This is a genomic window from Pseudoxanthomonas japonensis (assembly GCF_010093445.1).
GTDB classification, from domain to species: Bacteria; Pseudomonadota; Gammaproteobacteria; order Xanthomonadales; family Xanthomonadaceae; genus Pseudoxanthomonas_A; species Pseudoxanthomonas_A japonensis.
Genome location: NZ_PDWW01000026.1, coordinates 1 through 56,420 on the forward strand (window position 1 = coordinate 1; position 56,420 = coordinate 56,420).

General features: G+C 68.7%; 49 protein-coding genes and 1 pseudogene (1 of these 50 running past the window's edge). 27 read left to right on the top strand and 23 right to left on the bottom strand.

All coding sequences use genetic code 11. From position 1 onward, the window contains the following. The first annotated feature begins 141 nt into the window (after nt 1-141). Nucleotides 142-630 (top strand): DUF421 domain-containing protein, encoded by a 489-nt coding sequence (locus tag CSC78_RS15450; RefSeq protein ID WP_162338757.1) that lies wholly within the window; start codon nt 142-144, stop codon nt 628-630. A 74-nt stretch (nt 631-704) separates the two neighbouring features. Here CSC78_RS15450 and hemF read toward each other — a convergent pair whose 3' ends face one another. The 3 genes from hemF to CSC78_RS15465 are packed head-to-tail and all read right to left on the bottom strand — an operon-like array spanning nt 705 to nt 4,579. Then, nucleotides 705-1,628, bottom strand: a complete 924-nt coding sequence (hemF, locus tag CSC78_RS15455; RefSeq protein WP_162338758.1) for an oxygen-dependent coproporphyrinogen oxidase — start codon at nt 1,626-1,628, stop codon at nt 705-707. Nucleotides 1,629-1,638: 10 nt separating this feature from the next. After that, entirely contained in the window at nt 1,639-2,208 is a 570-nt protein-coding gene (locus tag CSC78_RS15460) for a hypothetical protein (protein WP_162338759.1), read from the bottom strand. Between the two features lie 4 nt (nt 2,209-2,212). After that, nucleotides 2,213-4,579 carry a S9 family peptidase gene (locus tag CSC78_RS15465; protein WP_162338760.1) on the bottom strand — a complete coding sequence of 789 codons (2,367 nt, stop codon included), beginning with the start codon at nt 4,577-4,579 and terminating at the stop codon, nt 2,213-2,215. A 163-nt stretch (nt 4,580-4,742) separates the two neighbouring features. On the opposite strand from CSC78_RS15465, the gene CSC78_RS15470 reads away from it, so the two are divergent. Beyond that, nucleotides 4,743-5,000, top strand: coding sequence for a YcgL domain-containing protein (locus tag CSC78_RS15470; RefSeq protein WP_162338761.1), 258 nt, complete (start codon nt 4,743-4,745; stop codon nt 4,998-5,000). Then, complete coding sequence (locus CSC78_RS15475) at nt 4,993-8,289, top strand: ankyrin repeat domain-containing protein (protein WP_162338803.1); 3,297 nt, start codon at nt 4,993-4,995, stop codon at nt 8,287-8,289. Before CSC78_RS15470 ends, CSC78_RS15475 begins: the two co-directional genes overlap by 8 nt. A gap of 9 nt (nt 8,290-8,298) precedes the next feature. Here the strand turns inward: CSC78_RS15475 and CSC78_RS15480 are convergent, their stop codons facing one another. Beyond that, complete coding sequence (locus tag CSC78_RS15480) at nt 8,299-10,095, bottom strand: monovalent cation:proton antiporter-2 (CPA2) family protein (protein WP_162338762.1); 1,797 nt, start codon at nt 10,093-10,095, stop codon at nt 8,299-8,301. Between the two features lie 114 nt (nt 10,096-10,209). Here CSC78_RS15480 and CSC78_RS15485 point away from each other — a divergent pair, with 114 nt between their 5' ends. Further along, nucleotides 10,210-11,040 (top strand): energy transducer TonB, encoded by an 831-nt coding sequence (locus tag CSC78_RS15485; protein ID WP_238391308.1) that lies wholly within the window; start codon nt 10,210-10,212, stop codon nt 11,038-11,040. A 34-nt stretch (nt 11,041-11,074) separates the two neighbouring features. Here CSC78_RS15485 and CSC78_RS15490 read toward each other — a convergent pair whose 3' ends face one another. Then, entirely contained in the window at nt 11,075-11,938 is an 864-nt protein-coding gene (locus CSC78_RS15490) for a DUF2306 domain-containing protein (RefSeq protein WP_162338763.1), read from the bottom strand. Nucleotides 11,939-12,115: 177 nt separating this feature from the next. Here CSC78_RS15490 and CSC78_RS15495 point away from each other — a divergent pair, with 177 nt between their 5' ends. Beyond that, on the top strand, nt 12,116-14,104 hold the full coding sequence (locus CSC78_RS15495; RefSeq protein ID WP_162338764.1) for a winged helix-turn-helix domain-containing protein: 1,989 nt from the start codon (nt 12,116-12,118) through the stop codon (nt 14,102-14,104). Between the two features lie 51 nt (nt 14,105-14,155). Here CSC78_RS15495 and rho read toward each other — a convergent pair whose 3' ends face one another. Both rho and trxA read right to left on the bottom strand, forming a co-directional pair. Continuing rightward, nucleotides 14,156-15,874, bottom strand: coding sequence for a transcription termination factor Rho (gene rho, locus CSC78_RS15500; protein WP_162338765.1), 1,719 nt, complete (start codon nt 15,872-15,874; stop codon nt 14,156-14,158). A gap of 210 nt (nt 15,875-16,084) precedes the next feature. Continuing rightward, nucleotides 16,085-16,426, bottom strand: a complete 342-nt coding sequence (trxA, locus tag CSC78_RS15505) for a thioredoxin TrxA (RefSeq protein WP_062350453.1) — start codon at nt 16,424-16,426, stop codon at nt 16,085-16,087. Nucleotides 16,427-16,652: 226 nt separating this feature from the next. Here trxA and rhlB point away from each other — a divergent pair, with 226 nt between their 5' ends. The 5 genes from rhlB (at nt 16,653) to ung (ending at nt 21,640) form a co-directional block, all read left to right on the top strand. Then, entirely contained in the window at nt 16,653-18,341 is a 1,689-nt protein-coding gene (gene rhlB, locus CSC78_RS15510; RefSeq protein ID WP_162338766.1) for an ATP-dependent RNA helicase RhlB, read from the top strand. A gap of 103 nt (nt 18,342-18,444) precedes the next feature. Then, the gene (ftsE, locus tag CSC78_RS15515) at nt 18,445-19,131 is read left to right on the top strand and encodes a cell division ATP-binding protein FtsE (protein WP_162338767.1); all 687 of its coding nucleotides are present in this window, start codon (nt 18,445-18,447) and stop codon (nt 19,129-19,131) included. Next, on the top strand, nt 19,128-20,072 hold the full coding sequence (ftsX, locus tag CSC78_RS15520) for a permease-like cell division protein FtsX (RefSeq protein WP_162338768.1): 945 nt from the start codon (nt 19,128-19,130) through the stop codon (nt 20,070-20,072). Before ftsE ends, ftsX begins: the two co-directional genes overlap by 4 nt. A 16-nt stretch (nt 20,073-20,088) precedes the next feature. Next, a complete protein-coding gene (locus tag CSC78_RS15525; RefSeq protein ID WP_162338769.1) occupies nt 20,089-20,928 on the top strand; it encodes a response regulator in 840 nt (279 codons plus the stop codon). A gap of 4 nt (nt 20,929-20,932) precedes the next feature. Next, a complete protein-coding gene (gene ung, locus CSC78_RS15530; RefSeq protein ID WP_162338770.1) occupies nt 20,933-21,640 on the top strand; it encodes a uracil-DNA glycosylase in 708 nt (235 codons plus the stop codon). A gap of 159 nt (nt 21,641-21,799) precedes the next feature. Here ung and CSC78_RS15535 read toward each other — a convergent pair whose 3' ends face one another. Next, nucleotides 21,800-22,360 (bottom strand): DUF2059 domain-containing protein, encoded by a 561-nt coding sequence (locus CSC78_RS15535; protein ID WP_162338771.1) that lies wholly within the window; start codon nt 22,358-22,360, stop codon nt 21,800-21,802. A 124-nt stretch (nt 22,361-22,484) separates the two neighbouring features. Here CSC78_RS15535 and arfB point away from each other — a divergent pair, with 124 nt between their 5' ends. Next, on the top strand, nt 22,485-22,919 hold the full coding sequence (gene arfB / locus CSC78_RS15540; RefSeq protein ID WP_162338772.1) for an alternative ribosome rescue aminoacyl-tRNA hydrolase ArfB: 435 nt from the start codon (nt 22,485-22,487) through the stop codon (nt 22,917-22,919). Between the two features lie 40 nt (nt 22,920-22,959). Continuing rightward, nucleotides 22,960-23,520, top strand: coding sequence for a lysophospholipid acyltransferase family protein (locus CSC78_RS15545; protein ID WP_162338805.1), 561 nt, complete (start codon nt 22,960-22,962; stop codon nt 23,518-23,520). Between the two features lie 356 nt (nt 23,521-23,876). On the opposite strand, the gene CSC78_RS15550 is transcribed toward CSC78_RS15545, so the two are convergent. The 3 genes from CSC78_RS15550 to CSC78_RS15560 form a co-directional block, all read right to left on the bottom strand. Then, nucleotides 23,877-26,966 carry a TonB-dependent receptor gene (locus tag CSC78_RS15550; protein ID WP_162338773.1) on the bottom strand — a complete coding sequence of 1,030 codons (3,090 nt, stop codon included), beginning with the start codon at nt 26,964-26,966 and terminating at the stop codon, nt 23,877-23,879. Nucleotides 26,967-27,064: 98 nt separating this feature from the next. Then, nucleotides 27,065-28,123 carry a FecR family protein gene (locus CSC78_RS15555; protein WP_162338774.1) on the bottom strand — a complete coding sequence of 353 codons (1,059 nt, stop codon included), beginning with the start codon at nt 28,121-28,123 and terminating at the stop codon, nt 27,065-27,067. Continuing rightward, nucleotides 28,101-28,694, bottom strand: a complete 594-nt coding sequence (locus CSC78_RS15560; protein ID WP_162338775.1) for an RNA polymerase sigma factor — start codon at nt 28,692-28,694, stop codon at nt 28,101-28,103. The genes CSC78_RS15555 and CSC78_RS15560 overlap by 23 nt, the downstream gene beginning before the upstream one ends. 315 nt (nt 28,695-29,009) lie before the next feature. Here CSC78_RS15560 and CSC78_RS19100 point away from each other — a divergent pair. From CSC78_RS19100 to CSC78_RS15605, 10 genes and pseudogenes are all read left to right on the top strand, one after another. Then, a pseudogene (locus CSC78_RS19100) lies at nt 29,010-29,573 on the top strand (cyanophycinase); the annotation flags it as partial. 201 nt (nt 29,574-29,774) lie between these two features. After that, the gene (locus CSC78_RS19105; RefSeq protein WP_238391312.1) at nt 29,775-30,755 is read left to right on the top strand and encodes an isoaspartyl peptidase/L-asparaginase family protein; all 981 of its coding nucleotides are present in this window, start codon (nt 29,775-29,777) and stop codon (nt 30,753-30,755) included. Between the two features lie 40 nt (nt 30,756-30,795). Continuing rightward, nucleotides 30,796-31,527 (top strand): energy transducer TonB, encoded by a 732-nt coding sequence (locus CSC78_RS15570; protein WP_162338776.1) that lies wholly within the window; start codon nt 30,796-30,798, stop codon nt 31,525-31,527. A 391-nt stretch (nt 31,528-31,918) separates the two neighbouring features. After that, the gene (locus CSC78_RS15575) at nt 31,919-33,511 is read left to right on the top strand and encodes a prealbumin-like fold domain-containing protein (protein ID WP_162338777.1); all 1,593 of its coding nucleotides are present in this window, start codon (nt 31,919-31,921) and stop codon (nt 33,509-33,511) included. A gap of 72 nt (nt 33,512-33,583) precedes the next feature. Then, nucleotides 33,584-35,683 (top strand): SMP-30/gluconolactonase/LRE family protein, encoded by a 2,100-nt coding sequence (locus tag CSC78_RS15580; protein WP_162338778.1) that lies wholly within the window; start codon nt 33,584-33,586, stop codon nt 35,681-35,683. A 116-nt stretch (nt 35,684-35,799) separates the two neighbouring features. Continuing rightward, nucleotides 35,800-36,225 (top strand): YciI family protein, encoded by a 426-nt coding sequence (locus CSC78_RS15585; protein WP_162338779.1) that lies wholly within the window; start codon nt 35,800-35,802, stop codon nt 36,223-36,225. Between the two features lie 10 nt (nt 36,226-36,235). Further along, nucleotides 36,236-36,643: a VOC family protein gene (locus CSC78_RS15590; RefSeq protein ID WP_162338780.1), complete on the top strand. Its 408-nt coding sequence runs from the start codon at nt 36,236-36,238 to the stop codon at nt 36,641-36,643. A 111-nt stretch (nt 36,644-36,754) separates the two neighbouring features. Next, complete coding sequence (locus tag CSC78_RS15595) at nt 36,755-37,393, top strand: hypothetical protein (RefSeq protein ID WP_162338781.1); 639 nt, start codon at nt 36,755-36,757, stop codon at nt 37,391-37,393. Between the two features lie 21 nt (nt 37,394-37,414). Beyond that, on the top strand, nt 37,415-38,779 hold the full coding sequence (locus tag CSC78_RS15600) for a T6SS phospholipase effector Tle1-like catalytic domain-containing protein (RefSeq protein ID WP_162338782.1): 1,365 nt from the start codon (nt 37,415-37,417) through the stop codon (nt 38,777-38,779). A gap of 96 nt (nt 38,780-38,875) precedes the next feature. Further along, a complete protein-coding gene (locus CSC78_RS15605) occupies nt 38,876-40,813 on the top strand; it encodes an alpha/beta hydrolase family protein (RefSeq protein WP_162338783.1) in 1,938 nt (645 codons plus the stop codon). A 1-nt stretch (nt 40,814) separates the two neighbouring features. Here CSC78_RS15605 and CSC78_RS15610 read toward each other — a convergent pair whose 3' ends face one another. The 4 genes from CSC78_RS15610 to CSC78_RS15625 form a co-directional block, all read right to left on the bottom strand. Further along, nucleotides 40,815-41,189, bottom strand: a complete 375-nt coding sequence (locus tag CSC78_RS15610) for a YciI family protein (RefSeq protein WP_162338784.1) — start codon at nt 41,187-41,189, stop codon at nt 40,815-40,817. Nucleotides 41,190-41,265: 76 nt separating this feature from the next. After that, nucleotides 41,266-41,514, bottom strand: coding sequence for a DUF3297 family protein (locus CSC78_RS15615; RefSeq protein ID WP_162338785.1), 249 nt, complete (start codon nt 41,512-41,514; stop codon nt 41,266-41,268). A 52-nt stretch (nt 41,515-41,566) separates the two neighbouring features. After that, a complete protein-coding gene (locus CSC78_RS15620; protein WP_162338786.1) occupies nt 41,567-42,277 on the bottom strand; it encodes a DUF6445 family protein in 711 nt (236 codons plus the stop codon). Between the two features lie 125 nt (nt 42,278-42,402). Beyond that, complete coding sequence (locus CSC78_RS15625; RefSeq protein ID WP_379609015.1) at nt 42,403-42,906, bottom strand: fasciclin domain-containing protein; 504 nt, start codon at nt 42,904-42,906, stop codon at nt 42,403-42,405. 257 nt (nt 42,907-43,163) lie between these two features. Here CSC78_RS15625 and CSC78_RS15630 point away from each other — a divergent pair, with 257 nt between their 5' ends. Next, the gene (locus tag CSC78_RS15630) at nt 43,164-43,712 is read left to right on the top strand and encodes a DUF6630 family protein (protein WP_202924192.1); all 549 of its coding nucleotides are present in this window, start codon (nt 43,164-43,166) and stop codon (nt 43,710-43,712) included. Nucleotides 43,713-43,776: 64 nt separating this feature from the next. Next, complete coding sequence (locus tag CSC78_RS15635) at nt 43,777-46,242, top strand: mechanosensitive ion channel family protein (protein ID WP_162338789.1); 2,466 nt, start codon at nt 43,777-43,779, stop codon at nt 46,240-46,242. Between the two features lie 4 nt (nt 46,243-46,246). Here the strand turns inward: CSC78_RS15635 and CSC78_RS15640 are convergent, their stop codons facing one another. The 3 genes from CSC78_RS15640 to CSC78_RS15650 are packed head-to-tail and all read right to left on the bottom strand — an operon-like array spanning nt 46,247 to nt 50,273. After that, on the bottom strand, nt 46,247-47,410 hold the full coding sequence (locus CSC78_RS15640) for a cytochrome-c peroxidase (RefSeq protein ID WP_238391309.1): 1,164 nt from the start codon (nt 47,408-47,410) through the stop codon (nt 46,247-46,249). Beyond that, a complete protein-coding gene (locus CSC78_RS15645; protein WP_162338790.1) occupies nt 47,407-47,682 on the bottom strand; it encodes a hypothetical protein in 276 nt (91 codons plus the stop codon). Before CSC78_RS15645 ends, CSC78_RS15640 begins: the two co-directional genes overlap by 4 nt. Before the next feature lie 20 nt (nt 47,683-47,702). Beyond that, nucleotides 47,703-50,273, bottom strand: coding sequence for a TonB-dependent receptor plug domain-containing protein (locus CSC78_RS15650; RefSeq protein WP_162338791.1), 2,571 nt, complete (start codon nt 50,271-50,273; stop codon nt 47,703-47,705). 196 nt (nt 50,274-50,469) lie between these two features. Here CSC78_RS15650 and CSC78_RS15655 point away from each other — a divergent pair, with 196 nt between their 5' ends. Next, nucleotides 50,470-50,892: a VOC family protein gene (locus CSC78_RS15655; RefSeq protein ID WP_162338792.1), complete on the top strand. Its 423-nt coding sequence runs from the start codon at nt 50,470-50,472 to the stop codon at nt 50,890-50,892. A gap of 16 nt (nt 50,893-50,908) precedes the next feature. On the opposite strand, the gene motB is transcribed toward CSC78_RS15655, so the two are convergent. Both motB and motA read right to left on the bottom strand, forming a co-directional pair. After that, the gene (gene motB, locus CSC78_RS15660) at nt 50,909-51,907 is read right to left on the bottom strand and encodes a flagellar motor protein MotB (RefSeq protein WP_162338793.1); all 999 of its coding nucleotides are present in this window, start codon (nt 51,905-51,907) and stop codon (nt 50,909-50,911) included. A 9-nt stretch (nt 51,908-51,916) separates the two neighbouring features. Then, nucleotides 51,917-52,771, bottom strand: a complete 855-nt coding sequence (motA, locus tag CSC78_RS15665) for a flagellar motor stator protein MotA (protein WP_162338808.1) — start codon at nt 52,769-52,771, stop codon at nt 51,917-51,919. Nucleotides 52,772-52,934: 163 nt separating this feature from the next. Here motA and CSC78_RS15670 point away from each other — a divergent pair, with 163 nt between their 5' ends. Together CSC78_RS15670 and CSC78_RS18905 are read left to right on the top strand one after the other, a co-directional pair. After that, nucleotides 52,935-53,330 (top strand): BlaI/MecI/CopY family transcriptional regulator, encoded by a 396-nt coding sequence (locus CSC78_RS15670; RefSeq protein WP_162338794.1) that lies wholly within the window; start codon nt 52,935-52,937, stop codon nt 53,328-53,330. 1 nt (nt 53,331) lies between these two features. Further along, nucleotides 53,332-55,155 (top strand): M56 family metallopeptidase, encoded by a 1,824-nt coding sequence (locus tag CSC78_RS18905; RefSeq protein WP_202924190.1) that lies wholly within the window; start codon nt 53,332-53,334, stop codon nt 55,153-55,155. Between the two features lie 93 nt (nt 55,156-55,248). Here CSC78_RS18905 and CSC78_RS15680 read toward each other — a convergent pair whose 3' ends face one another. The 3 genes in view from CSC78_RS15680 to CSC78_RS15690 are tightly spaced (each overlapping or abutting the next) and all read right to left on the bottom strand, a layout consistent with a single transcriptional unit that may run on beyond the window. Further along, nucleotides 55,249-55,539 (bottom strand): DUF4031 domain-containing protein, encoded by a 291-nt coding sequence (locus tag CSC78_RS15680; protein ID WP_162338795.1) that lies wholly within the window; start codon nt 55,537-55,539, stop codon nt 55,249-55,251. Further along, entirely contained in the window at nt 55,536-55,943 is a 408-nt protein-coding gene (locus CSC78_RS15685) for a DUF3037 domain-containing protein (protein WP_162338796.1), read from the bottom strand. The genes CSC78_RS15680 and CSC78_RS15685 overlap by 4 nt, the downstream gene beginning before the upstream one ends. After that, a protein-coding gene (locus CSC78_RS15690) for a HipA family kinase (RefSeq protein ID WP_162338797.1) crosses the window boundary here: on the bottom strand, nt 55,930-56,420 show its 3' portion. The gene runs 283 nt beyond the window's last position; 491 of the gene's 774 nt are visible here — the last part of the coding sequence; its start codon lies beyond the right edge, outside the window; it ends in the stop codon at nt 55,930-55,932. Before CSC78_RS15690 ends, CSC78_RS15685 begins: the two co-directional genes overlap by 14 nt.

Genomic DNA, 56,420 nt, shown 5'->3' on the forward strand with positions numbered 1-56,420 from the left:
CGGTAGCGCATGCACCCGTCCGGACGACAGGCAATAAAAAGCCCCGCCGACCCCCCCCTGGTCTGCGGGGCTTTTTATTGCCTGTCGTCCGGACGGGTGCATGCGCTACCGTGCGCGCTGTTTTCTTCCGCCGGGTGATGCATGAGCGCGACGTTCGCCGAGATGTTCGATCTGGCCATGCCCTGGTGGGCCTTCGTGCTGCGTGCCTGCCTGGTCTACTTCCTTCTGCTGGCGATGATCCGGATGACGGGCAAGCGCACGATGGGCCAGTTCACGCCCTTCGACATGCTGCTGGTCGTGCTGCTCGGCAACGCCGTGCAGAACGCGTTGCTGGGCCAGGACACCTCGGTGGGCGGCGGTCTGCTGCTCGCGGCCACGCTGATCGCGTTGAACTGGATCGTGGGCCTGGCGTCGGCACGCTCGCCGAAGGTGGAGCGCTGGGTGGAAGGCTCGCCGGTGCTGCTGGCGCGCGAGGGGCAGGTCTACCGCGACGTACTGCGGCGCGAGCTGATCAGCCATGAGGATCTCGAGAAGGCCATGCGCGAGGCGGGATGCCTCGACGTGGCCGATATCCAGCTGGCCGTGCTGGAGAACAATGGACACATCACGGTGGTGACGCGGCAGTCCTGACGCTCCGGCAGGAGCGTTTGATACGCGTCAGTCAGGGCATCGCGCCCAGGGGGCGCTCCTACAAGCGCGCGAAGCTATTCGGCCAGCCAGTCGCGCGGCTTGAGATAGTCGAGCAGCCGCTGTTCGTCGCTGCCTTCCTCCGGCGCGTAGCCGTATTCCCAGCGCACCAGCGGGGGCAGACTCATCAGGATGGACTCGGCGCGTCCGCCGCTCTGCAGGCCGAACAGCGTGCCGCGGTCGTAGACCAGATTGAACTCGACGTAGCGGCCGCGTCGGTACAACTGGAAGGCGCGTTCGCGATCGCCGTAGGGAACGTCCTTGCGCGATGCGACGATCGGCAGGTAGGCGTCGAGGAAACCGTCGCCCACCGCGCGCAGGTAACCGAAATCGCGCTCGAAATCCTCGCTCAGGTCGTCGAAGAACAGCCCGCCCACGCCGCGGGTCTCGTTGCGGTGCTTGAGGAAGAAGTATTCGTCGCACCAGCGCTTGTGCGCGTCGTAGCGCGCCTGTCCACCGAACGGTTCGCAGAGGTCGCGTGCCGTCCGGTGCCAGTGCCGGACGTCTTCGTCGACCGGATAGAACGGCGTCAGGTCGAAGCCGCCGCCAAACCACCACGCGACGGTTTCGCCGTCGCACTCGGCGCGGAAGTGGCGGACGTTGGCATGCGTGGTGGGCAGGTGGGGGTTGCGCGGGTGGAAGACCAGCGACACGCCGACGGCACGCCACGATGCGCCTGCCAGCTCCGGGCGATGCGCGGAGGCGGAGGGCGGCAGCCGGTCGCCGGACACATCGGAAAATCCGATCCCCGCCTGCTCGAACACTGCGCCATCGCGCAGCACGCGCGTGCGTCCGCCACCGCGGATCGGCGATGCGTCGCCCGGCGGGCGCGCCCACGCATCTTCGCGGAAGCGTGCACTGCCATCGGCGGCTTCGATGGCGGCGCAGATGCGGTCCTGCAGGTCGGTCAGATAATCGCGGACGGGCGTGATGTCGTTCATGCCGCGCATTCTAGCGGGGCGGGCTGCGCATCCCGAACTCCGCCCGTACCGCCGGGCGGCACAACTGCCAGACGACCAGTCCGTGCAGCGCCGCGAAGAGCAAGGCGCTTACCCACAGCGTCGCTAGTGTCAGCAGGCGCAGCGAGGCGAACTCCGACCGCATCGGTTTCAGTGCTGGCTGGTGAGGCAAGGTCTGGATCCAGGAGAACGCGGCATCGATGGCGGCGATGCCGGCGAAGTTGGCTGCCGCGCCCGCCACCATGAACAGCACGAAGCCCCACCAGCCCCACAGGCGCCGGCGCAGCAGGCCGAACGACACCGCCAGGAACGCGGTGCAGACCGCCAGGAACGCGACGGCGAGGGTGGTCAGGTGGGTGAGTACCCATGTCGCGGACGCAGGAACCGAGTGTGCTGCCAGGAAACCCAGCAGCGCGTCGGTATCCACCTGGCCCAGCACGACGGTCGCCGCGACGACCTGCACCCCGGCGTAGAGCACGGCGGCGATGCCGAGCACGATCGACACCTTCGCCGTGACGGTGACGAAGGCCGAGCCGGTCGCGCGGGTCACGGCGGACGCCATCGCCTTACTTCAGGTTCTGCTCGAACAGCTTGAGCACGCGCTTGTATTCGTCGAGCCACGAATCCGACCGCGTGAAGCCGTGCCGCTCCAGCGGGTAGGCCGCCAGTTCCCAGTTGTCCTTGCGCAGTTCGATCAGCTTCTGCGTCAGCACCACCGAGTCCTTGAAGAACACGTTGTCGTCGATCATGCCGTGCGCGATCAGCAGGTGGTCCTGCAGACCGTCGGCGTACTCGATGGGCGACGAAGCGCGGTAGGCCTCGGGGTCCAGGTCGGGCGTGTTGAGGATGTTGCTGGTGTATTCGTGGTTGTACTGCGTCCAGTCCACCACCGGGCGCAACGCGGCGCCGGCCTTGAACTTGCCGGGCTCACGGAACAGCGCCATGAACGTCATGAAGCCGCCGTAGCTGCCGCCGTAGATGCCGGCGCGGTCGCGGTCGCCCTGCTTCTGCTCGACCAGCCAGTCCAGGCCGTCCAGGTAATCCTCCAGTTCCGGATGGCCCATGTTGCGGTAGATCGCGGTGCGCCAGTCGCGGCCGTAGCCTTCGCTGGCGCGGTAGTCCAGGTCGAGCACGATGTAGCCGCGCTCCACCAGCAGGTGGTGGAACATCTGTTCGCGGAAGTAGTTGGGATAGCGTGCGGTGACGTTCTGCAGGTAGCCGGCGCCGTGCACGAACATCACGATGGGATAGCGCTTGCCCGGTTCCATCGTCTTCGGGCCGTAGTACTTGCCCCACACCACGCCGGCGCCGTGCTTCGACGGTACCTGCACGTACTGCGGCTCGACCCACTCGCGCGCCTTGAACGCGGCGGTACGGGTATCCGTCAGCTGCTTCGCGGCACCGCCCTCGAGGCCCATCACCGACAACTGCACCGGCGTATAGCTGCGCGAGTGGCGCACCAGCAGCTGGCGTCCGTCAGGCGACGTGCTGAAACTCTCCACGCCGTCCAGCGAGGTCACTTCGCGCAGCGTGTTGCTGGTCAGGTCGAGCTTGCAGACTTCGTAGTCGCCCGGCCAGTCGCGGTTGCACAGGAACAGGAAGCCGTTGCCGTCCGGCGCGATTTCCGGCTCGGACACTTCCCACTTGCCGGTGGTGCGCGCACGGAACTTCTCCGCGCCGGTCGCGGTGTATAGGTGCGAATAGCCCGACTCTTCCGACAGCAGCCACAGCGTGCGGTTGTCCGGCAGCCAGCCGAACTCGTTGAAGCCCCAGTTGATCCACGCGGCATCGGTCAGGCGATGGCGCGGCACCAGCCGCGCGCCTGCCAGGTCGACCGTGGCGATCCAGCGGTCCTTGTTGTCGACGGCATGGAGCTGCACCGCGACCTGCGTGCCGTCGTTCGTCCAGGCGACGGCGTCGCCGCCGCGACCACCTTCCACGCGCACGTCGCGGTTGCCTTTCAGCGGCTCCTTGCCGGCGGCCTTGCGCAGGGATGCCAGCGGATCCTTGTCGATGCCGGGCAGCGGATCGAAGGCGAGCGGCTTCACGCTGCCGTCGGCCAAGTCGACGCGCCACAGCGCGTACGGCGGCGGGGCGTTGCGCCCCACGCGCGTGCGCACGTCCTGGAATTCCTCGTAGCCGGATTCGGTGACGTACTTGGGCATCTTGCCGCCCTGTCCGGCGTCGGCGCCTTTCCTGCGCGTCACCACCAGCAACCAGCGTCCGTTCGGCGACAGCGAACTGGATTCGATCTCCACCTCGGTGCCCAGGTAGATCGGCGCCGGCGCGCGCGTGGGATCGGCCTTGCGCCAGCTCTCGGCCTGCTTCTGCGCGGCCTCGCGCTGGGCCCGGTCGTCGGCGAGCGTGCGGATCGTGCGCAGCTGCTGCTCGCGCAGCGCGTCGGCCTTGGGGGGAGCGAGTGGATCGCGTTCGGCCTTGAGCTCGGCGACGGTCGACGTGCCGGTGCCTGCCGTCCAGCGGTACCAGGTGGTGCCGGTGCGCCAGATGACCGCGCCGTCGTGGGCGAAACGGGCCTGCTGTTCCGCTTCGTTGGTTCGGGTGATCTGGGTCAGCGCACCGTTGCGCAGGTCGCGAACGAACAGGTCGCCGTTGCGCGACAGCAGCATGCGCTGGCGGCTTGCGTCGTATACCGGTTCCGCCGCATCCAGGCCGGCGCGCTGGTCGTCGCCGACACGTCGCGCGGCGCTGCCGTCGAGGGCCTGTTCGAACGTGTCGCGCACCAGGCTCGCGTCGCGCTTGAGTTCGTATTGCACCTGCCTGCCGTCCCACGTCCACCACGCGCGCTCGACCGGCGGGCCGATCCAGTCCGGTTCCGCCATCGCCTGTTCGATCGTCAACGGCGCGGACGTCTGGGCATGCGCCGGGGAAACGAGGGCGAGCGGCAGCAGCAAGGCGAGCAGGGCGGGGCGCATCGGGCATCCGTTAGTGCGAGGTGAAGAGGCCAAGAGTACCAGTCCCGCCGCGTGGTTCCGGCCGCCGATGGTCATGTGCGGCGTGAACGCCGTACGGGTTTCGCGTATAGGGCATTTCCCGCACAATCCCCGCTTGTCCACACGCGGGGCGCGACACGCGCGGATGCAAGCCTACGTCTACAAGAGCCAGCGCAAGGCCGACACCTTCGTCTACCTGGCGAAGCGCGATGATTTCTCGCTCTTGCCGGAACCGCTGCGCACGCAATTGGGCGACCTGTCGTTCGTGCTGGAAGTGGCCCTGACCCCGGAGCGCAAACTGGCGCGCGAAGACGCGGCCGTCGTGCGCGGGAATCTGTCGGCGCGCGGCTTCCATGTCCAGTTCCCGCCGCCGCCCGATCCGCGTGTCCGTCCCGATGCCTGAGTTGCGCCTGCAGATCCGCCCGATCGCCCTCGCTGCCCTGCTGGCGGGCCTGCTGCTGGCCGGCGTCGGCGGATGGATCGGCGGCGTGCCTGCAGCGGTCGCCGCCTGCCTTGCGCAGCCGGCGGTCGCGCTGGGTGTGTCCTGGCTGCGCGGCACCCGCGTGCTGGCGCCGGCCCGCGCCTGGCGCGAGGACCTGCCAGCGCTGGTGCTGGCCTGGGTGGTCGCTTTCGCCGGCAGCGCTGCGCTGCTGGCCTGGCCGTTGGCTTCGCTGCACGACAGCGGCAGCCTGACGGCGGCGCTGGGCGTCAGTGCGGTGGTCGGCGCGGTGATCGTGGGTCTGTGGCGGACCTGGCCGCTGTGGCACGGGCTGGAGCGCGATGGCGGGTCGCTCGCAGCGCATTGGCGTGGGCTCGCCGAGCGCGATTTCCATGCCTGGCGCGGTCTGGCCGTGGCGACCCTGCTGGCGCTCGCCGTCGGTGGCGGCCTGTGCCTGGCGTGGAGCGGGCTGGTGCCGGACGCGCTCCGGGGCGGTGCTGCGATGGCGTACGCGCTGCTGCTGCCGGTCCTTCACTGGGGCGTCCAGCGACTGGACGGCGCAGGTGTGCTGCCGGTGGTCGAGATGCCGGACAGCGAGGACGATGCCGTTCCGCTGACGCATGTCGAACACAGTCCCGACCAGGTCCTGGATCTGGACCAGGCCCTGTTCGAAGCCGCACGCAGTGGCCGCGTCGACCGCGCACTGGAGTTCATCGAAGCCGGCGCGGACCCGCATGCGCTGCCGACCGAAGGCGCGCGCGACCAGCGCAGCCTGGGCGCACTGGCAGCGGTGCTGCCCGACCTGCGCCTGCTGCGCACCCTGATCGCGCACGGCGTCGACCTCAACCACGCGCACGCCGGCGTCACCCCGCTGCTCGCCGCCACGCGCGACAGCTGGCACGGCCGGCCCGATGCCGTCACCACGCTGCTGGCCAATGGCGCCGATCCGCGCATCGCCGATGCCGATGGCAACACCCCGCTGCACCACGCCGCCCGCAGTTCCGATCCCGGCGTGGTCGCGCTGCTGCGCGATGCCGCGGCGGAACTGGACGCGCTGAACCATGACGGCCTCACCCCGCTGGGCGTGGCCTGCGTGGCCGGCAACTGGCGGCTGGCGAAGTTCCTGCTCGAGCGGGGCGCGCGTCCGGATCCGCAGGGTGGACAGCCGGTGCTGCTGGCCGCCGCCTCGACGGAAGAGGACGATCCCGCCGGCGTGCAGTTGCTGCTCAAGCACAAGGCCAAGGTGGATGCGCGCGATGCGCAGCGTCGCAGTGCACTGCATGAAGCCGCCTTCGCCGGCCACGCGGAGATCGCCACCACCCTGCTTGCGGCCGGTGCCGACGTGCACGCGCGCGACGCGCAGCAGCGCACGCCATGGCTGGATGCGGCGCGCGGTGCGCACCTGCAGGTGCTGGAGAAGCTGGCCGATGCCGGCGCCGACCGCCATGCGCTGGATGCCGAACGCCGCAGTGCGCTGATGCTGGCCTGCACGGCCGAACACGCTTCGCCGGCGCTGGTGCGCCGCTTGCTGGACTGGGGCGTGGATCCCGCCCTGGCCGACGCGCAGGACCGCCGTGCGGTCGACGTGGCCGCGGAAGCCGGGCGCTGGGCGCTGGTCTCCGCACTCGACCCCGGCTACGCGCTGCCGACGGCCGTGGCCGCGGCGGACGACGAAACCCCGCCCGACCGCGCACCCGCGGCGCTGCTGCGCGACGGCCTGGCCAGCGGGCAGTTCGACGGACTCGATGCGCTCGCGCGCCTGAGCTCGCGCGAAGAGCTCGGCGCGCTGCTGCACGACACCGACATGCAACGCCCGGCACGGCTGTCCTGGCTGCTGCGCCACGGCGCGGACGCGGAGAGCCGCAATGCGGCCGGCGACACCCTGCTGTTCGTGCTGCTCGCGCAGGGCCCGGCCGTGCAGCCGGCGCTGGCAACCCTGCTGGCGCGCGGCGTCACCCCGGCGGGCGCGGGTGGACTGGCGCGCTTCATGGCCGCCTGCGCAGCGGACGACCAGGCGGCGCGCGCGCTGGAATCCTGCGCGCTGGACCTGCTGGAACGTGGCGCCGATCCGTTCGCGCCGTCGCCGCAGGGTGACCCCGCGCTCTCGCTGGCGGTGCGCCTGGGATGGCAGCGCGTGCTCGATCGCCTGCTCGACATCGGCGTGGACCGCGAGGCGCGCGACAGCCACGGCATGACGGCGCTTCACCTGGCGGCGGTGCTGGGTCGCGAAACCGCACTGAAGCAGCTCGTCGCGAAAGGCGCCTCGCCCGATGCGCGTGCCGCCGACGGGCAGACGCCGCTGGGTGTTGCCCTGGCGTGCGGACGCCGCGACCTGGCGGACTGGCTCGACTGGCGCATCTGGTCGTTGCCACGCCGTGCGCTGCGCCCGGCCGACCTGCCGGCCGCCGCGATGGCCGGCGACCGCGATGCCGTGCGGCGCCTGCTGGACCTGGGGTTCGATGTCGATTCGCCGGATGCCCAGGGTTGCACGGCGCTGCTGCGTGCGGCGGGCGGTGGCTTCGCGTCCACGGTCGAACTGCTGCTGGCGCGCGGGGCCGATCCGCAGCGCGCCGCCAACACCGGCGCCACGCCATTGTCGGCCGCGGTCAGCATGCGCCAGGTCGAGATCGTGGGCGCCCTGCTCGCCGCCGGCACCGACATCGAACACCGCCTGCCCGGCGGCGTCACCGTGCTGATGCTGGCGGCCGCACTGGGGCTGCCGGAAATCGCCGCGCGCCTGATCACCGCGGGCGCCAACGTGCATGCGGGCGATGCGCAGGGTCTCACGCCGCTGCATTGCGCGGCGCTCTACGGTTTCACCGCTCGCGAGAAGCCACGGCTGGTGGCGTTGCTGGACACGCTGCTGCTGTCCGGCGCCGAGTTCGAACAGGCCGCGGCCGGCGCGGTGACGCCGTTGCTGTTGCTGCTCGGTGCGCGCGCCGAGCCCGGGACCGCCTGCGACGAGGAGGTGGTGCTCGCCGGCCTGGAGCGCCTGCTCGACGAAGGCGTGTCGCTGGACGTGCAGGACCCGCGCGGATTCGGTCCACTGCACCTGGCGGCGCTGCATGGCCTGCTGCGCGTGGTCAGCCGCCTGCTGCGGGCCGGCGCGGATCCGGAACTGCGTGATGCATTGAACCGCACGCCGCGCGAGATCGCGGTGATGCGCGGCTTCATCGACGTGGCGGCGGAATTCGTGCCCGCCACGCCGGGCGCCGGCGCCTCGATGGCACGCTTCCTGCGCGACCGCGGCTGACGCAACGGCTCACGTCGTTCGCGGCGTGTCCTCGCCGGTGGCATCGGCTTCGAACAGTTTTTCCAGGTCGCTGACGGCATCGCGCGCGGTCTGTATCACGGCGCCATCATCGTCGTAGACCAGGTACTGCGCACGCAGCAGCTTCTCGTCGTGCTGGCGGAAGCGGCGCGCGTGTTCCGCCGCGGTTTCCGGTGGCAGGCCGAGCTCCACCAGCACCTGCTGCGCCATCTCCAGGCTCGAACCCAGCGTCTCGCGATACGCCTCGGCACTCAGGTCCATCAGTCGCCACGCATGCTGGCGGTTGCGCGCGCGTGCCAGGACACGCGCTTCCGGATACATGCGGCGGATCAGGCGCGTCGCCTTGATATTCGTGTCGGGATCGTCCATCGCGATCACGAACACCTTCACGTGCTGCGCGCCGGCGGACCTCAGCAGGTCGGGCCGCGTCGGGTCGCCGTAGTACAGCCGGATGTTGCCGAAGCGCCGCAACGTGTCGACGGTATCCGGGCTGTGCTCCAGCGCGACGAAGGGAATGCGCTGCGCGGTGAGCAGGCGCGCGACGATCTGGCCGAACCGGCCCATGCCGGCGATCAGCACCTGCGGCTGTTCGTCCGGAATCTCGTCGAACGAGCGCGGCGCCGCGGACGGTTTCGGCTTCACCTCCGCCAGCACGCGATGCAGCCCCAGCAACAGCAGCGGTGTCAGCGCCATCGACACGCCGACGATCGCCGTCAGCTGGTTGCGCAGTTCGGCGTCCATCAGGTTCACGCGCGCCGCTTCGCTGAAGACGACGAACGCGAACTCGCCACCCAGCCACAGCGTGCCGGCCAGCATCAGTGCGCCGCGGGGCTGCAGGCGGCCCGGCCAGCGCCCGATGCCGAACAGCAGCGCGAACTTCACCGTCAGCAGGGCCGCGACACCCGTCGCGACCAGTTCCGGCGCCTTGACCACCGCATCCAGGTCGATGTCCATGCCGACCGCGATGAAGAACAGGCCCAGCAGCAGGCCCTTGAACGGATCGATCTGCGATTCCAGTTCGTGGCGGAACTCCGAATCCGACAGCAGCACACCGGCGAGGAACGCGCCCAGGCCGGCGCTCAGGCCGGCCAGCTGCATGAACCAGGCGATGCCCAGGACGACCAGCAGCGCGGTGGCGGTGAACACCTCGGGCATGCGCGTGCGCGCGACGATGCGGAACAGCTGCCGCAGCACCAGCCTGCCACCCAGGATCACGATCGCGATGGCGCCGACCGCATGCAGCACCATGGTCCAGGTCAGCGTCTCGTTCTTGGCGCCGCCGAGCAGCGGGATGGCGGCGAGCAGCGGGATCGCCACCAGGTCCTGGAACAGCAGGATGGCGAAGCCGAGCCGGCCGTGTTCGCTGGTGAGTTCCTTGTGTTCGGAGAGCAACTGCAGGCTGACCGCGGTGGACGACAGCGCCAGGCCCAGGCCGATCACCAGCGCGGTCTTCCAGTGGTGGTCGAACGCCAGCGCGATGCCGCCCAGGAGCAGCGCGCTCAGCAGCACCTGCAGGCCGCCGGCGCCGAACACCGGCTTGCGCATCACCCGCAGGCGCGACGGCGACAGTTCCAGGCCGATGACGAACAGCATCATCACCACGCCGATCTCGGCCGCATTGAGGATGCGGTCCGCATCCCGCACCAGCGCCAGCCCGTCCGGCCCCAGCACCACGCCGGCCACCAGATAGGCCAGCACCGCCCCCAGGCCGAAGCGCTTGAACACCGGCACCGCGATCACCGCGGCCAGCAGGAACACCAGCGCCAACTCCAGACCACTACCGTGCATGCATCACCTCGTGGGGATAGTATGCGGCGGACAGGGCAGGACCGGCCCGCTTCCAGGGAAAGAGGAGGGCGTATGAGGCAGCGCAGTGTTGGGTTGGCGTGGATGCTCCTGGGCATGCTGGCTTTCGTGCAGAGCGCTTGGGCGCAGGGTCCGGGCGCCGTGCGCAAGCAGGTCGAGGCCAGCATGCGGGTGACCGGCATGCTCACGATCCGCACCGATGGCAGCGTGGCGGCGGTGGAGCTGGACACGCCGGACCGGTTGCCCGAGGGCATCCCCGCCTTCGTCACTGGGGTTGCGACATCGTGGCGCTTCGAGTCGGTGGTCATCGACGGCGCCGCCAAGCAGGTGCGCACCCGGATGAGCGCGCGTCTGGTGGCCAAGTCCACCGGCGACGGCAAGATGCTGGTGTCGGTGCGTGGCGCGGACTTCGGCGACGACGAAGCGACGCCGCCCGAGGCGCGCGTCAGCAGCGTGAGCATGAAGCCGCCCGGCTATCCGATGGCGGCCGCACAGGGGGGCGCTCAGGGGACGGTGTACCTGCTGCTGAAGATCGATCCCGATGGTTCCGTCAGCGACGTGGTCGCCGAGCAGGTGAACCTGCGCATGGTCGCCAGCGAGGCGCAGATGCGCCAGTTCCGCGACCGCTTCGCGCGTGCGGCCATCGGTGCGGCGGAGAAATGGACGTTCAAGCCACCCAGCCGGGGCGACGCCGCCGGTCAGCCGTACTGGGTGGTGCGCGTGCCGGTGGATTTCAACTTCGGCGGCACGCGCCGGTACGGCCAGTGGGAAGCCTACGTGCCCGGCCCACGCGAGCGCGTCTCCTGGTCGCAGGATGAGGATCGCCCCGGATTCTCGCTCGATACGCTTGCAGACGGCGGCGTCCACATGGCCGGCGGCACCCGGGGGCCGAAGCTGCTCACCCCACTGGGTGGCGAAGGCTCGTAGCCTGCGTGCCGGTCGGCGTGGTGGAGGGCGATGGTCATCCGCCGCCGAGCGCCTGCAACAGGTGCTTGCCGTACTTGCCCGTCGATGTGGCCGTCACCATCACGACCGCATAGGCGAACACGCCGCCCGCCAGTGCGAACCCCGTGATGGCGGGCCAGGCCACCCGGCGCGGTAGCGTGATGCGCCGGTGCAGGTTGCGGATGAAGCACTCCGCGACCAGCAGGTTGGGCACGAAGAACAGATAGAGGATCGCGTAGTCGAAAGGCCCGCTGGTGCCGCCCGCACCCATGCCGAGACCGCCGGTGAGATCCTTCCAGGCGCGGATTTCCAGATCGAACACCCAGGACCCCAGCACCATCGCGAACAGGCGGATCGCCCATGCGCGATGCCGGTCGAAGCGTTTCGCCCGGGCGTGCACGAAGGCCATGACGGCGCTCAGCATCATCACCGCGCCCCATAGGCCGAAGGCGATCGACGCCGCGGGCGTGTAGGCGCCATGGGTGAGGATGAACGACATGCCGCCCGCGCCTGCGAGGACGCCGGCGGTGACGTAGACGCGGCCCGTCCAGCGGTGCACGCCACGGTGGCGGCTGCGGATGTGCGACGACAGCAGGATCGGCCACGCCAGCACCAGCACGGTGCCCATCGCGAAGTGCAGGCCGATGCCGAGATTGGCAATCCAGTCCGCCGCGGTCGGCATCGCCAGTCCGTCCACCAGCGCATGCCATTGATCGAAATTCCGGTGGCTGGCGCCGGCGGCGCGCAGCACGATGTAAATGCCGAAGGCGAACAACCCGAGCAGGGCGAGAAGCTGGAACGTGCGGCCGAGCCCGCGCAGCAGGCGTCGTTCGGGCGCATCCGTGCCGGGCGTGCGGGGGCGTGCGGGCGACATGTCCATGGGGTTCTCCGGTTCCGTCGGCGGATCGCGACCGATCCGCAGCCTCACCGACGACGACGTCCGGATCGTTAGGCCAGTCGCAGGAAGTCGTGAGGTCGCGCACATGGACGGTCGCGCGGGATGCCCGCACGCGCACCTATACTCGGAGACCAAGGGCCCTGTCCGCTGGGAAAGCGCATGCCGCAGCCGGATCCCGACCGCCTTGCCTTCAACGACGTGGTCATCGACTTCGCCGGCCGGCGCCTGCTGCGTGGCGGGGCCGAACAGGCGCTCGAACCCAAGGCGTTCGCCGTGCTCGCGTTGCTGGCGGCGTCGCCGGGTCGGGTGTTCGGTCGCGACGAGATCCTCGACGCGGTCTGGGGCCACCGGCATGTGACCCAGAGCGTGATCAACCGCATCATGAGCCTGCTGCGACAGGCGCTGGGCGAAGATGCCCAGCGGCCGCGCCTGCTGCATACCGTGTACGGCATCGGCTATCGCTTCGATCTGCCGTCGGCGGCACCCTCGCCGGCCGAAGAAGCATCTGCCATTCACCCGGTCCCCGAAGCGCCTGCCGCCTCCTCGCGACCCGGAGGACGACGGCGCCCGCTGGCGCTGGCCGCCACGATATTGCTGCTTCTGGCGGCCGGAGGTTGGCTGTACGGCGACAGGGAGCGGGGGGGCGGTCCATCCACGCACGACGCGCCACGCCCGTCGCTGGCGGTACTGCCGTTCGCCGATCTGTCGCCGAGGGGCGACCAGGCCTACCTCGCCGACGGTCTGGCCGAGGAAATCCGCAACCAGTTGGCGCAGGCGCCGGCGCTGCAGGTGGTCGGACGCACGTCGAGCAGTGCATTCAAGGGCAAGGACGGGGATCCGCGCGCCGTCGGCCGTTCACTCGACGTCGCGTATCTGCTCGAGGGCAGCCTGCGCCGGGATCGCGACCGCCTGCGGGTGACGGCGCGTCTGGTGCGTGCGGACACCGGTCGCCAAGTCTGGTCGGAGACCTATGCGCGCGAACTGCGCGACGTGTTCGCCGTGCAGGAAGATATCTCGCGCAATGTTGCGCTGGCCCTGAGCGTGGCGCTGGACGTGGCGAGGTACAACCGGGAGCAGGGGGGCACCACCCACATCGGCGCCTACGAGCGCTATCTGCGCTGGCGCGACATCCTGATGCAGGGCCGACTCGATGTGGCGCACGATCGCGAACGCGTGCGGCTGGCGCAGGAAATGGTCGCACTGGATCCGCAATGCGTCCTGTGTTGGGACGCCTTGGCGCGTTCGTTGAACGCGCTTGCTTTGGAGGAGCCGGACGCCCGCGGCGCGCTGCAGGCCGAATCCGCCCACGTCCGCGCGCGGATCGCGCGCATCGCACCCGACAGCTGGATCGCCCGGCGCGACCGTGCCAACGCATGGTGGCGCCAAGGCCGGCGGACCGATGCGATCGCCCTTGCCAGGCAGGTCGCCGAGGCCGGTCCGGCCACGCAGGAACGCGTCTGGGACTACGCCTTCATGCTGTACGCCATGGGCCACCTGGACGAGACCATTGCGCTGGTCGAGGGCGTGCGCGCGATCGAACCGATGGCGTTGTACCTGTCGCGCGACCTGCAGTTCGACTACACCGCCGCGCGGCGCTTTCCCCAGGCCGAGGCCGAATACCAGCGCGGGCAACACCTCTCGGGTAGCCAGCTGGGTCCCGATTTCCTCGCATTCTGCGGCGTGCTCGCGGGCAGGCGCGCGGGCGGGCTGGAAAGGTTGCGCGCCTTGCACGGACAGCTGCTCGCGCACCGGGAAATGGACACGCCCTTCTTCCGTGATCTGGGCGCCGCGCTGGGCGATCGGGGCGCGATGCTTGCGCACGTCCGGCGCGCCGTTGAAGTGCCGGCATACGGTGGCGGGCCGAACGCGGCATTCGTGCCGACAGGTGTGGCGGATGCGCTGGGAGACGCCGATCTTGCCGTCGCCGCCATGCGCAGGGAGCTCGAGGCAGCGGAGGGGTTCGACAGCGGCACGATGGCGCAGCAGCCCTATGTCGCGCTCTGGAATGCACCGTACTCGGGCGTCCGCTCGCATCCGCAGTTCAAGGCGATGCTGGTGAAGGCGGGCGTGGTCGACTACTGGCGGCAGACAGGACGATGGGGCGACGGATGCGGACCGGCTGGCGCGGACGATTTCCAGTGCCGCTGAACAAAAACGCCCCGCAATGCGGGGCGTTTTCTTTGCCTCTCCGTCGCCGGATCAGCGCTTCATCGAGCTGAAGAACTCGTCGTTGGACTTGGTGTTCTTCATCTTGTCCAGCAGGAACTCCATCGCCGCGATCTCGTCCATCGGGTGCAGCAGCTTGCGCAGGATCCAGATCTTCTGCAGCAGCTCCGGTTCGATCAGCAGGTCCTCGCGGCGGGTGCCGGAGCGGTTGATGTCGATGGCCGGATAGACGCGCTTCTCGGTGATGCGACGGTTGAGGTGCACTTCACTGTTGCCGGTGCCCTTGAACTCTTCGTAGATCACCTCGTCCATCTTGCTGCCGGTCTCGACCAGCGCGGTGGCGATGATGGTCAGCGAGCCGCCTTCCTCGACATTACGAGCGGCGCCGAAGAAACGCTTCGGACGGTGCAGGGCGTTGGCGTCCACGCCGCCGGTCAGCACCTTGCCGGAGCTGGGCACGACGTTGTTGTAGGCACGGGCCAGGCGGGTGATCGAGTCCAGCATGATCACCACGTCCTTCTTGTGCTCGACCAGGCGCTTGGCGCGCTCGATCACCATTTCGGCGACCTGCACGTGGCGCGCGGCGGGCTCGTCGAACGTGGAACTGACCACTTCGCCGCGCACGGTGCGCTGCATTTCGGTCACTTCTTCCGGACGCTCGTCCACCAGCAGCACGATCAGGTGCACGTCCGGGTGGTTGGTCGTGATGGCGGTGGCGATCTGCTGCATCATGATCGTCTTGCCGGCCTTGGGCGGCGACACGATCAGTGCGCGCTGGCCCTTGCCCTGCGGCGCCATCAGGTCGAGGATGCGGCCGGCGATGTCTTCCGACGAGCCGTTGCCGCGCTCCAGGGTGAAGCGGCGACGCGGGAACAGCGGCGTCAGGTTCTCGAACAGCACCTTGTTCTTCGACGCTTCCAGCGGCTCGCCATTGATCGTGTCGATGGTCGACAGGGCGAAGTAGCGCTCGCCGTCCTTCGGCCAGCGGATGCGGCCGGCCAGGTGGTCGCCGGTGCGCAGGTTGAAGCGGCGGATCTGGCTGGGGCTGATGTAGACGTCGTCCGGGCCGGCCAGGTAGCTGGCCTCGGCGGCGCGCAGGAAGCCGAAGCCGTCCGGCAGGATTTCCAGCACGCCGTCGGCGGCGACGCCTTCGCCGTGGCGGGTCAGCACCTTCAGCAGCGCGAAGATCACGTCCTGCTTGCGGGCTCGGGCGACGCCTTCCTGGATGTTCAGCTGCTCGGCGATGTCCAGCAGCTTGGGCGCGGGCATGCGCTTGAGGTCGCCCAGCGAGTACTGCGGGAAGCCTTCCGGCACGCTCGGCGGCTGCCGCGGCACGTAGTTGTCCTGCTGGCCGCCGTTGCCGCCGTCCTGCGGCATGCCGTCGTTGCCATGGCGCTCGCGGTTGCGTTCGCGGCGGTTGCGGAAGCGGTCGCGGCGATTGTTGTTGTTGAAGCGGTTGCCGTCGCGCTGGTCGCCGCCTTCCTGCTGGCCGCTACCTTCGTGTTGCTGGCCGCCGCCCGCCTGCGCCTGCGGAGCGGGCGCATCGCCACCGCCGTCATGGGATGGCGCGGGTGCTGCGGGAGCGGGTGCGCGTTCGGCCGCAACGGGCGGCGGAAGCGGAAGCTGGGGGGCCGGGTCGGACGCGCGCTCGGTCGGCGCGGCGGCGGTGTCGGCGGACGGGGTTTTCGGAGCACGGGCTTTGCGCACGCGCTTCTCGGCGGGGGCGCCGGGTTCGTTGCTGCTGTCGGACAAGTTGCGAATCCTCGCTAGGTGGCGAGCGCCGGCGTTGCGGCGGCGGGGTGAAGTGAAGAGTGGGTATTCAGATGGGTGCGGCGCATCCCCTGCGCCGGATTTCGGGGCCGACACTACCACCGGGCCCGGGGTAGCGGCAAGCCGCTGGGAGCGGCGGGTTCAAGCGGATTCAGCCTGCGCCCCCGCGGTGGCGGGGGCGTGGCGAAGGCGTCAGGCGGCCTGGGAGCCCAAGGCCTTGTCGATCATCTGGGTCAGCTGGCCCTTGCCCACGGCGCCGATCTGGGTGGCCTGGATCTGGCCGTCCTTGAACAGCAGCAGCATCGGGATGGAGCGGACGTGGTACTTGATGGCGGTGGCGCGGTTCTCGTCCACGTTGACCTTGGCGACCTTCAGCTTGCCGCCGTAGGTCTCGGCCAGTTCGTCGAGGACCGGCGAAATCATCTTGCACGGGCCGCACCATTCGGCCCAGAAGTCCACCAGCACCGGCTCGCCGGACTGCAGCACGGCAGCATCGAAATCGGCATCGCCGACGTGGGTCACTTTGTCGCTCACGGGGATCTCCTGCGGGGTCCGCGGAAGGGCGCGGACGGGTTCGGGCCGGGACGGCCACCACGATTGGGGTAAACTGGGGCGTTCCGCGACCTTTATCAAGGGTTCCCAGGTGGTCGCGCAACCCGGCACAGGGGGCGCAGTGTGCGACGCCGGTCAGGCCGTTGCAAGCACACCCACCGCATTCATACGAGACGCGCGCGGAACACAGCGACGCAAAGAAGAAGGCATGAGCGACAAACCGTTAACCGACATCACGTTCTCCTCGTTCGACCTGCATCCGGCGCTGCTCGCCGGGTTGGAAGGCGCAGGTTTCTCCCGTTGCACACCGATCCAGGCGATGACACTGCCGGTCGCCCTGAAGGGCGGCGATGTCGCCGGCCAGGCGCAGACCGGTACCGGCAAGACGCTGGCTTTCCTGGTCGCGGTGATGAACCGCCTGTTGACCCGCCCGGCGCTGGCCGAGCGCAAGCCGGAAGATCCGCGCGCGCTGATCCTGGCGCCGACCCGCGAACTGGCCATCCAGATCCACAAGGATGCGGTGAAGTTCGGCGCCGACCTCGGCCTGCGCTTCGCGCTGGTCTACGGCGGCGTGGACTACGACAAGCAGCGTGAACTGCTGCAGCAGGGCGTCGACGTCATCATCGCCACGCCGGGCCGCCTGATCGACTACGTCAAGCAGCACAAGGTGGTCAGCCTGCACGCCTGCGAGATGTGCGTGCTGGACGAAGCCGACCGCATGTTCGACCTCGGCTTCATCAAGGACATCCGCTTCCTGCTGCGCCGCATGCCCGAGCGCACCACGCGGCAGACGCTGCTGTTCTCGGCCACGCTGTCGCACCGCGTGCTGGAACTGGCGTACGAGCACATGAACGAGCCGGAGAAGCTCGTCGTCGAGACCGAGTTCATCACCGCGGCCAAGGTGCGACAGAAGCTCTACTACCCGGCCGACGAAGAGAAGATCCCGCTGCTGATCGGCCTGCTGTCGCGCAGCGAAGGCGCGCGCACGATGGTGTTCGTCAACACCAAGGCGTTCGTCGAGCGCGTGGCGCGCGCGCTGGAACGCGCCGGTTACCGCGTCGGCGTGCTGTCCGGCGACGTGCCGCAGAAGAAGCGCGAGTCGTTGCTGAAGCGTTTCCAGGCCGGCCAGCTGGAACTGCTGGTGGCCACCGACGTGGCCGCGCGCGGCCTGCACATCGACGGCGTGTCGCACGTGTTCAACTACGACCTGCCGTTCGATGCCGAGGACTACGTGCACCGCATCGGCCGCACCGCGCGCCTCGGCGCCGAGGGCGACGCGATCAGCTTCGCCTGCGAGCGTTATGCGATGTCGCTGCCCGACATCGAGGCCTACATCGAGCAGAAGATCCCGTCCGAGCCGGTCACCGCCGAACTGCTGACCGCGCTGCCGCGTCCGGAACGTCCGAAGCCGGTTGCCGGCGAGGGCGACGACGAAGAAGAGAGCGTCAGCCAGATCTTCCGTGAGGCGCGCGAACAGAAAGCCGCCGACGAGGAGCGTCGTGGTGGTGGCCGCAAGCCGGGTGGATCCGGTGGTGCCGGTCGCCGCGACGGCGGCCGTCGCGAGGGCGGTCGCCGCGAAGGTCCGCGTTCGGCCGACGGCAAGCCGCGTCCGCCGCGCGCGCCGCGTCCGGAAGGCGAAGCGGCGAAGCCGCAGGCGCCGCGGCCGGCGAACGACGAAGTCCGTGCCGACGCGGTCGCGTTGCCGGAAGGCGAGCGCACGCCGCGCAAGCGCCGTCGTCGTCGCCATGGTCGGCCGCTGGAAGGTGCGGAAGGCGCCGTGGCGAATGCGACGCCGGCCGTCGCGAAGCCAGCGGCGGCGCCGAAGCCCGCCGACGACAACGCGGGCTTCCTGACCAAGCTGGGCCGCAAGATCCGCTCGCTGGTGTCCGGCGGCTGAGCCCGGTCATCGTGCGTATCGAGGAGAAGCCGGGCATGTCCCGGCTTTTTCTTTGCGCGGCGCCATCGCCAGCGTCGCGACCGCTCCGGCATAATCGACGCACATGAGCGTCCTTCGATTCGAAAACGTCAGCAAGCAGTATCCCGGCGGCCACACGGCGCTGGAGGACGTCAGCTTCGAAGTGGCCGAGGGCGAGATGCTGTTCGTCACCGGCCACTCCGGTGCCGGCAAGAGTACGCTGCTGAAGCTGATCCACCTGAGCGAGCGTCCCAGTCGCGGCGCCGTCGTGTTCGGTGGCCGGAACCTGCTGAAGGTGCGCGGCGGGCGCATTCCGCTGCATCGCCGCGAGGTCGGTGCGGTCTACCAGGACCATCGCCTGCTGACCGACCGCACGGTGATGGAGAACGTCTCGCTGCCGCTGATCCTGCGCGGCGACCGCCGCGGCGACATCGGCAAGCGCGTGCGCGAAGTGCTGGCGCGGCTGGGTCTGGGCCATCGCGAGAACGCGCTGCCCACGCAGCTGTCCGCCGGCGAGCAGCAGCGTGTCGGCATCGCGCGCGCCATCGTTGCCGAGCCGCGCCTGCTGGTGGCGGACGAGCCGACCGGCAACCTCGATCCGACCCTGGCGGCGGAGATCATGTCGCTGTTCGCCTCCATGCCCGAGCGTGGCACCAGCGTGCTGGTGGTCAGCCATGACCTGTCGCTGCTGAAGCGCATGAAGAAGCGCGTGCTGATCCTCGACCACGGCAAGCTGGTCGACGACATCTCTCCTGCGGACCTGGCCGAATGAGCGACGCGAAGAACAGTCGTGCGCAGGCGCGCTCCAGGTTCGGCATCTGGCTGGACCAGCATCTCTACAGTTTCGTTTCCAGCCTGGGACGCACGGTGCGTCGTCCGTGGGCCACGCTGCTGACGATCGGCGTGATGGCGGTGGCCTTCGTGTTGCCGCTCGGCCTGTGGCTGGCGCTGCAGAACGTCGGCCATTTCGCTGGCGATGTACAGCAGTCGCGCGAGATCGACCTGTTCCTGACGCCGGAGACGCCGGTCGCGCGGGCGCAGGCGCTGGCGGAATCGCTGCGCAGTCGCGACGATGTCGCGCGCGTGGACCTGCGAACGCCCGAGCAGGGGCTGGCGGACTTCCGCAAGCGCAGCGGGCTCGCCGGTTCGCTGGACCTGCTGGACGGCAATCCGCTGCCCAGCCTGCTGGTGGTGGTGCCGGAAGGCGACGACGCACGTCTCGTCGCCGCGCTCGAGGCGCTGCCGGAAACCGACCTGCTGCAGCACGACGCCGCCTGGCGCGAACGCCTTGCCGGCTGGATGGGGTTCGGCAAGCGGCTGGTGTGGGTGCTTGCCGCGCTGTTCGGCCTGGGTGCGCTGCTGGTGGTCGGCAACACCGTGCGCCTGGACATCCAGTCGCGGCGCGAGGAAATCGGCGTGCTGCAGTTGCTGGGCGCGAGCGATGGCTTCATCCGCCGGCCCTTCATCTACCTCGGTGCGTGGTACGGGCTGGCGGCCGGTGCGCTGGCGCTCGGCCTGCTGACGCTGGCGGCGCTGGCGTTGCGCGCGCCGCTCGCCGCATTGGCGCGCAGCTACGGCAGTCCGTTCGTGCTGGTGGGGCTGGACCCGGCCGGTGCGACGGTCGTCGTCGCGGCGGCCACGGTGATCGGCTGGCTGGGGGCATGGCTGGTGACCGGCCACTTCTTGCGTCAGACTCGCCCGACTGCCACCTGACACCTCCCGCACCTTCATGGCCCAAGAGCTCCGGCATCTGATCAGCGACGCGCCCCGCGTGATGGTGGTGGACGGGTCGAAGCTGGTCCGCAAGCTGATCGCCGATGTGCTGCAGCGGGAACTGCCTGGCGTGCAGGTGATCGGCTGCGCCAGCATCGCCGAGGCGCGCGACGCGCTGGCGGCGGGCGAAGTTCACCTGGTCACCACCGCGCTGGCGCTGCCGGATGGCGACGGCATGGAGATCGCGCGCAGCGTACGCGAGGCGGCGGGGCAGGCCTACGTGCCGGTGATCGTCGTGTCCGGCGATGCGCAGCAGCACCTGGAAGAGCGCCGCTTCACCGAGTTCGTTACCGACTATTTCGACAAGGCGCTCGGCCACGAAGCACTGGCGACCTTCATCCGCGGCTACGTGCAGCCCGAGCCGGTGGTCGGCGCGACCATCCTCTACATCGAGGACAGCCGCGTCGTCGCCGAGACCACCAAGCGCATGCTGGAGCGGCAGGCGCTCAACGTGGTGCACGTGATGAAGGCCGAGGATGCCTTCGCGCTGCTCACCGCCGAATCGCTGGGCCTGTCCACGCACAAGTTCGACCTGGTGCTGACCGACGTGATCCTGAAGGGCGAGCTGAGCGGGCGCGACATCGTGCAGCGCATCCGCGTGGATTTCGCCTACGGCAAGCGGCGCCTGCCGATCCTGGTGATGACCGGTGACAGCAACCGCGACAACCAGGCCGAGCTGCTGCAGGCCGGCGCCAACGACCTGGTACTCAAGCCGATCGCCGAACGCCTGCTGGTGACCAAGGTGCTGTTCCAGTTGCGCCTGGCGCGCATGGACGAAACGCGCAGCCTGGTCTGAGCGCATGACGGACGACGACCGCGTCAAGCTTGAGCCTTCCTGGAAGGCGCGTATCGGCGACTGGCTGCAGCGGCCGGACATGCGCGAGTTGTCGGCGTTCCTGCGCCAGCGCAAGGTCGCCGGCGCGCGCATCTATCCGCCGGGGCCGCAGATCTTCGCCGCGTTCGATGCCACGCCGTTCGAGGCGGTGAAGGTGGTGATCCTGGGGCAGGATCCGTATCACGGGCCAGGGCAGGCGCACGGCCTGTGCTTCTCGGTGCTGCCGGGCGTGCCGGTGCCGCCGTCGCTGGTGAACATCTACAAGGAAATCAACGCCGACCTCGGTATCGCGCCGCCGGACCATGGCTGCCTGCTGCCGTGGGCACGGCAGGGCGTGTTGCTGCTCAATGCGGTGCTGACGGTGGAAGAGGGCAAAGCCGGCGCGCACCAGGGCAAGGGCTGGGAAGGCTTCACCGACCACGCCATCGAGACGCTCGCGCGCGAGCGCGAAGGCCTGGTGTTCCTGCTGTGGGGCAGCTACGCGCAGGCCAAGGGCAAGGTCATCGACACGCGCCGCCACCGCGTGCTGCGCGCACCGCATCCGTCGCCGCTGTCGGCGCATCGCGGGTTCCTGGGGTGCGGGCATTTCAGCGCGACCAACCAGTACCTCGCGCAGAAGGGTCAGGCGCCTATCGACTGGCGGTTGCCGCCGCGGGAGCAGTTGGCAACGTAGCGTGCGCCATGCGCACGACGCTTGATGCATCAATACCGGGTGTGGGAGCGAGGTAAGTCGCGATAGTCCACCGGTAACGCTTCATCGCGACTTACGTCGCTCCCACAATCGCATGAGCCTGCGGCGCGTCTCGTTCCGAGATCGTGCGCGCAGCGCACGCTACCTTGTGCGGCGCCGCTTCTGCGGCGGCGAGACCGGCGGCGGTGGCGTGACCGGGATGTTCCTGATCTCGCCCTGCAGTTCTTCCAGCATCGGCACCATCTTCAGCTGCACGGCGCTGAAGATGTTCTGCATCAGCGCAGGATTCTTGTCGAGCATGCGCTGGCCGGCCGCGCTCTCGTAGAACTTGGTGATCGCGCGCACGTCCTCGCGCGTGTACGTCTTCTTGTAGACGTCCAGGTAGACCGGACGCATCTGTTCCCACGACAGCGCCTTGCGGACGATTTCCTGCGTCTTGGCCTCGATGCGCGCCACTTCGGCCTTCTGCTCCTCGGTCATCGTCTGGCCGGCGAAATGCTTGTCGAACTCCTGCTGCTGCACGGCTTCCATCTGCGGCACCATGCCGGCCAGCAGGCTCTCGGCGCGCGAGGCCTTCAACAGACGGTCGATGTCGGCGTCGGTAGGCTCGGCCGCGAAGGCGGTGCCGGCGCAGGCCAGCGCGACGGTGACGAGGAGGAGGCGGCAGAGCCGGCGGGCCGCGGTCAGCGAAGCAGGAATCATGCGGTGCGGGTGGCGTGGAACGGGGGCACAGGGTGCCTGCCGGGGAGTAAATCTGGCGTTAACTGGCGCCGATCCTGCGCCAGTACGCTACGAACCGACGCCTATCCTGACTACAATCCGCCGCATGGGGAGCACCGCACTCGCGATCACGCCGACGCTGGCGATTCCGGACGACGAACTGGTCGAGCGCTTCGTGCGCGCGAGCGGCGCCGGCGGCCAGAACGTCAACAAGGTGGCGACGGCGGTGGAGCTGCGCTTCGACGTGGCCGGTTCCCCATCGTTGCCGGAGCCGCTGCGCGAGCGCCTGCTGACCAGGCGCGATCGCCGCCTGACCGACGATGGCGTGCTGGTGATCGACGCGCAGCGCTTCCGCACGCAGGACCGCAATCGCCAAGACGCACGCGAGCGGCTGGCCGCGATCATTGCCGCCGCGCTGGTGGTGCCGAAGAAGCGCGTCGCCACCAAGCCGTCGCGTGCGGCGAAGGCGCGTCGTCTGGACGCCAAGCGCGAGCGCAGCCAGGTCAAGCGCGGCCGCTCGCAGAAGAATCAATGGGAGTAACCGTTTGAGCCACGACATCGTTCCGCGCATCCCGCCCAACATGCCGCAGGTGCCGCCCAACCGCTTCACCCGCTGGATGGGGCGCACGTTCCTGCGAGTGTTCGGCTGGCGGATCGAGGGCACGCTGCCGGATCTGCCCAAGCTGGTGATGATCGTCGCGCCGCATTCGTCCAACTGGGACGGCATCTGGGGCATGGCAGCCAAGATCGCGATGGGCTTCCAGGTGCGCGTGCTGGGCAAGGCGCAACTGTTCTGGTGGCCGCTGTCGCCGCTGCTGCGCAAGCTGGGCGTGGTGCCGGTGGACCGCAGCTCGCCGCAGGGCACGGTGGAGCAGGCGGTCCGGATGATCCGCACGTCCGACAGGATGTGGTTCGCGCTGACGCCGGAAGGCACGCGCAAGCGCGTGGACAAGTGGAAGGGCGGCTTCCTGAAGATCGCCCAGCAGGCGCAGGTGCCGATCCTGATGGCGTACTTCCACTACCCCGAGAAGATCATCGGCATCGGCGACGTGTATTACCCGACCGGCAACATGGAGGTCGACATGGCGGCCATCCGTGAGTGGTACCGGCCGTGGCAGGGGAAGAACCGCGGGACGGTGTGAGGCGCGGATCGATGCTGCAAGGGCCAGTGAATCCCAGCATGCGCTGGGATGACGGGGTCGGGTTATCCGGCGAGCGGTACGCGTAGTACTTGGCTCACGCGTGATGCGGGAGATAGCCCTATACCTCGATGGCACACGCCGTCGTCCCAGCGAACGCTGGGACCCATCTTGATCCTGCCTCGCGCGCACGCGTGCACTGAATGGAAGGCTCTGGCGACGCCAGGCCGAAACAAGCTCGATCCCGGCATGCGCCGAACGGTGAAAAAGGGGGCGCCAGCGCTAGCGCCCCATCGCATACCCGAAAGAAAAAGCCCGCCTTGCGGCGGGCTCTGTTCCTATGCGCCACGATCCACGGCTCAGAGCGCTTTGCCGCCCAGCTTCCAGGTGACCTGCAGGAAGTAGGCGCGCCCCACGCTGTCGAACCAGGCCGTGTCGTAGTACGGATAATTCGACCAGGTCGGATCCTTCGGCGGCATCTTGTCGAGCAGGTTGTTGACCGTCAGCGAAATACGCAGGTGATCGTTGATGTCGTAGCGCGCGCCGGCATTGAAGCGCCATGAATCGGGCATCCAGGCATCGTCCGCGTAGTTCGGCACGCGGCCCAGGTAGTTGCCGAACAGGCTGGCGCCGAACGCACCCTTGTCCCAGCTCACGCCCAGATTGCCCTTGCGGCGAGGCAGTGCAGGGCTGTAGGTCTCGTAATTCAGCATGTCGAGCGTCGGATCGCCCGGGTACTGCTGGCTCTCGTGGCGATGCACCCAGGTGTAGCTGCCGGTGAAGCGGAAGTCGCCGGCCTGCTCGGTCTGCAGGCGGTAGCTGACGCTGGTGTCGATGCCCGAGGTCTCTTCGCTGGCGATGTTGATCGGGCTGAAGCGCACGCTGGTGATCACGCCATCGCTGTCGCGGATGACGCGGGCGATCGCGTCCTGGCAAGTGGCCGAGTTGATGTCGACCGGCGTGCCGTTGTCGGTGACGCCCAGGCGGCAGCTCGCTTCATCGCGACGGATCCGCTCGCGATCCTGCGTCTGCACCTGGTTCATCACCTTGATCTTGTAGTAGTCCATCGACAGGTCGAAGCCGCTGAACGGCGACCACACGAAGCCGGCGGAGAACGACTTGCTGGTCTCCACGTTGAGGTCCATGTTGCCGCTGTAGACGTCGAACGTGCTGACATCGTAGCTGCCGTCGTCGTAGCAGTAGTCGTTGGTGGCGTCCGGCTCGGCGGTACGGCAATCGTAGTAGTCGGTCGCGAAGCGCGTGCGGTAGTAGTCGTTGCCGGCGAAGAGGTAATGCATGTCCGGCGCGCGGAAGCCGGTGCCGTACGAACCGCGGACCAGCAGCGTGTCCAGCGGACGCCACTCCAGGCCGGCGCTGTAGGTGAACTTGCCGGGATTCTTGTTGCCGTACTCGTAGCGGTCGTAACGACTGGCCAGGCTGGCTTCCAGCGTGGACAGTAGCGGCAGGCGCAACTCGCCTGCCACGCTCCACCGGTCGCGGTCGCCACGGCCATCACCGTAGCGCGGGCCGTAGTAGGCGTCTTCGGTCAGTGCCAACGGATCGGGATTGATGCGATAGGACTGGCTGCCGTATTCCACCGCGCCGGCGAAGCCCACGTCGCCGGCCGGCAGCGTGAACAGGGCGGTGTTGTCGACGGTGAAGCTGAGGTTGTCGTTCTTGGCCACCGGGCGGAACGTGGACATGGTCGAGATGGACGCGAATTCCGCCGGCGTCAGTGGCGTGAACAGGCGGTTCGGATCCGGTGCGTAGATGGCATAGCCACGGCTGGTGTAGCCGAGCCGCTCGCCCAGGAACAGACGATTGGCCGCATCCGCCTTGATGCGGGGCATCTCCACGTCGGCCTTGTACTGCGAGTGGTTGTAGGCGCCTTCCCAGTTCCAGTCCTCGCCGAACTGGCCCTTGAAGCCGGTGGTCAGCGCGAACGTCTTCTGCACGGTGGTGTTCATGCGGTTGCGCAGGCCGCCGATTTCCTCGGGCGTGAACTGGCGCGTCCAGATCTCGCGCTGGTCGGTGAGCGCGTTGTAGAACACCTTGTCGCGGTAGTTGTTGGTCGACGCCGGGTCGTGGAATTCCCAGCCCATGTGGTCGCTCGCCACATCGTTGCCGTTGGTGCCGGTCAGCAGCCGCACGGTCTGGTGGCCGAACTGCGCGTCGGCGAACCAGGAGAGCGTGTCGGAAATGCGGTATTCGAATGCGCCGAACACATTGCCGCCCTTGCGCTCGTTGGTGATCGTGCGATACGCGATGGCGCGCTCGCTGCCGCAGTAGGGCTCGCCGAAACGGTCGTCCGCCAGTACGGTCGTGCCTTCGTTCAAGCCGGCCATGGCCGCGCATCCATCGGCGGGCGCGATGTTGGTGTCGTCTTCCCAGTTGAGGATCTGCGCGGTCAGGCGTGGCAGCTGGCGGCGGGCCAGCGGGGAGTCCAGCGTGGAGTCCTGGTTGCGGCGCTCGTAGCCCCACAGCGGTCGCTTGTCGAGCAGTTCCACACCGACGATGCCGCTGAAGTCGCCGCGTTCGAACCCGGTGGTCACGGTCAGCCGGTGCGACTCGCCGCCGCCTCGCTCGGTGTCGCCGTAGCGATAGTCGAAGATGGTGCCGTCGACCGACTTCTTGAGGATGAAGTTGATGACGCCGGCCATCGCGTCTGAGCCGTAGACCGCGGAGGCGCTGCCGGTCAGCACTTCCACGCGGTCGATCATGCCGAGCGGGATGTTGCCGATGTCGGTGAAGTTGCTGCGGCCGTTGAGCGGCAGCGGAAAGTCGGCGATGCGGCGGCCGTTGATCAGCACCAGCGTGTGGTTCGGGCCGAGGCCGCGCAGGTCGACCGCCTGCGCGCCCGGCGTGGACTGGGCGCTGGTGGTGTTCTGCTGGCCCTGCACCGTGCCGCTGTTCTGGCTGAGCGAGCGCAGCACGTCAGGTACGGAGGTGAAGCCGGCGGCCTGGATCTGTTCGGCCGTCACCACCGTGATCGGCGCGGGACCTTCGATCTGCGCGCGCGGGATGCGCGAGCCGGTCACTTGCAGGGTTTCCAGCTGGGTCACGGGTTCTTCGGCTTGCGCGGCGCCGCCACCGGGAGGCGCCTCCTGGGGTGCGGGGCGGGGTGCCGGCGCGCGGCGCGGGGTGGCATCGGCCTGCACGATCAGCACGGCGCCGGAGGCATCGCGCTTGGCCTGGAAGCCGCTGCCCTGCAGCAGGCGATCCAGCGCCTGGTCGGGGGTGGCGGCGCCCTGCACCCCGCTGGTGCGTCGGCCCTTCAACTGGTCGGCGCGGTAGACGAGCTGCGTACCGGACTGCTTGGCGAGCGTGTTGAGCGCCGTGGTCAGTTCGCCCGCAGGCAGATCGATGCGGCCGGGGGCCGCTTGGGCCTGCGCGGCAAGCGCCGCACTGCAGGCCGCACTCAACAACAGCATGCGCACTGGATACCGCATCGACTTCTCCCCGGGGGCGCTCGGAATGGCGCCTGTTGGCTATCAGGACGAACGAACCGCGCAAATCCCCCCATGACCTTCGTCGTGGCGTGCGCGGCCTAGCGTGTATGCAGGACGATGCGGTCCGCATGCCGCTCGGCGCGCACCGGGAATCCCTGTTCCAGCAGGTGGGCAAAGCCCTCGGCGTTGGACCAGCGGAAGTTGCCGCCCACCCGCAGGTCGGCGACGGCGTCGTCGCCCAGCTCCAGCTTGCGGGTGTTGAAGCGGTTGAACTCGGCGGCGGCCGCGGCCAGCGAGGTATCGTCGAAGGTGAGGAAGCCGTCGCGCCATTCCAGGTACCGTTCCGCTTCCGCCACCGGCAGCGAACGCACCAGTACGCCGTTGCGGCCGGCGGTGGCCACGCTGCCCGCCGGCAACAGCGACACCGGCTGCGCGGTGCCGTCGGGGCCGGCTCGGCTTTCCAGTCGCACCTTGCCTTCGGTCACCACCACGCGGATCTCCTCCGGATCGCGTCGCACGGAGAAGCGCGTGCCCACCGCGGCCACGCGGCGACCATCGGTCTCGACCACGAACGGGCGGCGCGTGTCGTGGGCGACGTCGAAGAACGCTTCGCCCTTCGCCAGTGCCACGTGCCGCTCGCCGCGGCTGAGGGTGACGTCCAGGCGGCTGTCGCTGCTCAGCGTGGCGGTGGAGCCGTCCGGCAGCGTGATGGTCTGGATCTGGCCGACCGTGCTGGCATAGCTCGCCTGTTCGCGGCCGCTCAGCTGCCAGCTGCCCCACGCGACCGGGCCGAGCATGAGCAGGGCCAGCGCCGCGGCCAGGCCGTGCTGCCAGCCACGGCGACGGTGGCCGCCGCGGTCGCGGGGAGCGAAGGTCAGGCCGCGCAGATCCGGGCGCGCGTCCGCCCTGGGTTCGCCACCATCGGCCATCGCGCTGCTGCGGGGCGGCAGCGTGCCGGCGGGCAGGCCGGCGGCCAGCGCCTGCAGGCGGCCGGCTTCGGCCCACGCGGACTGCAGGCGGAGGAACTCGACCTTGTGCCGCGCGGATGCGGCCAGCCACGCGTCCAGCCGGCGCTGTTCGTCCGCCGTCCAGTCGTCCGCATCGCGGCGGGCCAGCCAGTCGGCGGCGAGCGCCTCAATCTGTCTGCTGTCGGCCATGCGCATCGTCCTCGTCCATGATGGGCCGGGCACGATGCCCGTCCAGCGCAGGCACGGCGTCGCCGCCGTACAGGTGGTCGGCGATCAGGCGCATCCCTTTGGCCAAATGCTTTTCCACGGTCTTCTCGCTGATGCCCAGTCGGGAGGCGACGTCCTTCTGCGGCAGTTCCTCCACGCGCCGCAGCCACACCACTTCGCGGCAACGGTCGGGGAGCCGGTCCAGGGCCTCGACCACGCGCTTGAGCGCCTGCCGGGTCCCGGTCCACCGCTCGGGCGACACCTCGTCGATCAGGTAGACGTTCGAGGACTCGAAATCACCCACTGGCTCGATCGACACCACCCGGCTGCGGCGCAGGCGGTCGGTCATCAGGTGGCGCGCGGTGGCGAACAGGAAGGCCTTGGGCGCATCCGGACGCGTCCGTCCCGCCGCTTCGTACACGCGCGCATAGACCTCCTGGCGCAGGTCGTGCCATTCATCGCGGTGCGGCCAGCTGCGCTGCAGGAACAGCGACAGCGCTCGCTCGTGGACAAGCACTTCGCGGACGAACCAGTCGTCGAATTCGGTGGCCATGGCCGCACTCTAGCCCAAGCGCGCGCGCTTCCGCATGGGGGAAGCGTGCCGCCGGTTCGTCTCCCTTCGTCATTGGCGCGTGGCATCCTGCCGCGACCTTCGACCTGGGAGTACGACGGCATGGTGTCAGTCTTCGGCATGTTGCAGCGCGGTGCGATCTGCGTGGTGGCGCTCGCCTTGTCCCTGCCGGCGTGGGCCGCCAAGCCGGCGCACTACGTGCTTGGCGACACCAACGCGAAGACGCCGGGGCAGGTGCAGCCCGGCCTGCTGCTGATGGGCGGCGGCGACCGCAACTTCGACGCGATGCACTGGTTCATGAAGAAGGCCGGCAATGGCCACATCGTCGTGCTGCGCGCGTCACAGGCCGGCGAGATCGGCGAAGAGTTCTTCAACGAGGTCGGCGGCATCGCCTCGGTGGAGACCTATGTCTTCACCGACCGCGAGGGCGCGAGCGACCCGGACGTGCTGCGCAGCCTCAAGCGCGCCGACGGTATCTTCCTGGCCGGTGGCGACCAGTCGCGCTACGTGCGCTTCTGGCGCGGCACGCCGGTGGGCGCCGCGCTGGACGCGCACGTGCGTGCCGGCAAGCCGCTGGGTGGTACCAGCGCCGGCCTGGCCATGCAGGGCGAGTACCTGTACGGCGCGATGGACGGCGGCAGCATCATCAGTCCGCGCGCGCTGGCCGATCCGCTGGGTGCGGACAACACCATCGAGACCGGTTTCCTGCAACTGGCGCTGTTGAAGGGCGTGATCACCGATACGCATTTCAGCGAGCGCAACCGGCTGGGCCGGCTGATCGCGTTCGTGGCCAAGGCCGAATCGCTTGCCGGCCGCCCGATCCTGGGGTTGGGCGTGGACGAGGATGCCGCGGTCGCGGTGGAAGGCGATGGCAGCGCGCGCGTCTACGCCACCGCACCGGGCGCCGGCGCCACGGTGGTGAAGGGCGGCTTCGCGCAGAAGCAGGTGGAAGACGAAGCGATGAACCTCGATCGCGTCGACACCGTCATCGCCGGCGTCGATTCCGTGCTGCACCTGCCGAGCGGTCGCGTCGACAAGCCGGCCGCCGAGCGCCACTACGCCGTGCGCGACGGCGTGCTGGTGGCGCTGGATTCGCCGTTGCTGGTGATCCACGGCGGCGCCGGCGTCGAACGCGCCGGCATGACGCCGGCCGACGAGGACGCGGCGCGCAAGGCGCTTGAGGCGGCGTTGCGCGCGGGCCATGCACAGCTGAAGGACGGCAAGCCTGCGCTGGAGGCGGTGGCCGCCGCGATCACCGTGCTGGAGGATGCGCCGCAGTTCAACGCCGCGCGCGGCGCGGTGTTCACCCACGACGGCAAGAACGAACTCGATGCCTCGATCATGGACGGCGCCACCGGCAAGGCCGGCGCCGTCGCCGGCGTACACCGGGTCAAGAACCCGATCACGCTCGCGCGCGCGGTGATGGACAAGTCGCGCCACGTGATGATGGTCGGTGCTGGCGCGGAAGCGTTCGCGAAGGAGCAGGGCGTGACGCTGGTCGATCCGTCGTACTTCCGCACCGAGAAACGCTGGCAGCAGCTGCAGAACGCGTTGAAGGAAGAAAAGCAGGCGCAGGCGAGCAACACGCCGCTGGCGCTGCCAGGCAAGGCCTATTTCGGCACGGTCGGCGCGCTGGCGCTGGACGCGAAGGGCCAGCTGGCCGCGGGCACCTCGACCGGCGGCATGACCAACAAGCGCTACGGCCGCGTCGGCGACTCGCCGATCATCGGCGCCGGCACGTGGGCCGACGATCGCTGCGCGTTCTCCGGCACCGGCTGGGGCGAGTACTACATTCGCGCCGCCGCTGCGCATGAGGTCTGCGCGCGCGTGCGCCTGGCCGGGCACAGCATCGCGCGCGCATCCGAGGGCGTGATCAACCGCGACATCCCCAAGGCCGGCGGCGACGGCGGTGCCATCGCGCTGGGCGCCGACGGCAGCATGGCGTTCCCGTTCAACACCGAGGGCATGTACCGCGGCTGGATTGGCGCCGACGGCGTGCCGCATGTGGCGATCTACAAGGAAGACCCGCTGCCCGCGCGCTGAGGCGATTGCACCTACGCTCCGCTTGGCCTAGAGGGGGAGCATGGACAAGATGCTTGGGATTGCGCTGTTACTCGGGACTATGGGGCTGTCGGCGGCAGCGCCGACGGACGGCGCTGTTGCCTTCCGCGTGCAGGCACGGGTCGAACTCGATGCGCAGGGCGTACCGCGCCTTGTGCATGCCGATCAGGCGCTGCCCGCTCCCGTCCGGGACGCGATCGAGAAGCGGGTTCTTCAGTGGCGCTTTGAGCCCGCTCGCGTCAATGGCGAGCCGCGGAGTGGAGCCACGACAGTGTTCCTCAACACGTGTGCGATGCCTGCCGAGAACGGCGCCTTGCGGCTGGCGATGGAGTACCACGGGCACGGTCCTGGTTACACAGGCGGGGGCAGCGCACCCATGCCGCCGCGATACCCGGTCGATGCCGTCAGGGTCGGTAAGCAAGGTGCATTCCGCGTGACCATGGAGATTGGCGTCGACGGCCACGCGAGGATCCAGGACATCGAGACGCTGAAGGGAACGGCGTGGCCTTTTCAGAAGCGCTTGAAGGAATGGGCAAATTCGTTGCGCTACGTGCCGGAAGAAGTCGACGGCAGACCCGTCGCCACCCGTATCGCCCTCTCTGTCGCCTTCACGATCGGTGATGGAGCTCCCCGCCAGCGGACGGCTCCCGAGAACGCTGCCGCGTGCTCGGCGGCGATGGGAGCGGGAGACGGCGAGGAGCCGCTGCAGCCTGTCGTGCTCGATTCGCCCTTCAAGCTGAAGGAAGCCGGCTGACGCCCGTTGGGGGCACCCTGTAGGGCGTCCCGTCGCTGGTGGGCTTGGGCAGGCGCGTCCGATGTGTCTGCCTCTGTGACCCATGTCGCAAATGTGACGACTGTAAGTTAGGATACATGTCACATTTCGGCCGGCCCCTCCTCGCCTGGAAGGCGTCTTGGGTCGGCTTGCCACAGGGGGCAAGCGGTAAGGGTCCGTTGTCGGATGGACCTGCGGAGCGCCTCTTCCACAGAAGCGTCAGGGGATCCGTTCGTCGATGTCGTACCGCGCTATTGATGCCTTGCACCCGCAGGGCGCATGTTCTGCACGCCTGTCCGTTTCCCCCGTCTCCCGCATCGCCGGCGCCCCCGGCGGCTGGCGTCGTCGCCTCTCCCAGGCGGCCCTGCTGTCCATGGGTCTGCTGCTCGCAGGGTCGGCACTGGCATTGATCACCGGCAGCTGGACGACCAGCGGCGCCGCGTCGGCCAACACCACCGTCAACGGCATCACGGTGACCTTCACCGGTACTGCCGACGAGGCCTATTCGAACGGCACCTTCAACACCACCAACCGGTGGAGCGATCCGTACGGCGGCACCGTGAGTGGCGGCGCATCGCTGACCATGGTCTTCGACAGCGCCGGCGCGCGGAACTACGTGGTCACCTTCAGCAAGCCGGTCGACAATCCGGTGCTGCACATCGACCGCATCGGCGGCTTCTACAACAACAACCTGCCCAACAGCACGCGCTGGGAACTGACATCGTTCAATGCGCAGGGCAACGCGGTGGCGCTGGAACGGCTGGCCGGCAACAACCAGTTCGTCGTCGATGCCGCGCAGTCGCGCTTCTATCGCGCCACCGGCACCGGCTTCAGCGGCACCGGCAGTTCCGAGTGCAGCACCAACAGCAACGGCACCGGCTGCGGCTCGGTGCGGTTCAACGGCACGGGCATCACCAGCCTGACCTTCCGGGTGGACATGATCGGCTCGCGCGGCGACGGCGACGAACTGGAAATGCGCTGGAGCTTCCCGGGTTCCAGCGTGATCGTGCGCAAGCAGTCCGTGGGCGGCACCGGCACGTTCCCGTTCACCACCAGCGGCGCGCTGACGCCCTCGTTCACCCTGGCGACCACGGCACAGAACACGCCCGTCTCGTCCACGACGTATCCCATCACCAACCACGCCGCCGCGATCACGCTGAGCGAATCCACGCCGCCCGCCGGCTACGTGATGACCGCCGGCAGCTGCGTCGACCAGACCGGCGCCGCGGTGCCGGCGACCGTGAATACAGCGACGCGCCAGATCGCCATCGGTGCCGCCAGCTACGGCACCAGCCAGACCATCACCTGCACCTTCACCAACAGCGCGACGGCGACGCTGGCGCTGGCGAAGACGTGGGTCAACGCCGCCGTCAACGACACCGCGGTGCTGTCGGCGACCGGCGGTGCCAACACCGCCACGCTGGCGTCCACCGCCAACAGTGCCTCCGAGACCGATACCGGCGCGGCCGTGCAGGTCGTCCCGGGCAACGTGATCACGCTGGCCGAGACCCTCGGTGCGGGCAATGCACGGACCTACACCGCGAGTGCGTGGTCGTGCAGCGGTGGCAGCCTGAGCGGCAACACGCTGACGCTGACCGCGGCGCATGCGGGGCAGGCGATCGTCTGTACCGTCACCAACAGCGCTCGCGTGGCGGACGTGTCGGTGGTGAAGTCGACGGCCGCGGGTCCTGCCGTCAGCGGGCAGGTGCGGAACTTCACCGTGACCGTCTCCAACGCCGGTCCCTCGGCCGCCGACGGCGCCGTGGTCAGCGACACGCCCGGCGCGGGACTCGCATGCCCGGCGTCCGGCAACCCCATCAGCTGCACCGCCAGCGGCGGCGCGGCCTGCCCCGGCGCAGCGGCGTTGCCGACGCTGGTAAGCGGCGGCGTGGCCGTGCCGACGCTGCCGTCGGGCGGCACCGTGACCTTTACCGTGCCCTGCCAGGTGACGGCGACGGGTCTGTGAGGCGGCGGGCGCGCTTCCCAAGCGCGCGCCGAGTCCCCATGATGCGGCTCCGTTCTTCGCCGCGTTGATGCAATGAGCCGTACCGCCTGGCTGTGGGTGGTGGTGATCCTGACCGCCATCGCCCTGGCCGCGACCTTCCTGGTCACGCCGCGTTTTCCCGTCCCTGTGCCCGATGCCGGTCCGCCGGTCACGCCGTTCGGCTGGACCGGGCAGTTGTCGCTGGTTGCCGGCGACGGCGTGCGCGGCGCGCAGGAAGGCGCAGGCCCGCAGGCGCGCTTCGACGATCCCTGGGGCATCGTCGTGATGGAGGACGGCACGCGCTACGTCGCCGATGCGGGCGACAACAACCGCATCCGCCGCATCACGCGCGAGGGCGTGGTCACGACACTGGCGGGCGGTCGCGAAGGCTTCGCCGACGGAACGGGTCCGGCCGCGGCCTTCCACACGCCGTCCGCACTGGCCCGCGATGCCGGAGGCAACCTCTACGTCGCCGACACCGGCAACCATGCGATCCGCAAGGTGACGCCCGAGGGCGTCGTGAGCACGGTTGCCGGTACCGGCGAAGCGGGTTTCCGCGATGGCACCGCGGCGCAGGCGCAGTTCAACGGGCCCATCGGCGTCGCCGTGGATGGTGCCGGGCGCATCTACGTGGCGGATACCTACAACGACCGCATCCGCCTGATCGACCGCGATGGCCAGGTTAGCACCCTGGCCGGCGGCGACATGCCCGGTTTCGTCGACGGCACCGGTGGCGAAGCGCGCTTCGATACGCCGACCGGCATCGCCGTCGATGCCACCGGCGTGGTCTGGGTGGCCGACCTGCGCAACGATGCCCTCCGCCGTATCGGGCCGCAGGGCGGGGTCAGCACCTTGCCGATGCTGGCCGACCTGCCGGACCAGGCGGGGCCGCGCCGCCCCTTGTCGCTGGCGCTGACGCACGATGGCCACCTGTATGTCGGCGAGCTGTTCAGCGGCCGGGTGATGCAGGTGATGCGCGATGGCCGCTGGCGGGCCCTCGCGGGGCATCTGCCCGGGCAACGCCTCTCGCGCACGGCGGGCCTGGCTGTCGACGCCGGCGGTGACGTGCACTTCACCGATGCCGGCAGCCATCGCGTGCATCGCATTGCGCCGCTGGCGGCCGGTGCGGCGCAGGTTCCCGTGGCGGTCGGTCCATCGCAGGACGACCCGCTGCCGCAGACGTCGGGGCGCTGGCCGCTGGCGCCGCAGGACGGCTGGCACGAGGTGGTCGGCACACTGGGCGAAGTGCGCGGCGATTACAGCGGCGAGAGCCGGCACCATCTGCATGGCGGTCTCGACATCCGCGGCGATGTCGGCGCGACCGTGCTGGCCATCGCCGATGGCAAGGTGAGCAGTCCGTCCGCGGCATGGAACTTCAACGGCCTCAGCGAAGGGCTGGGCCTGGGGCCGCTGGACTACATCCACATGCGCGTCGGCCGCACGCCACGCGGCGATCTGCTCGATCCCGCGCGTTTCCAGTTGCTGCGCGACCTGAGCGGTGATGCCAGCCGCATCCGCGTGCGCCGCGGCACCCGCTTCGCCGCGGGCGACGCGCTGGGCACGGTCAACCGCATGGCGCACGTGCACCTGTCGATCGGGCCTTCGGGCTACGAGCGCAACGCGATCGCGCTGGGCTTCACCGGGTTCACCGATACGTATCCGCCGCGGATCGACGAGGTCGCCCTGTTCGATACGCTGGACCAGCCCATCGACCAGCGCCAGGAAGGACGCGTCCTGGTGCCGCGCGACCTGCAGGGCGTGCGCATCGTCGTGGATGCGTGGGACCAGGTCGACCGCAACCTGCCGCGCCGCCGCCTGGGCCTGTACGCGCTGGGTTACCAACTGCTGCACGACGACGGCACGCCGGTCACCGGCTTCGAGTCCCCGCGCATGACGCTCGACTTCCAGCGCCTGCCATCCGACGAGGCGGTACAGATCGCCTACGCGCCGGGCAGCGGCATCACCGTGCACGGCAGTGCGGTCACGCGGTTCAAGTACAGCGTCACCAACACGGTACGCGACGGCAGGTGGAGCGAGGGCACGTGGCAGGCGGGCGCGCTGCCGCCGGGCGACTACACCCTCCGGATCCCTGCCCGCGATTACCACGGCAATGAAGCACAGGGCCGTCGCGACCTGAAACTGCGCCTCCCGTAGGGCGGGCTCAAGCCCGCCGGCCTCTGCCGCGCGGTACCGTGTCGATCCGCGCCACCGCCGTTCGTCGCACTCCTGAAAGCGGCCGGAGCGACCGGTCCGCACGACAGGAGATCGCAATGCGCGTCATGGTCATCGTGAAGGCCAGTCCCGAGTCGGAAGCCGGGAAGATGCCGGGTACCGGACTGCTCGAGGAGATGGGCAAGTTCAACGAAGCACTGGTCAAGGCCGGCATCCTGCTGGCCGGTGAGGGACTGCATCCCACCTCGCGCGGCGCACGCGTGCGCTTCGACGGCAGGCAGCGGACGGTCATCGACGGCCCCTTCGGCGAGACGAAGGAACTCGTCGCCGGTTTCTGGCTGTGGCAGGTGCGCAACTTCGACGAGGCGATCGAGTGGATCAAGCGCGCGCCATTCGATGGCGGCGAGGAGATCGAGCTGCGCCCGGTGTTCGAGGCCGAGGACTTCGGCGACGAACTGACGCCGGAATTGCGCGAGCAGGAAGCGCGCCTCGCCGCGCAGATCCAGTCGCAGACACAGGCCTGAGGGAGCGATCATGACCACCCAGATCTTCGTCAACCTGCCGGTCCGCGACCTGGACAGGTCCAAGGCGTTCTTCGCGGCGCTCGGCTACGCGAACAACCCGCAGTTCACCGACGAGAACGCCGCCTGCATCGTCATCAGCGACACCATCTACGTGATGCTGCTGGTGGAGCCGTTCTTCCAGGGCTTCACCCGCAAGACGATCTGCGATGCGCGCACGCACACGGAAGCGATCCTCTGCCTGTCGGCCGAGTCGCGCGCCGGCGTCGATGCGCTGGCGGACAAGGCGATCGCCGCCGGCGGCAGCGAAACGCTCGAAGCGAAGGACTACGGTTTCATGTACCAGCGCAGCTTCCAGGATCCCGACGGTCACCAGTGGGAAGTCGTGCATATGGACGATGCCGCGATGCCAAAGGATTGACGTACATGAATGTAGGCGGCGCATCGCGTGCGATTTGCCTGAGAAGGCTTGCAGGTGTGGTCCATCTGTCGTACAGATGAGGCCACGCACGCGCGACGCCGGAGGCCATCGATGCAGGGCAGGAAGCCAGCCGACGCGCGATACCGTGCAGCGCGCACGCGATCGCTGGCGTGGATCGCGGCGATGATCGTCTCAACCGCAGGATGCCAGGGCATGGCGATGACGCAGGAATCGGGCGCCGGAAGGGCCAGCAAGATCGACAATACGGTCGCCGACTGGCCGCTGACCTTTGTCCGGCACAATTTTGGCGCCACCAGCTATTCGACCTATGGTTGCAAGGTGCTCTACAACGGGTTCCTGCACCTTTCGGAAGAGGACGACGTGCTGCAGATGTCGTCCGCACGCGCGCATCCCGATTCGCTCCGGAAGACCTCTGCCGGTTACCTGGGCGTCAAGAATTTTCCGGCGCCCGCAAAGGTCACCTGGCGATCCGCCGACGGCGTTGCCCATGAAGCGGACGTGGACATCGGCGCGATATTCAAGGACCGGATGATCCTGCATCGGGTGCCGCGAGAGGATGTTCGTGAAGGGGTCTCGATCACGGATCCCGACATCATCCTCGAAGTGAACGACCGCACGATCAACGTGTACATGCGTGCGTTCGTTCCCACGCGCGAGCTGCAGATTCCGGGCAACCGCTACAGCGGCCATCGCGATGATCTTGTCCTGGCCTGGACCAGGACGTACTGATGCATTTCCACGGAGTGGAGCATGGGCGGCGAACGACATCCTGACGGTGTGAGTACGGAGCCGGCGTCGGTCGCGGACCTCGCGACCTTTCGCCATGCCAGCGAACAACTGCGAACGCTCTCCGCGCCCGTCCTGCACGACGGCCGCCGGCCTGCCGACCGCCTGTTCGTCGCGTCGTTCGACGGCACCGGCAACAGCATGCTCAAGGACGCGCCGGAGAACCACACGAATGTCGCGTTCATCCATGGCCAGGTGAAGGCGCTGGAAAAGCGGGCGCTGACGGAACACGGCACCACCACGATGGCTGGCGGCTACGTGGAAGGTCCTGGGACGCAGGGCGGAATCGGCGGAGGCATCGACCTCATGACGGGGCAGAGCTACGAAGCCCGCATGGAGGACATGTACCTGCAGTTCGTGAAGCAATCCGCCGCCTGGTTGAAGGAGAACCCGGATGCGGACATCCGCATCGCCGCCATCGGATTCAGTCGTGGCGCGGAACAGGCGGCCGGCTTCACGCGGATGGTCGAAGAGCGTGGCATCCGGAATCCGGAAGGCGCGCAGGTCACGCGCGACGGCGATGGTCGGGTCCTGCACGTCGACTACATCGGTCCACCGCTGCGCGAACCCGGCACCGTCATCCAGGCCGTCGGCCTGTTCGACCCCGTCGGCACGGGTGAGCCGCGCGATCACGACCGCCGTCTGCCGCCGTCGGTGGTGTCGGGTTTCCAGATCACCGCCGACGACGAGCGGCGCAACCTGTTCCAGTCCACCCGCGTGATGGATCCCGGCGTGACCGATGGCGGGCGCTTCCTCAACGTCACCGTCGCCGGTGCGCACAGCGACATCGGCGGTGGCTATACGCAGGATGGCATCGCGATCCGCAGCGGCAACCTGATGATCGACTACCTCAACGGCCTGAGCGACCGGCCATTCCTGGACAAGCGTGAAGAACCGTCCGATCCCGCTCGCAACGTGATCCATCGCTCCGAGGAACACCGGTTCTTCTACCGCACCTCGATCTACGACAAGGCGGGAACGCGCGGGATGCAGGAGGAACTCGCGCCGTCGAACCTCTGCAGGATCGATTGCCTCGATGCACAGCCCCGCAATGAAGCGCTCGCGCGCGAGCTGGCCTGGCGACCCGTCGAGATCGGACCGGTCCCGGTCGGCGCGGAGGTGTCGCAGTCGGGCAGTCCGGTCGAGCGCCTGCTGCAGGCGGCCAAACAGGGTGACGGTGGTGCCGTCGAGCGCATCTCGCGTGAATACCTGCACACAGACGCCGGGCAGGCGTGGCTGCAGGCAGGCCAGCAGCGGCTCGACGCCGCCTCCATCACGCAGGCACCACCGGTGGAACGCCAGCAGGAGCCGGCCGCGCTCGCACGCTGATACCGCCATCGCGTGGCGTGATCGCCTGCGCTTGTCCGTGGCCGTCGGGCTGCGTTCTAATCCGCGCGGTGACACGCGATGCCACGGGAGGCGTCCATGAGGTGGGGAGCGCGGAGTGCGGGCATCCTGCTGGGATGCCTGCTGGCGCCGCTGGCGCACGCACAGGTGGATCTGGAGCCGTTCCTGAAGCGGGACGTGCTGCAGACGCTCAGGATCTCGCCGACCGGCGCCTACTACGCCATGACGGTCCCGATGGAGGACCAGACCGTGCTGGCCGTGGTACGTCGTGCCGACAGGCAGGTGACGTCGAAGATCCATGCCGGCAGCGACAGCGTCATCAGCAACGTGTGGTGGGTCAGCGACGAGCGCGTGGTGGTGTCGGTGGCGAAGAAGTACGGCTCCCGCGACCAGCCCTATCCCACCGGCGAGCTTTACGCCACCGATGCGGACGGCACGAAGCGGCGCCAGATCTTCGCGCGTTACGGACTGGACGGCACGCAACTCCAGCCCCGCGCCGCGTACCTGATCGACTCGCTGCCCGACGATCCGCGCAAGGTGCTGATCAGCATGTACGCGCTGGATACGTCGACACCCAACACGCGGGTGGAGCGGCTGGACGTGTTCAACGGAACCATGGACACCGTCGCCACGGCACCGGTGCGCCGCGCCAGCTTCACCGTCGACGCGGCGCGGCGCGTGCGGTTCGCGCAGGGGGCGGGCGACGACAACGTCAGCAAGCTCTACCACCGCGCCGACGACACGTCGCCCTGGACGCTGGTCAACGATGAAGCCAGGACCGGCTTCGTGGAGTGGCCGCTCGGCCTGTCCGCCGACGGACTGACCGCCTACCTGCAGGTGCAGCAGGCGAAGGGGCCGGATGCGATCGTGGCGTTCGACACGGTCACTGGCGCGCGCAAGGAGGTGATGCGCGATCCGGTGGTCGATCCGCACGAGATCATCTATGCGGACGACCATCGCACGCCGGTCGGCAGCTTCTTCATGCACGACAGGCTGCGTGCCGCGTTCTTCGACGAAAAGTCGCCGACCGCGCGTCTTTACCGCAAGCTGGAGCGCGCGTTTCCCGGCGCGTCGGTCGACGTCACGTCGGGGACGCGCGATGGCCGGCTGAAGGTGGTGTACGTCTGGAGCGATACCAGCCCCGGCGACTTCTACCTGTTCGATACCACCACCAATGCCGCGGACCTGATCTTCAGCCGGCGCAGCTGGCTGGATCCGGCGATGCTGGCGCCGAGCGAGCTGGTCACGCTGCGCGCGCGCGACGGACTGGCGCTGCATGGCTACCTGACCAGGCCGCGCGAGGGGCGCGACGGGCCGACGCCGCTGGTGGTGATGCCGCATGGCGGGCCGTTCGGCGTCTTCGACGGTTGGGAGGTCAACGACGAGGCCGAGATGCTGGCGCGCGCGGGCTACGCGGTGCTGCGCCTGAACTATCGCGGCTCCGGCAACTACGGCAGGAGTTTCCGCCACGCGGGAGCGCGGCAGTGGGGGAGGACGATGCAGGACGACCTCACCGACGCCACGCGCTGGGCGATCGGGCAGAAGATCGCCGATCCCAAGCGGATCTGCCTGTATGGCGCCAGCTACGGCGCCTACGCATCGCTGATGGGTGTGGCGAAGGAACCGGACCTGTACCGTTGCGCCGCGGGCTACGTCGGCGTCTACGACCTGGCGCTGATGCATAAGCAGGATTCGCGGGACAGCCGGTCGATGCGCAACTGGGCGGACGACTGGATCAGCGACGATCGCGCCAGCCTGGCGGAGGTGTCGCCCAACCTGCTGGCGCAGCGCATCCGCGTGCCGGTGTTCCTGGCGGCCGGCGGAAAGGACGAGATCGCCCCGCAGGCGCACAGCGAGCGCATGGAGAAGGCGCTGAAGGCGGCGGGCGTGCCGGTGGAAACGCTGTACGTGCGCACCGAAGGTCATGGCTTCTACGCCGAAGCCAACCAGCGCGCGTACTACACCCGCCTGCTGGATTTCCTGTCGCGCCACCTGGGCGGCGCGAAGGCGAAGTAGCTCAGGCGCCGACGCGGCGCCTGACTTCGTCGAAGTCGCGCACCGGCCGCACTTCGATGCTGCCGGTGCCGATCCACGGGAATTCCTGCGCGATCTTCACCGCGTCCTCCAGGCTGTCGGCTTCGATCAGGTTGTAGCCGCCGAGGATTTCTTTCGTCTCGGCGAAGGGGCCGTCGATGATGCTGGTCCTGCCGTTGCGCACGCGCACGGTGCGCGCGGTGCTGCCGTGCTCGAGCTGCTGCGATTCGATCAGCGTGCCCTGCGCCTTCAGTTCGTCGGCGTGGGAGATGCAGCCGTGCATCATCTGGTCGAAGGCGCCTTCCGGCAGTGCTTCGAGCAGGGAATCGTCCGTGTAGATCATCAGCAGGAACTTCATGCGCCCTCCCGGCGTGCGATGCAGGCCGGGATTGTGCCACGCGGGTGTTCAGAGCATGTGTCGTGGTCGCGCCGCGTCACTCGGCCGCGGGCGAGCGATACCAGGCCTCGACCGTGCCCTTGACCTTCATCGTCATCGGATTGCCGCGGCGGTCCTTCGACTTGCCCACCGGCACGCGCACCCAGCCTTCGCTGATGCAGTACTCCTCCACGTTGTCGCGCTCCACGCCGTTGAAGCGGATGCCCACGCCGCGGTCCATCGCCACGGCGTCATGGAACGGGCTGCGCGGATCGGAGGAAAGACGGTCGGGAGGCGTATCGGACATGGGAAGGCGGTATGCAGAGAACGGGTGGGCAAGGATACCCGAAGCGCCCCGCTCACCAGGCCACGCGGTGGCGGCTGCACGCCAGCGTGGCCCGCAGCGTCAGCCGTCCGCGCCGCGGATCCGCGCTGAGCCGGGCCGGATCGGCGATGGCGGGCGCGCGGAACGCGGCGCCGTCGTGGATCAGCAGGCGATTCCAGCGCGCCGGCACCGTCAGTGCATGGGTGAAGCTGGCGCTTGAGGCCTGCGGATAGCCGGCGGCGATCGCGTGGCGCAGGGTGAAGTCCTCCGGCAGCAAGGCTTCGGCGTCGTGTTCGAGCTGTTCGACGTGCTGTGGCGAAACGCGGGGCAGGAAGAAGTGGGTGCCGCCCAGGGTGGGGTCGTGGAAGAGGAACAGTTCCGCCAGCACAAGGCACTGGTCCGGTTCGAAGGCGCGTTGCCGCCGCGGCAGCCAATGCGCCGGCGCGAGCGCGGGCGGCGACGTGGTCACCAGCGACAAGCGGCTGGCGCTGCGCAGTACGCGGCGTACGCCGAGGGCCTGGCGTGCGTGGTCGCGGACGACGTCGTGCAGCAATGCCGTGAAGTCCTCTGGCATGAGCAGGTGCAGGCCGGGGAACACGGCCGCGGGCGCCGGCTGGAAGTCCTCGCGGTAGGCCTCCGCGAACGCGGGCAGCCGCTCCGGCGCCAGCAGGGCGTCGTCGATCACGATGCAGGCATGGCCGTGGCCGATGGGCATCTGCCGGACCACGGGACGCGGATTGAACATGGCGGGTCTTCTCCGGCGCACCGGCGTGAAGCCGATGCCGCCACGATAGACCTCGCGCGTGGCGGAGACAAAGAACGCCGGGGCGGCCCACCACGACCGCCCCGGCGTGTGCTGCCGTCGAGGAATTACGGCATCAGCACCTTGTCGACCACATGGATCACGCCGTTGCTCGCCTTCAGGTCGGCGGTGGTGACCTTGGCGACATTGCCCTTGGCGTCGGTCAGCGTCACGCCGCCATCCACCACCTGGGCCTTCAGCTCGCCGCCCTGCACGGTCTTGAGCGTGGCGGTGCCGCCGCTGGCCTGGATCTGCTGGGTGAGGGTGGCGGCATCCACCGCCCCCGGCACCACGTGGTAGGTCAGCACGGAGGTCAGGTCGGCCTTGCTTTCCGGCTTCAGCAGCGTATCGACGGCACCGGCGGGCAGTGCGTCGAAGGCGGCGTTGGTCGGCGCGAACACGGTGAACGGACCGGCGCCCTTCAGCGTGTCGACCAGGCCGGCGGCCTGCACGGCGCTGACCAGCGTGGTGTGGTCGGGCGAACCGATCGCGGTGTCCACCACGTCCTTCTGCCCGGTCGGCGTCGCGGTGTTGTCGGCCGGCATCGGATCGCTGGCCTCGGCCACGGGCATGGGCGCGCTGCCGGCATCGGCTTCGGCGGTCTTGGGCGAGCACGCCGCGGCGGTGAAGGCGGCGAGCAGGGCCACGGAAAGGACGGTGCGGTTCATGGGTATCTCCTGGAGTGGGTGGGTGTCGTTGCTGCGCTTGTGCCGACCTCTACGCCGACCCCTCCACACGCGGATGCATCACGTGGCTTTAATATTCAGCCAACCTTGACATCGTCCCGCCGCGCCACGTCGCGGCACTGCCACGAAGACGCCCCATGACCCTGCCCGATCACGAATTCGATCCCGACGACAACTTCCGCCATGCCTTCGACGACGAAGACGACATGGACCTGGACGACACCGAGGCGCTGGTCTGGAACCTGCTGGTGCTGATCAACCCCGGCGACGAGGAAACCGCGCTGCGCCAGTTCGCCGCCTACCGCGATGCCAGCGGCGAAGAGGGCGCGGACCCGGACCAGGTGCTGTGGACGCTGAAGGATGCCATCGACTGGACGTCCGGCTTCCATGTCGACTGGAAGGACACGGAGTCCTTCATCGACTGCATCAACCAGCTGGCCGCGCGCTACGCCATGGAGATCGACTGGGGCGGCGACACCAGCGATGAGGACTTCCTCGACGGCACCGACGTACCGGCATTGATGGCCGTCGCCTACGACCGCCTGCGCGAGCACGGCTACACGCTGTGGAACTGGAACACCGACAGCGATGCCTACGCCGGCTGGATGGCGCTGCGCCGCGACGATGAAGGCATGCAGCAGCTGGCCGCGGTGATGGGCGTGGAGATCCGGCCGGGCAGCGACGCGTTCTGATCGCCGTCCAGCGACGTCGCACGCGCTAGACTCGCGGCGTCGCCCCGTTCCGAGATCGTCCGTCATGCGCGTGCTGCTGGCCTGCCTTGCCTGCCTGGTGCTGTCGGTGGCCAATGCCGCGACGGCGCAGGACGTCACCACGCTGCTGTCGCCTTCCAAGCCGAAGGCGCCCGAAGCGATCGCGCTGGCCGACATCCCCGGTCGCGCCGATGCGGACGAACGCTATGCGGAGGAAGTGTCGCTGCGCGCGGCGCGCGCCGATCCGCTCGGCCGGCTGGTGCCGCGGCTGGCGACCATCGAGACGTCGGTGGCGGAGAAGAACGGCCTGTTCGCCTACGGCGAGCTGCGCACGCTGCCCGTGCTGCGGCTGGAAAGCATGGAGCGCCACTGGAAGTTCGACGCGCGCCAGTACGCGCGCTGGCGTGGCGACATGCAGGCGTCGGTGGCGCCGTATGCGCAGGATGCGGCGGAACTGGCGCTGCGCCGCGCCGACTGGGAGCTCACCCGGCAGGGCATGGCAGCGGACGGCACGCCGGATGCGCTGCGCGCGCGCGTGGAGGGCGTATCCGCGCGGCTGCAGGCGGCCGAGCAGGCGCTGTCCACGCCGCTGGCGGGGCAGATCCGCCTGGGGCAACGCGCCAACCTGCTCGCCGCGCGCATCCAGGCCGGGCAGCAGGCGGTGGACGATGCCATCGCGTACTCGGACCGGCGCCTGTTCCGCCTGGATGCGCCGCCGTTGTGGCGCGTGCAGGACCGCACGGTCCTGCGGCAGGACGTGGCGGACAGCCTGAAGCGCGAGGTCCAGCAGGAGAACAGCTTCGTCGCCCAGTACGCGGCGGCGGATGTCGGCAACCAGCGGCTGCTGCATGTGCTGCAGTTGATGTTGCTGCCGGTGCTGCTGTGGATCGCGTGGCGGCACCGGCGCCGCCGCCTCGATCCGACCGCGGTGCTGGCGACGGACGCCGAGTCGCGCGTGGTGGGGCGTCCTTTCTCCACCTGGCTGCTGCTGTCCATGATCGGCGTGCTGCTGTTCGAGCCGAACGCGCCGTTGTTCCTGCACCAGTTGGCGATGCTGGTCGCGCTGGTGCCGGTGCTTCGCCTGATGCCGCAGCAGGGGCGCCGGCTGCTGGGGCCGTGGCCCTACCTGGCGACGGCGTTCTACCTGCTGCAGCATCTGGCCGTGCTGCTGGTGGCCAGCGATTACCTGTACCGGCTCTACTACCTGGGACTGTCCACGCTGGCGCTCGCTGCGACCGGCTGGCTGCTGTGGCGTTCGCGCGGCGAGCGCTACGCCGGCGTGGCCGGTCGTGCCGGTCGACTCGTGCACGGCCTGGCCTGGGGCGGTGTCGCGATCCTGTCGGCGGCGATCGTCGCGAACGTGCTGGGCAACGTGTCGCTGGCGGAAATGCTGACCGCCGGCATCATCGAAAGCGGCTACTTCGCGCTGGTCCTGTATGCGGCGGTGACGGTGCTGGAAGCCCTGTTGCGCCGGCTGGGCGCGCGCCCCGAGGTGCGTCGGCTGTGGTTGATGCGCCGGCATGGCGGCCACCTGCTCGATACGCTCGCGCGCTGGGCGCGCGTGGCGGCGGTGATCGGATGGATCGTCTACACGATGAACCGCTTCCGCATCTTCCGGCCGGTCTACGACGTGGCGAAGGCGATCGTGACGCACCGGTTCGAATACGGCGAGCTGTCGATCAGCCTGGGCCATGTGCTGGTGTTCTGCATCGGCGTGGTGCTGGCGGTCTGGGTGGCGCGGACGCTGCGCGCACTGCTGCGCGAGGAAGTGCTGCCGCGCATGTCGCTGCCGCGCGGCGTGGACAACAGCGTCGCCTCGCTCAGCTATTACGTGCTGTTGTTGCTGGGCCTGCTGGCGGCGCTGTCCGCCGCGGGGTTCAAGATCGGGCAACTGGCCTTCATGTTCGGCGCGCTGGGCGTGGGCATCGGCCTGGGCCTGCAGGACGTGGTGAAGAATTTCGTCTCCGGACTGATCCTGATGTTCGAGCGCCCGGTAAAGCCGGGCGACGCGGTCGACATCAGCGGTACCGCAGGCCGCGTGCGCACCATCGGCATGCGCGCCACCACGGTGCGCACGTTCGAGGGCGCAGACGTGGTGGTGCCGAACGGCCTGCTGCTGTCGGACAAGGTGACCAACTGGACGCTGGTCGACCAGAACCGCCGCGTCGACGTCGACCTCGGCGTCGCCTACGGCTCCGACGTGACGCGGGTGATGCAACTGCTGCAGGAAACCACGCGGACCACGCCCGGCATCGCCGACGATCCCGCCCCCGCCGTGCTGTTCACCGGTTTCGGCGCCAGCTCGCTGGATTTCGCCATCCGCGCCTGGAGCCGTCGCTACGACGACTGGTCGGCCATCCGCAGCGACCTGATGATGCGATTGCACGCGGCGCTGGGCGAGGCCGGCATCGAGATTCCGTTCCCGCAGCAGGATGTCCACGTCCGCTCGGTGTCCGAGGATCTGCTGCGGTCGCTGAAGCGACCGGACGACGGCGACCGCACGCAGACATAGGCGGTCAAAGTGTCTGCAGGAAGGCGGTGATCGCTTCCAGCTCGGTGCGGTGCAGGTCCAGCGGTTGCAGCAGCGGATCGGTCTGCGGGAAGAGGGGGTCGTTCTCCTGGCCGGCCCTGGGCTGCGGACGCGGCATGCCGGCGTTGTACATGTTCACCACGCCGCGCAGCTCCATGAAGCCGCCGTTGTGCATGTACGGACCGGTCTTGCCCACTCCGCGCAAGGTCGGTGTGCGGAACTTGCCGCTGTCGGCAGGATCGCCGGTCACGCGGTAGCGTCCCAGGTCTTCCTTCGACCGGCCGTAGAAGTGCAGGCCCAGGTTGTGGAAGCGGTTGTCGGTCAGCGCGGGGCCGCTGTGGCAGTTCATGCAGCGCGCCTGCGTGCGGAACAGGTGAAGGCCCCACAGCTGCTGATCGGTCAGCACGCCGCGCTGGCCGTCGAGGAAGCGGTCGAAGCGGTTGAAACGCGGCACCAGGCTGCGCTGGTAGCTGGCCAGGGCCTGCGCCACACGCGACATGGTGATCCGCTTCTCGCCGAACACCTGCGCGAACGCAGTGGGGTAGTCGGTCTCCCGGTTGAGCCGCTTTTCCAACTCGCGCGGCGAGAACGCCATCTCCGCCGAGTCCTGGATCGGGTGCAGCGCCTGGGCCTCCAGCGTCGCCGCGCGACCGTCCCAGAACAGGGGGCTGGAGAAGGCGGCCATCGACACGTTCATCGCATTGCGCTTGCCCGCCTGCCGGTCATGACCGAACGACACGCTGCGGCCATCGCCCCAGCCGAGCTGCCGATCATGGCAACTCGCGCATGCGATCTGTCCGCTGCGCGAGAGGCGCGGATCCTCGAACAGACGCTTGCCCAGCGCGATCTTCTCCGGCGTCTGGGGGTTGTCGGCTGGCGCCGGAGGCGCGTCGGGCAGTGGCGCGAGTTCCTGCCACACCGCGCCCGCATCGACCGTGGGCGCCGGCCATTCGGCGATGGGCCGTGCGTACACCTGGCGCAGGCAATCGGCATCGATGCCGGGTGCGCTGACAGCGATGCGCTGGCGGCATTCGTCGATGGAGGGTGCTGTTGCCACACCCCCGGTCTGCGATTGCGCGGTGGTCGCCGCCACGAGCAGCGAGCCGGGCAGCAGGAACACCAGTGCGGTCAGCCAGCGACGCATGCTCATGCGCCCGCCATCAACAGGGCGCCGGCCAGCAAGGGTGCCTGCACGAGCGCGATGAAGAGGCGCAACACGACCGGCCAATCGCGCAGGCGCCAGAGGGCCCAGAGGCCGGCGCAGCCGGCGACCACGGTGCATGCCGCCATCGCCGCCGTGTAGCCGCTGCCACGCCACGTCGCATGCGGCCCGGAAGACACGAGCATCAGCAGGACCTGCACCGACACGACGGCAGGCAGGCACCACAACAGCCAGTGGGGGACGAAGGATCTGTTCTTCATCGTGCGCGCCTCGTCATGGCCTAGAAGCGGTAGCCGAGTTCCAGCCAGTAGCTGCGGCCGGGTTCGAACAGGGCGGCGTAGGTGGTTCCGCTGATCCGATTGGCACGATTCAGTGCGTTCTGTACTTCAACGCGCGCGTAGATCTGCTGCCTGCGTGGAAGGTCGAAGGCGTACTCCACCACGGTGTCCCACGTGAAGCTGTGTGGGTAGTTGACCTGCTCGAAGACCTCGATGCGGTCGCCCAGGTAGTCCTCGTCGCCCACTTGGCTCACGCTGAGGTAGCCGGCACGGTAGCGCAGGAAGTTGCTCCACAGCAGCCCCCAGGCCTCGATACGGGTTTGCGTGGCCAGCCGTGCCGTCCATGGGCGATTGAAGCTGTCGGCCGGAATTTCGTAGGCACGCATGATCTCGCCTTCGTACCGCACGATGGCGTTGTAGTCCGCCTCGTTGTAGTTGGTCGAGTAGTCCTGGTAAGCGCCGGTGTAGGCTCGCCTGGTATCGGTGTAATCGAACGCCAGTTGCGCGGTGCTGACGCTGGGCCCCCATTCCCACGGTCGACGTGTGCCGATGCTGAGCGTATACGTGTCGCTCTCGGCGCGCCCGACGTTCTGGTACTCGTACACATTGGCAGAGTAGTAGCCACTGGAGTCGCCGCTGGCGACGCGCACGCGCATGACTTCATCGCGGTTTTCACGGCGAACGTATTTGGCATTGAGGTCATAGTTGCCCCACACCTGGTTGAAACCCAGGCTGAGCTCGTCGCTGTAGGGGACGTCGAGTTTCTCGAACCGGGTCTGCGTGGTCGATTGTACCGGCGCGCTCCAGACCAGTGCGTTCGCTCCCGTCGGCGCGCGGGACTGGCTGGTCTCTAGACGTTCGCGGCCTTCGCGCAGTTTGTATGCGAAGAGATTGCGGCCGTAGTAGCGATTGGCGCCCGCCGTCAGCAGTGAACGCTGGCCGCCGAACATATCCCATGACAGGGCGAAGCGCGGTGCAATGGTGGTGTGCTCCGTCAGCGTGCTTCCATCCACGCGAACGCCAGGACGGAAGCTCCAGTCGCCTGCGCGGATGTCGTCCTGGGCAAACACGGCCCAGTCCGTGGATGCGGCTTCGAAGTAGCCCGCATGGTAGGTCGTCAGTCGCGACAGGATCTGGCCGCGGCCATTGAGGCCTCTTGCCGGCGCAAGCGAGCAGGCAACGGTATCGACCACGCCGCGGGCGTCCGTGCAGGTGGAGGTGGCGAGGGGCGATATCCACGAATAGTGGTCGTTCAGGCGGTGATAGGTGGCTTCGCGTCGGGATGCTTCAGCGCCGAACTGCAGGCGGTGCTGGGTGTCCCCGAGCACGATGGCGTCACGGTCCGCGATGAGCTTGTACGCAAGGGTGCGGTTGGTCTGGTCCACGTTGCCCCAATTGCCCTCGGTACTCAGGCCGGAGGCGCTCGGATTCGTGCCCCAGTTCTTGTCCTCCGACCAGCGCCAGCTGCGCCAGAAGTCCACATCGCTGCGACGCGAGCTGTCCAGATCGGCATAGCTGAGGGTGTTGATCAAGGTCCACGCACGCTGTTCCAGCATCGCGCGCAGACTGACGATCGGACCGCCTTGCTTCAGGTCGAACCAGGAGTCGCGCGCGTTCTCGATGAAGTACGTCTCGTCGGTCGGTGCATAGACGACGCTGCCACTCAGGGTCAGACCGGTGCCATTCTTCCAGTCGCCGCGCAGGCTGTAGCTGGTGTTCTCGCGGATGGTGTCCTTGACGGGCTTGTCGAACTCGGGTGTCCGCCCACCGGAATGGGCCCGCAGCCGGATCTCCGAGCGCGTGCGGTTGATCGTGCCGATCAGACCGATGCCGGATGCGGTGCGTCCTTCCAGCGTCAGGTTGGCCTGGTGCTTGTCGTAGACGGGCTGGTTCGAGAGACTCGAGGATTGCTCGAAGACCTCACGATAGTCGTCATTGACGTGCACCTCGTTCCAGACCGAGCGTGTCATGCGCAATGACAGCTTGCCCGAGAAAGCATCCTTGGCCTGGCGGGTTTCCGCATCAACGACGCCGCCGTTGAAGCCGCCGTAACTTGCGGGCACGTTGCTGTCATAGACGGTGAGGCTGCCGATCAGGCTGGTGTCGATGGCGATGCCCTGTGTATGACTGGGCGGGTCGGCGAAATGGTTCGGGTTGTTGCTGGCGGGGTCGAGGTCGTTGTTGAAACTGGCGCCATCGACCACGAAGGCGTTCTGGTAGTACAGCCCGCCGTTGATGCTGATCTCGGCGGGCCGTATCTCGCCCATGTTGCGGGAGTGGGACGCCGTATCGTCGAACTGCACGTTCGGATTGATCCGCAGCAAGGTCGCGATATCGCCATTGCCCTTGGCCTGCTCATCGATGTAGCGCTCGTCCAGCATCAGGCCTTCCTGGTACGGGAACAGGCGCTGGCCGATGACCTTCAGCGTATCGAGCGTCGTGGGCTTGAGGTACTCCGGTACCGACGCCGCCGGGTTGGCGGTGGTCCGAGCAGGCGTATCAGAGGATGCGGAATCGGTCGCGTGCGCGCCGGCGGACAGTGCCGACAGGATGGCCAGTGTCAGGAGTTTCATCGAGTTCTCGGAGCGGGTGGGGCCCGGACGGGCATTCCGCTGGCGGCGAGAACTTCTGCGAAGCGACTCGGTGCTGGCTGATCGGCGCGGATTGTGCGCGCTCCGTTCAGCTGCGTCAACGCTGCCGATGCCGCACGCGATGTCGAAGCTTCGATCTACGGATCGTCGCTTCCGAAACCTTCCAGGAGTTTTCCCGATGACACGCCCCTTCGACGTCCAGCGTATCGACCATCTCGTCCTGCGCGTGCGCGACCTGTCCCGCAGCATCGTCTTCTACGGCGATGTGCTGGGGTGCCAGGTGGTACGCACGCGCGAACACCTCGGGCTGGTACACCTTCGGGCCGGTGCGTCGATGATCGACCTGGTCAGCGTCGACGGAACGCTCGGTGCGCGCGGCGGCGGGCCAGCGGGTGCCGAAGGCCGCAACGTCGACCATCTCTGCCTGCGCATCGAACCGTTCGACGAATCTGCGGTGGTCGCGCATCTCGCCGGCGTCGGCATAGTGCCGGACGGTCCGGCGGAGATGAACTTCGGCGCCGAAGGCGATGGCCTGTCGCTCTACTTCAGGGATCCCGACGGCAACACCATCGAGCTGAAGGGGCCTGCCGGCGGCGCTTGACGCAGCGCGGCCGGTCTCAGGGCTCCGCCGTCGTGTGCGGCGCGGCGGGCGCGGTCAGCGCCACCGCTGCGGTGGTATCGACGGGCGGATTCGGCATGGCGACGTCGGCATCCGGCAGCGGCGCGCCGGGCGCCAGCAGGCGCCCTTCGCCCTGCAGCGCGTCTTCGGCCGCCTTGGTCATCACCACGATGCTGATGCGGCGGTTGATCGGATTCTGCGGGTTCTGCTTGTCGAACAGCACCGACGACGACAGGCCGACGACGCGCGACACCTTGTCCTCGTGCATGCCGCCCAGCACCAGCGCGCGGCGGGCGGCGTTGGCGCGTTCCGCGCTGAGTTCCCAGTTGGTGTAGCCGCGGTTGGACGTGTACTGGGTGACGTCGGTGTGCCCGGTGATGCTGATGTGGTTGGGCACCTGGTTGATGAAGGTGGCCAGTTCCGCAAGGATCGTCTGCGTGTAGGGCTTCAGCACCGTGCCGCCCAGGTCGAACATCGGCCGGTTCTGCTGGTCGACGATCTGGATGCGCAACCCTTCCGGCGTCAGGTCGAGCAGCAGCTGGTCCTTGAACGGTTCCAGCGCCTGGCTCTTGCCGATCGCCTCTTCCAGTGCCTGCATCAGCGATTCCAGGCGCTGCTTCTCTTCCGCCTTCCGCTGTTCCTCGGACACCTGGTCCGCATCGCCCGGGGGCTTGTCGAACGGGTTGTCGCTCTCGCCCTTGGGCAGGTCCATCGTGCCGCCGAGCTTGATCATCGAGGTGCTGGCGCCGCCGGGACCGGCAGGACCGGGTGCGGGCGAGAAGCTCTTGCCGCTCAGCGGGCTGGGATTGCGGAAGTATTCCGAGATCGCCGCGCGTTCCTTGTTGGTGGTGGCGCCCATCAGCCACATCACCAGGAAGAACGCCATCATCGCGGTGACGAAGTCGGCGTAGGCGACTTTCCACGAGCCGCCGTGATGGCCGCCGCCGGCGACCTTCTTGACGCGGCGGACGATGATGGTGGGGCGCTGCTCGCTCATCGCCGTGGCTTACTTGTTGGCCTTGAGGTGCGCTTCGAACTCGGCGAACGGCGGGCGCACGTCCGAGGGCAGCGTCTTGCGCGCGAACTCCAGCGCCACCGCCGGGTTGTAGCCGCGCAGGCAGGCGAGCAGGGCGGTCTTCACCGATTCGTACATGCGGCTGTCCTGTTCCACCTGCGCCTCGATGGCGGCGGCCAGCGGCGACACGAAGCCGTACGCCAGCAGGATGCCGAGGAAGGTGCCGACCAGCGCGGCGGCGACGTGCGCGCCGACCGCGGCGATGTCGCCACCGATCGAGCCCATCGTCACGATGATGCCGAGCACCGCCGCCACGATGCCGAAGCCGGGCAGGCCATCGGACACTTTCTGCAGCGCGTGCGCGGGCGCCATCGCTTCGTGGTGGTGCTTTTCCAGTTCCAGTTCGAGCAGCGGTTCCAGCTCGTGCGGTTCGATGTTGCTGCCCACCATCAGGCGCAGGCACTCGGTGAGGAAGTCGAGCAGGTGGTGGTCGGCGAGGATCTTGGGGTACTTCTGGAACAGCGGGCTGTTGGTCGGGTTCTCGATGTGTTCTTCGAGCGACATGAAGCCGTCGCGGCGCGCCTTGTTGAGCATCTCGTGGATCAGCGTCAGCACGTCCAGGTAGTCGGACGACTTGTACTTCGCGCCCTTGAACACCGACAGCGTCGCCGAGATCGTGCCCTTGACCACCTTGGTCGGATTGCTGGCCATGAACGCGCCCAGCGCGGCGCCGCCGATGATGACCAGTTCGAAGGGCTGCCACAGCGCGCCGAGCTTGCCGTGCGAGCCGAGATAGCCGCCAAGCACGCTGAGCGTGACGATGATGAAGCCGACGATGATGAGCATGGCGACACGGCCGCAGGGTGGGGTCACCCAAGGATCGGCCCGGCGGACCGTTTCTTGAGTCGCGACCGTTCGTCGGCCGGCGGCGGGGAGTGACCTTCGGCAGGGTTGACTACAGTTGTCGTCACGGGCATGTTGACGACAACTGTAGTCATGAGGCGATCCCATGCCCGGCAAGGCCCGCAAGTCCATCGGTGACCAGGAACTGGCGCTGCTCCAGCATCTGTCCACGCACGGCGAAGCCAGCGTCGGCGAGGTCGCCGCCGCCTTCGGCGAAGCGCGCGGACTGGCCCGTTCCACGGTCCTGACGATGATGGAGCGGCTGCGCGCGAAAGCCTTCCTGCGCCGCCGCCAGGTCGACGGCGTGTACCGCTACGCCCCGGTCGCCCAGCACGACGACGTGATGCGCAGCGCGGTGGGCAGCTTCGTGGAGAAGACGCTGCAGGGCTCGCTGTCCCCGTTCGTCGCCTGGATGTCGCAGCGCACCGAAGTCAGCGACGACGAACTGGCCGAACTGGAAGCGCTGGTCGCCAACCTGCAGTCGAAGCGGAAGGAGGGTTGAGATGGACCTTATCGCCTTCGCCGACGCCATGATCGACCGCTTGCTCGCGGTCGGCCTGCAGTCGCTTCTCCTTGCCGCGCTGGTCTGGGCGCTGTGCCGCTACCTGCCGCGCCTGGATGCGCGTACCCGCGCCTGGCTGTGGTGGCTGGTCGCCACGCAGATGGTGGTGGGGCTTGTCTGGCATGCGCCGGTCGCGCTGCCGCTGCTGCCCGCAGACCAGGCCGTCGCGCCGGTCGTCGTGGCGATGGCCGCGGACGCGTCGACGTCTGCTGCATCCACGATGGCGGTCATGCCGGCGCCAACGACGCAAGCGTCGCGGATCGACACCGCTGTGCTGCTGCTCGCCGCCTGGCTCGCCGGCATCGCGGTGATGCTGGCGAACACGCTGCGCCACGCCTGGCGCCTGCGCGGACAGATCGAACGCGCACGTCCGTGCCGCGATCGTCGCGTTCGCCGCGTGTACCAGACGCTGACGCAGCGGCTCGGCATTGCGCATGTGCCGGCACTGCTGGCCAGCGACGAGATCGATTCGCCGATGCTGGCCCGCCCCTGGCGTCCGGTACTGATGCTGCCGGCCGACCGCATCGCGGCGATGGGCGACGACGACCTGCACATGGCGCTGCACCACGAACTCGCGCACCTGCAACGCCGCGATCTGTGGTGGGCGTGGATGCCGGCGCTCGCGCAGCACCTGTTCTTCTTCCACCCGGTGGCGCACCTGGCCGCCCGCGAATACGCCTTCGCCCGCGAGGTCGCCTGCGACGCCGCCGTGCTCGAGGACGAGCACCACGCCGCCCACGACTACGGACGCCTGCTGGTGAAGCTCGGCGTTTCCACCACCCCGGCGCCGGCGTTGGCTGGCGCGTCCCCCACGTTCCGCATCCTCAAGAGGAGACTGTTGATGTTGCAGCAGACCGCTTCCCCCCTGCGTGCCGGCGCGCTCGCGCTGACCCTCGGCATCGTCGCGCTGGCCGCCATGCCCTACCGCGTCACCGCCCGCACCTCGCCCGTCGCAGCACCGGTGGTAGCACCGGCCGCGGCACCCGCTCTGGCGCCTGTCGCCACGCCTGCCGCAGCGGCATCGCCCGCAGTGTCGCCGCGTGCGGTTGTCGTTGCCGCTGCGCGCGACCTGCCGGCGCCGCCTCCGCCGCCGGCGCCGCCCGCACCGCCGAAGGTCGCACCGCCCGCACCGCCGCCGCCCCCTCCGGCTCCGCGCGTCTATACCAGTTCCAGCACGCACGCGGTCAACATCGGCCACCAGCGCAATGGCGATGCGTACGTGCTGATCGACGGCGACGACGTGTCGATGGCGGGCCACAGCGACGACATCCGCACCGCCCAGCGCCTGCAGCAGGGCAACGCTCCGTTGCTGTGGGTGCGGAAGAACGGCAAGCAGTACGTGGTGCGCGATGCCGCCACGGTGCAGCAGATGAAAGCTGCGCATGCACCGGTCCAGGCGCTGGGTGAGCAGCAGGGCAAGCTCGGTGAACAGCAGGGTGCGCTCGGCGAACGCCAGGGCGAGCTGGGCTCGAAACAAGGCGAGCTAGGCGTGAAGATGTCGGAGATCGGCCAGCACCAGGCCGCCGCCGCCCTGCGCGGCGCCGACACCCGCGAAGCCGCCAACGACCGTCGCATGAAGGCGCTGCAGGACGAACAGGATGCCTTGGCCCGCCAGCAGGAAGTCCTCGCCCGCCAGCAGGAGCCCCTCGCGCGGCAGCAGGAAGCGTTGGCGCGGAAGCAGATGGCGGCGACGGACAAGCTGCATCGGGACGTTGATCGTCTGCTGGACGAGGCGATCCGCAGCGGCAAGGCGCAACAGCTCTGAGTTGCGCGTAGAGCGGAGCTTGCTCCGCTGCTCTCCGGCCCACCGATCAGGGATTGGAAGACCATGGAGCCGGGCAAGCTCGGCTCTACGGCGTCAGGGTCCTGCCGCGTGTCCGCTCCATTGCGCGCGTGCGATGCGGATGATCGCGCGGACCTGTTCGCGGTCGCGGTGGCGGGAAATGGCGATGGCGCCGAGCCGCAATGCCTCGTCGCGCAAGGCTTCGTTCACGTCGTAATGCGCGCCGCTGCGCTTGTCCTGGAACGCGCGGCGCGGCATCCCGAGTCGTGCGGCCATCGCATGCAGTTCGTCCAGCGTGTCGGCCATCAGGTGCGCCCAGCGCTGTCCGCGCCACAGCGTCACCGGATCGTCCACGTAGACGCTCATCGCGGTGCGGTGGCCTTCGGCGGTCGCACCATGCGGTCCATCAGGTGCTCCAGCGTCGCGGGCAGGTCGCCGCAGCGGCCCATGTGCACGGGCGAGGTCTGGATGATGGAACTGCGCTTGGCGGTCAGCCAGTGGAAACGCGCCCGCGTCGGCAGCAGGCCGATCGGCGCAGCGGCTTCGCCGCCGCGGCAGATCGCGGGAATGGTGTCCAGGTGGCGGCGCAGCGAGTCGAGGTCCAGCGTGGGATCGAGCGCGCGCAGGCGGACCTCGTCCAGTTCGATGCGCGCCTCCAGGAAGCCCGCGCGCTCGCACGAAAGGATGATGCCGACGTTGACGAACTCCTCGCGTTCCACGCGCGGCACCACGCGGATCACCGCGTAGTCGTAGGTATCAGGCGCGCGCACGCATCGCCTCCTGCACGAACGCTTCGCGTCGCGCCACGCGCTGCGTCAGATAGGTCACGTACGCGGCGCGCTGCGTCGCCGGATCGCCGAAGGTGTCCGGCCCCTGCAACCATGCGTCCGGAATCTCGGAGACGATCCTGGCGATCACGTCGTCGGACAGGCGCGACACCAGTTCCGCATCGACCTCGGCGACACGCGACGCCCAGCGCAGCAGCACGTGGTCGCGGATCAGCGGGAACGGCTTGCCCGCACCCGAAGCATCGCCATCCCAGCCATGGTGGAAGTACAGCGCCGCGCCATGGTCGATCAGGTACAGGCGGCGATGCCACATCAGCAGGTTGGTATTGCGCGCGGTGCGGTCGACATTGCTGATGAAGGCGTCGAACCAGACAATCCGCGAGGCGAGATCGGCGTCCGGTTGCTCGGCGACCGGATCGAAGTTCACCGCGCCGGGCAGGTAGTCCATCGCCAGGTTGA

Bases quoted from the DNA above. Each gene is read 5' to 3' on its own strand.
- CSC78_RS15590 (WP_162338780.1), top strand. From the start codon at position 36,236: ATGACCACCCAGATCTTCGTCAACCTGCCGGTCCGCGACCTGGACAGG.
- CSC78_RS15680 (WP_162338795.1), bottom strand. From the start codon at position 55,539: ATGAGCGTCTACGTGGACGATCCGGTGACGCTGTGGCGCGGACAGCGC.
- CSC78_RS15465 (WP_162338760.1), bottom strand. From the start codon at position 4,579: ATGCGCCCCGCCCTGCTCGCCTTGCTGCTGCCGCTCGCCCTCGTTTCC.
- CSC78_RS15550 (WP_162338773.1), bottom strand. From the start codon at position 26,966: ATGCGGTATCCAGTGCGCATGCTGTTGTTGAGTGCGGCCTGCAGTGCG.
- CSC78_RS15575 (WP_162338777.1), top strand. From the start codon at position 31,919: ATGGGTCTGCTGCTCGCAGGGTCGGCACTGGCATTGATCACCGGCAGC.
- hemF (WP_162338758.1), bottom strand. From the start codon at position 1,628: ATGAACGACATCACGCCCGTCCGCGATTATCTGACCGACCTGCAGGAC.
- CSC78_RS15640 (WP_238391309.1), bottom strand. From the start codon at position 47,410: ATGAGCATGCGTCGCTGGCTGACCGCACTGGTGTTCCTGCTGCCCGGC.
- ftsX (WP_162338768.1), top strand. From the start codon at position 19,128: ATGAGCGACGCGAAGAACAGTCGTGCGCAGGCGCGCTCCAGGTTCGGC.
- CSC78_RS15490 (WP_162338763.1), bottom strand. From the start codon at position 11,938: ATGGACATGTCGCCCGCACGCCCCCGCACGCCCGGCACGGATGCGCCC.
- CSC78_RS15545 (WP_162338805.1), top strand. From the start codon at position 22,960: ATGCCGCAGGTGCCGCCCAACCGCTTCACCCGCTGGATGGGGCGCACG.
- CSC78_RS18905 (WP_202924190.1), top strand. From the start codon at position 53,332: ATGGACCTTATCGCCTTCGCCGACGCCATGATCGACCGCTTGCTCGCG.
- CSC78_RS15610 (WP_162338784.1), bottom strand. From the start codon at position 41,189: ATGAAGTTCCTGCTGATGATCTACACGGACGATTCCCTGCTCGAAGCA.
- CSC78_RS15595 (WP_162338781.1), top strand. From the start codon at position 36,755: ATGCAGGGCAGGAAGCCAGCCGACGCGCGATACCGTGCAGCGCGCACG.
- CSC78_RS15555 (WP_162338774.1), bottom strand. From the start codon at position 28,123: ATGGCCGACAGCAGACAGATTGAGGCGCTCGCCGCCGACTGGCTGGCC.
- CSC78_RS15525 (WP_162338769.1), top strand. From the start codon at position 20,089: ATGGCCCAAGAGCTCCGGCATCTGATCAGCGACGCGCCCCGCGTGATG.
- CSC78_RS15635 (WP_162338789.1), top strand. From the start codon at position 43,777: ATGCGCGTGCTGCTGGCCTGCCTTGCCTGCCTGGTGCTGTCGGTGGCC.
- CSC78_RS15535 (WP_162338771.1), bottom strand. From the start codon at position 22,360: ATGATTCCTGCTTCGCTGACCGCGGCCCGCCGGCTCTGCCGCCTCCTC.
- CSC78_RS15470 (WP_162338761.1), top strand. From the start codon at position 4,743: ATGCAAGCCTACGTCTACAAGAGCCAGCGCAAGGCCGACACCTTCGTC.
- CSC78_RS15560 (WP_162338775.1), bottom strand. From the start codon at position 28,694: ATGGCCACCGAATTCGACGACTGGTTCGTCCGCGAAGTGCTTGTCCAC.
- CSC78_RS15480 (WP_162338762.1), bottom strand. From the start codon at position 10,095: ATGCACGGTAGTGGTCTGGAGTTGGCGCTGGTGTTCCTGCTGGCCGCG.
- CSC78_RS15645 (WP_162338790.1), bottom strand. From the start codon at position 47,682: ATGAAGAACAGATCCTTCGTCCCCCACTGGCTGTTGTGGTGCCTGCCT.
- rhlB (WP_162338766.1), top strand. From the start codon at position 16,653: ATGAGCGACAAACCGTTAACCGACATCACGTTCTCCTCGTTCGACCTG.
- ftsE (WP_162338767.1), top strand. From the start codon at position 18,445: ATGAGCGTCCTTCGATTCGAAAACGTCAGCAAGCAGTATCCCGGCGGC.
- CSC78_RS15605 (WP_162338783.1), top strand. From the start codon at position 38,876: ATGAGGTGGGGAGCGCGGAGTGCGGGCATCCTGCTGGGATGCCTGCTG.
- CSC78_RS15620 (WP_162338786.1), bottom strand. From the start codon at position 42,277: ATGTTCAATCCGCGTCCCGTGGTCCGGCAGATGCCCATCGGCCACGGC.
- motB (WP_162338793.1), bottom strand. From the start codon at position 51,907: ATGAGCGAGCAGCGCCCCACCATCATCGTCCGCCGCGTCAAGAAGGTC.
- CSC78_RS15625 (WP_379609015.1), bottom strand. From the start codon at position 42,906: ATGCCCGTGGCCGAGGCCAGCGATCCGATGCCGGCCGACAACACCGCG.
- CSC78_RS15450 (WP_162338757.1), top strand. From the start codon at position 142: ATGAGCGCGACGTTCGCCGAGATGTTCGATCTGGCCATGCCCTGGTGG.
- CSC78_RS15495 (WP_162338764.1), top strand. From the start codon at position 12,116: ATGCCGCAGCCGGATCCCGACCGCCTTGCCTTCAACGACGTGGTCATC.
- CSC78_RS15570 (WP_162338776.1), top strand. From the start codon at position 30,796: ATGGACAAGATGCTTGGGATTGCGCTGTTACTCGGGACTATGGGGCTG.
- CSC78_RS15600 (WP_162338782.1), top strand. From the start codon at position 37,415: ATGGGCGGCGAACGACATCCTGACGGTGTGAGTACGGAGCCGGCGTCG.
- CSC78_RS15460 (WP_162338759.1), bottom strand. From the start codon at position 2,208: ATGGCGTCCGCCGTGACCCGCGCGACCGGCTCGGCCTTCGTCACCGTC.
- CSC78_RS15650 (WP_162338791.1), bottom strand. From the start codon at position 50,273: ATGAAACTCCTGACACTGGCCATCCTGTCGGCACTGTCCGCCGGCGCG.
- CSC78_RS15475 (WP_162338803.1), top strand. From the start codon at position 4,993: ATGCCTGAGTTGCGCCTGCAGATCCGCCCGATCGCCCTCGCTGCCCTG.
- CSC78_RS15580 (WP_162338778.1), top strand. From the start codon at position 33,584: ATGAGCCGTACCGCCTGGCTGTGGGTGGTGGTGATCCTGACCGCCATC.
- motA (WP_162338808.1), bottom strand. From the start codon at position 52,771: ATGCTCATCATCGTCGGCTTCATCATCGTCACGCTCAGCGTGCTTGGC.
- ung (WP_162338770.1), top strand. From the start codon at position 20,933: ATGACGGACGACGACCGCGTCAAGCTTGAGCCTTCCTGGAAGGCGCGT.
- CSC78_RS15655 (WP_162338792.1), top strand. From the start codon at position 50,470: ATGACACGCCCCTTCGACGTCCAGCGTATCGACCATCTCGTCCTGCGC.
- CSC78_RS15585 (WP_162338779.1), top strand. From the start codon at position 35,800: ATGCGCGTCATGGTCATCGTGAAGGCCAGTCCCGAGTCGGAAGCCGGG.
- CSC78_RS15615 (WP_162338785.1), bottom strand. From the start codon at position 41,514: ATGTCCGATACGCCTCCCGACCGTCTTTCCTCCGATCCGCGCAGCCCG.
- arfB (WP_162338772.1), top strand. From the start codon at position 22,485: ATGGGGAGCACCGCACTCGCGATCACGCCGACGCTGGCGATTCCGGAC.
- CSC78_RS15670 (WP_162338794.1), top strand. From the start codon at position 52,935: ATGCCCGGCAAGGCCCGCAAGTCCATCGGTGACCAGGAACTGGCGCTG.
- CSC78_RS15485 (WP_238391308.1), top strand. From the start codon at position 10,210: ATGCTGGCTTTCGTGCAGAGCGCTTGGGCGCAGGGTCCGGGCGCCGTG.